Source organism: Paenibacillus sp. EKM301P (assembly GCF_011800295.1).
Taxonomy (GTDB): Bacteria; Bacillota; Bacilli; order Paenibacillales; family Paenibacillaceae; genus Paenibacillus; species Paenibacillus polymyxa.
The window spans coordinates 1-57,671 of sequence record NZ_JAALFM010000002.1 but is presented as its reverse complement, the minus strand read 5'-3'; the positions used below and the strand labels follow the sequence as shown (position 1 = coordinate 57,671).

Genomic DNA, 57,671 nt, shown 5'->3' with positions numbered 1-57,671 from the left:
TTGTGCACGCTCTTTCCAAAATGTTCAATCTGGATTCCCAACTTGTGCTGGAAGCTTATCAGGAAAAGGAAAAGGAACAAGTTAACGAGCTCGCCGATGAACAAACGCAGATGCTGACTGTGGTGTCCCGAATTGCACAAAATTTGACGGGGATGATTGCCGAACTTAGGGAAAATACCGATAATATCGCGGAGAGTGCCTGCAACACTGCTTCTTCACAGGAACATACAGAGGAACTGGTACTGCAATTAAGCGATGAGATTAAGCATATTGAACAGATGAGCAGTACCATTCGAGAATTGTCCGATCAGACTCATTTGCTGGGACTGAATGCGGCAATTGAGGCAGCCCATGCACAAGAAGCAGGGCGTGGATTTCAAGTGGTGGCGCAGGAAGTGCGAAAGCTGGCATCTAATTCAAAGCAAGCACAGGAGCAAATTCAGCGCAAGGTGCTGGATATTGCCCGTATGCTTGACAGTGTGCAATCCGAAACCGCTGCCACAACAGCCAGTGCCCGGCAACAGGCTTCCAGCTCGGAAGAATTGGCTTCATTCACAAAGCTGATTGAAAACATGGTGAAGGAATTGGAAATGTTGCAGCACTCCTCGGAATTGCTGGAGGTGTGAGATGTAGCTTGAGCAGTATATCCTGGGGAACTGGAAGTTTTCGGAGCGTTAGCTGGCTGGATACTGGCAAAGCGACGATCTTCCTGTTGGCAGTCCAGTCAACACAACAGAGGCAACAGAGGAAGTGCATATTCCTATGAAAGAATGACCGAATTTTTGAAACAAGGAATTAGAGGAAGCTTTTTTTCCATTCCATATGAGCCGCAAGTACTCTTTTCCATAACTCGTCCCGTTCCTGGTGGCTGTAGTTAACGAGCGGCTCACCAAATACATCAGCCAATACTTCCAGCCACTGCGATTTCTTATCCAGCTCTATTTTTTCCAAACCGTTTAGCCCGCGTTTTTTCCACATACATCCTCTGAGTTCATTCGCTTCTAATGCTTGCCTTTGCCGAATTAGAAACAGGTTAAACCATGGAGATTCCACGGAGCGGCTATAGAAATGATGTTTCGGCTTAAATTCTTCCAAATCCTGAACAACCGTAGGGGCAAAATCAACGCCAACAAATGAAGCGAGCGGGTCATGTTCTAAACGCCAACCTTTAGTAACAACTTCAGATTCCATAACTTTATAACGAAGAGGGGCTTGTTCATAAGTCCCCATAAGGAGTGGAAGAGGCTCATATGGCATATCGCCCAGTCCGACATCTACAATCCATACTTCATCTTCTTGCTGCTCATTTAGCAAGTTCACTGTTAGTCCAAGATGAAATGAATTAATGCGTGGCTCAGCTCCTAAAGGTTGTACCCCAGCATGATGCAAAGAAACTTTGTACCCTAGCGAATGTAGCAGCGCACTAAAGGCACCATTCAGATGAAAACAATAACCACTTCTCCCATGTAGAATGAGCTGAACGGATTCTTGAAAACCAATGGCAGCCGGCTTTCTTGCAAAAATGTCCAACGTTTGCCATGAAAGATTTTTTACATGTGCCTTATGCAACTCCACTAAATAGGATGGGGTAGGAGGCTGAACTTCGGAAATTCCAATTCTGTTCAAATAAGCCTTTATTTCTTCTTTTGTCATGGTGTACATGTGCAGTCACCTCTATTGTTAGTTTGCCAAATTCTCTTCTCGAAACAAATGAGCATTGAGTCTTAGCATCATTGTAAAAGGGGTACGTGCTGTGTACAATGCTATAAATTTATGGCTGTACCGGTACAATCAGCAAATCAATTCGTTTAGTAACATGTCGATTTCCCGTAGATGGCTGTCAGAACACAAAAAAACAGACCTGATTATCGGGTCTGTTTTTTTTCTTATTTTCAAGCTAACTAATTATAGCAGTGATCTAAGTTCACGTCGGTATTTGTTCAAATGCACGAACGATGGAATGACTCGCTTGGCAGAACGGAAGCCACCTATTCTAAGGTTGCGGACCACATGATAGGGAGAGATCAATAGCGTATGAAGCAGATGCAGATCCTGAGTACTCAACGGTCGATATCGTTGATAAAAGTCTATCGCGCGCAGCATCTTTGTCGCGTTCCAAAGACAATTCCGATGAAGAAGATGGGAGAGATCTTTCATCCTTACGTGTAGGGAACAATTTTCAAAGTCAATCAAATGGATTTTGAGCTGCCTGTCTTTGACCAGATTGGGATAGTTATAGTCACCGTGTATTAATGCAGCTGCTTTTTGCTCCTGCTGGATTGCAGCTCGAACTTTGGGCTGCTGTAGACGATATAACACTTCTTCACAAAGAGCTAGGAGATGTGCTGTGCCTTTGTAAGGACTGAGACGTTTTTTATATTCAGCTATTTCATCGCTCAAGCCTTCATAACGGATTCTGGAAGGCGGCGCTTCCGTGACAGGAAAGCCTACGGCACTGGTGTGGAATTTGGCTAAAGTAGAAATTCCCTTTTTGAAGTCTATTCTTTTTGTAAATTCCGGTCTGGGTCCATGAACCCAATTAGTTAGTGTATACGAAACACCTTCATAGGTCATGTAGGCTGTTTGCTGTACGGTTGGATAGACCTTTTGGCTACGTGCAAACCCGCGTTCATCCAGGTAGGACAAGACACGTGTAATAAAACGAATCTCTTCTTCCGGAAATTTGTAGGGTTTTAAGCAATAAGTTGTATTAGCGGTTTCAATCTTGTGAATGTCCTTCATTTGACGGCTACGCTGAATTTTGATTCCGTACATTTGCTCAACGTTCGATAAAATCGACATTTTGCTCCTCACTTTCTTTTATACACGGGCCCATTCCTGCAAAATATGGATGATTTGTAATCGAAGAGGCCACGACTGATCCCAGTTGTCTAGGATTTCGCGGTCTCTTGAACGATTCGGATGTCGAGAAGCATGCCAAGCTTCTCGTGGCAGTTTATATAAAGCTGTAACAATCTTCCGCTCAGTTCGGCTGAGTGGTTTGCGTTTTTGATATCCCCTTAACAAGGATTGCACAAATTCAGGATTGAATTGAGTTGTATTCATAAGAGCCTTTGCCAAATCAGCATAGACGGAGCCAATCTTAGCCCGATCCCAATCAATGATTTTGAGATGACCGTCGTCTGAAATAATGACATTCGGGGTGGTGATATCACTGTGTATCAAGGAGGGATGCCGGCGTTCCGTTCGAAGTAGTCTTATAATGGATGCGTCCTGCAAATCCTTCCATGCACGTCTGGATAAACGTATACAGTCCTTGCCATGAGTGTTGTACCAGTTGCGATACTCTTTATCCTTGCGGCTGATTTTTGTCATTTTTTTTTGGAAAAGACGGTCTTGCTTTTTCCATATCCGCAATTGTTGAATGGTCGAAGGGGAATTTCCTTTCTCCATCCGATGTAAGCCGGTGGATGTAGCGTGAAGTGTGGCAAGGGCTAACCCTAGTTTTTCGAAATCTTCAGCGGTTTCCAGTCCCCGTCCTTTGATCCATTGACTTACATAAAATGGCGTTCCTTGATGTAGTGTCCATAGCTTGCCGGAATGAGTAGGGAGCCATGTGGGCATGTAGTTATACTTTCTCTTTTTCAAAAGCCTTATATAGCTCGCAGCTCGTTCCATCTGTTGAATCGTATTGGAACGAGCCATCTTTGAACGACTAAAGGGCTTTAATGCATAAGTTCCCTTTTTCGTTTTTACTTGGATTACTGCATTTTTTCGGTACAGTGATGAGACTAAGCTTGATTTTAAGGGGATCAGGCCGAAACGACGGGTGATTTCGCGAATCTGTGCTTTTGTATAGGATTTCGCCATAAGAACCTCACTTGACTTTTAATTGAAGAAAAAGGTAATCCTCTGTTAGTTATCAGTCTATTCATGAGGAAATAATAGGTGCAGTTTTATGGAGCTATTCTCTTACTTTTCCTGTTCACATTCGTCAAAAAAACGGAGCAGCGAAAGTTCGCTGCTCCGTTTTAATTTGCTCTGTATTACGCAAGCCTGATTATGAATGATTGATCAGTTATCGTTGTCATCTTCTTCGTCTGTATCCACGATCGCTCCAGACGATGCATGGATTTCAAGCTCGACAGTTCCTTCGTTGGTGAGTACCTTGACCTCATAGATGAACTGTCCGTCTTCCTTATCTAATTTAGAAGACAGAAGGGTACTCCCAGGCACATGCTTAAGTGCAATTTGTCCAGCCTGCTTTTCAGTTAGAGTGACGTGGTTGGGCTTGTAAAAGGAAGACTCGTCATTCGAGTCATGATCAAGCTCAGAATGGGAACGGATAGTTTTCCCGGTATAAGCATCAACATCTATATCCCAATCTTTATCTCCTTGCTGAAGATCCACTTCATAGTATACCTTTCCGTTCTTGCGCTCCAGTTCGACATCCTCAACTTGCGCATCATTTCCCACAGCCTTCTTGGCAATATTGGCAGCAGCAGTCGCTCCAATTAATCCCGTAGGTTTAGCAGCCCATACGGCATTTGCCGAGACACCTGTAACCGTAACTCCAAGCAGAACCGTGGCTGCTATTATTCCTAATGTATAGTTTTTTTTCATTACCAATTCCTCCTTGAACTGTATGCTTGAATACAGCTTAACCCTTGAATATGAGAGGAACATAATAGAATCATGAGAAAACAATGAGAAGCTATAAGCAAGATCATCAGGGCGTCATGATTCGTCGTGATCCTGTTTTTCTTTTTCCCAAGTGATAGAGTCGATTGAGCCTGATACTGCATTGATCTGCACCACTGCCTCACGCCCATCTTGTATCTCAACCTCAACAAGATAATAGAGGCCTTTGTCATTGCGGTGCAGTTCAATATCATCGGATGTTCCATTCACTGCTTTTGCAGCAAGCTTGGCTGCTTCATTCTCTGTAATGACAAGAGAAACCGGGTCAGGTTTATGGACTGGATTTGATTTGTCACTGGGTTGTGAGGAACCGGGGGGGTGATCTTGGGGTTCCTGCTTTGCATCTGTATACATCTGTGTCCGCTTAATGGATTGAATGACACCATCATAGGCATTGACTTTTATTACATACTTCCCTTTGGTGCGTTCTAGCTTGATCACATAAAAATTATCCAAACGTTGGGATTCGAGCACCTCACCGGGATACTGATGCAATACAGATTGGACCACGGTTTTTTCTTCCAAGGGCGAAGCTGATAACGATCGTGCCCAGGGCCACTGTAAAAGGCAAATGGTGATTAATATAGCCGCTACCATACCTCCAATCATCCAGGTATAGATCGTTTTCATTGGTTTTGCCTCCTTTGGCTTATTATTCTGGAACAGTAGGGAGGATGATCGTTGCAGTTGTTCCACTTCCCTCTATGCTTTCTAGCCCAATTTGTGCTTGAATAGCTTGAGCAATTCCTGTAGCTAATGATAAGCCTAGCCCGGCCCCACCTTCCTCGCGGCTTCTGGCTTCGTCCACACGATAAAAGCGGTCGAAAACTTTAGATAATTTTTCTTCAGGGATTCCAATTCCTTGATCTGTGATTCTTATGCAAGGTTGAGCTGTACCGTCCACAATATCAATCATCAGGTGTATCGGCTCGTCACTGTATTTGCGCGCATTATCCAAAAATATAAATAAAAGTTGTTTTAATTTATTTTCGTCCGTATAGGCGATGCAGTCTGTTTGTACATCCAGTTGAATTTGTCTGGCGAAAGCATTTTCAAATGTAGCTTTCAGTTCTGTCCCTACTTTGGTCAAGCGTACAGGTTCTAACACGACATTCCATTGTTCTTCGTTTCTGGCCAATAGAAGAAGCTGCTCTGCCATATCCTTCATTCGTAGCGCCTCAGAATGGATCGCTTCAACGGATTCGGCAAAAATACTGGGATTCTGCAATCCCCGTCGTTTAAGCAGACTGGCATAACTTTCAATAATGGTTAGAGGTGTTTTCAATTCATGGGACGCATTCGAAACGAATTGTTCTTGGCGAACGAAATTCCGCTCCAGCAATTCAATCATGTCATTAAACGTTTCTCCCATTTCGACTAGCTCGTCGCGTGATGACGAATTGAGCGGAAGACGTTTGAATTTCCCGCTACGTTGAATCTCTTTCATCGTGTTAATCATGGATGTGATTGGATGTGTAATCAGTCTGCCCAGCAGTCTTCCCGATAGGACGACAGGAATAAAAGCAATTCCTGTGACTGCAATAAGTACGATCCTGAGTACCTGAAGCGTCTGCATCGTCGGTTGCAGGCTCTCGATCACCTGAAGATTGACAACCTCTCCATTCGACCAAATCATGGGGACCGATACGTAAATATAACGGTTGCTTTCATAGGTAATGATGCGAACCTGCCGTGTTTCATTAAAAACGCCCTTCACCAAGCTGAGAGACTGCTCTGATGAAGAGGTGATAGGGGCAAGAAAGTCGCCTTCCGGTCTCATTAGCCGAAGCATACCATCCAGCGGCACATAAGCTCGTAGAAGATTCTCAGTGGCTACGGATACTGGAGCGCGTTGAATGCCATGAATCATGTTTTCTGCTGCGGCTTCTACCTGGTTTTTTCGACTGTCTATCGAAAGTTGGCTGAATAGAAAATAGACTAAGAAATTAATGACTACAAGTAAAACCCCGAATAGTAACGAGGTGTACGTATGGATTTTGTTCTGCAGCTTCATAACGATTCCTTCAGAACATAGCCAATTCCGCGTACAGTATGAATCAGCTCAGGGAGTTGGCGCGAAGGGTCAATTTTATTCCGCACGTAGCGAATATACACATCGACCACATTGGTATCACCAATATAATCAATGCCCCATACATTCTCCAGTAATTGTTCACGACTAAGTACCTGCCGCTGATGTCGAAGTAAATGAACGAGCAAGTCAAACTCTCGCGGCGTAAGCTCAATGTTGTGCTCTCCACGAAGAACTTCACGAGTACCTTCATGGAGACGTAAGTCCCCGGCACTAAGCCATTGATCTGCCACTTGTGAAGCCATGTCTTTCGCTGCACCTACCCTGAGCGCGGCCCTTACACGTGCAAGCAGCTCTTCGATCACAAAAGGTTTGGTAACATAGTCATTGGCTCCCAAATCGAGTCCCTCTACCTTATCCGCAATGGAACTTTTAGCCGTTAGTAAAATGACAGGAACGTTCGCATCATGTTTACGAATCCTTCGAAGGAGTTCGATGCCATTAAGACCGGGAATCATAATATCCAGTAAAACCAGATCCCAACTACCTTTGCAATAGGTCTCCAGTCCGTCAATTCCGTTTTTTTCTTTACTTACTTGATAGCCTTCAAATTCAAGTTCGATCTCTAGAAGTCGGGCAATCTTCTCTTCGTCTTCTACGATCAAAATGGATTGGTTCATAATCATGCCCTCCTGTAGGCGAATAGCCGATACGGAAGTATTTTAGCATATACGGACAGGTAAGACACTTCAAAGCACGGGACTGGGAGAGAAAGAGCTTAGCATAATGCGTTATAATTATGGACAATCCCCTCGATCAGATGTAGCCCCTATCATAGAAAGGGCATTAGCGACCGGGGAGTCAGTGGGTCACATGGCAGTGTTTTACTCAAAACATTATTTTATTATTTGGAAAACAGGGGCAGTCTGATAGATACAGCAAATTATTTTTTTATACATCATAATTCGGTAAAATATAGACTGGAACGGATACGCGACATGACGGATTTTGATCTTAATGATTCCCGCGAGCAGTTTATATGCCATACATGTCTAATACATTATTATTTGCGGGAGTATAAGTAGTCGAACGTTTTTTGAGGCAGGGAGGGAAGGACATGGATAAAAGAATACTGATAGCGGACGATGAGGCGAGTATTCGGAATGCACTGGCCTATGCGTTAAAGCGGGAAGGTTTTTTGGTGGAAACTGCCGTGGATGGAGAGGATGCATTGGAAAAAGTGCGTTTGTTTCACCCGGATGTGCTCATACTGGATGTGATGATGCCCAAACTGGGCGGATATGAAGTGTGTCGCCGTTTGGAAAGCCGAAAGGGCATCGGTATTTTACTGCTAACCGCAAAAAACGATATCGTCGATAAGGTGCTCGGACTGGAGTTGGGGGCGGACGATTTTATGAGCAAGCCGTTTGACCTAAGAGAACTGCTCGCACGTATTAAGGCATTGGTACGGAGACTGGAACGAGAAGGAGCGCCTGCGCCGGAAGGAGCGGAAATAATACTGGACCCGTTGCGAGTGCGTCCGTCCAGTCGAACGGCTGAACTCGGAGCAAAAGCATTGGATCTGACCCCCAAGGAGTTTGATGTGCTGGCGCTACTGGTGTCCCATGCTGGAAGGGTATATACGCGGGACGAGTTGCTGGAACAAGTATGGGGCATCGATTATGCAGGGGGAACGCGGACGGTGGATATTCATATTCAGCGCTTGCGCAAGAAGCTAGAGCCGCACCAGTCGATGCTGCAAACTGTGTATGGAATCGGCTATAAGGCGGAGAAAATGACGTGAACGAACATCATTCACTCCATCCAGAAGGAAGCTTGCAGTCCACTGACCAGCCAAAGCGCAAACGTAAGCGTACAGGCTTGAGCCTGCGCTGGAAATTTCCGCTGGTCCTGGCGGCTTTACTGCTGTTTACTGTCGGTGTGCTGAGCTGGCTCGTACTTACCGGTATTCGTGCTAATCAGACAGACCAAATGGAACGCGGCTTAAAGCGTCAGGCGGAAATCGTGGAGATGCGCGTAAAACAGTCTTACCTGTTGGGAGTTCACCAATCGCCCGAAGACTTCATGAAAAAGCAAGCACCACAGCTTGCCGTGGAGCTCGGCGTATCCAGTAATATGCGCGTTATTTTATATGATGGCCGGGGAGATGAGGTCGGAAATTCTCTACCACTGGCTTATAGAACAAACGTCGGCCAGGCGCTTTCTTATGCGCTCCAAGGGAAAATTGCGTATATTACGGAAGGTAGCTCAGTTACTTATTTGGCTCCGCTGCAAGGTCCGGACGGCTTGCTGGGAGTGGTACAGCTTCATAGCTCAACAGAAGCGCAGCAGCAGTTCTACCAGGCGATTGCCCGCTTGTTTTTATGGACAGGAGGGGCGGTGCTGGTTTTAAGCTTTGTTCTGGGCTTAGGCTATGTCAGCCGCCAGACGAGGGACATCGGACGACTGACTCGCGTTTCTGAGCAGATCTCGGCAGGGCACTATCCAGAAGCTCGATTGCTGCGACGTCAGGACGAGCTAGGAAGGCTGGATGAAGGGATGCTCCAGATGAGTCATGTGATCCGGGCTAGTATTACCGCGCTCGAGAATGAAAAGCTTCGGCTGGAAGAAGCAGTTCAGCGTTTGCGAGAGCTGGAGCAGCAGCAGAAGACTTTTATTGGCAATATCAGTCATGAACTGAAGACTCCGTTGACCTCTATTCAGGCTTACGCTGATTTGCTGGATATGTATGGGGATGATCCCGAATTGGTGCGTGAAGCCAGAGAAAGTATCGGTAAGGAAACAAAACGGTTGTATGAGCTTGTCGAGGATTCACTGAGACTATCTGTGCTGGACAAATACGATTTTGAATTACATACGGAGGAAGTGGAGCTGCATTTGCTGCTCGAAGATGCAGGTAGCCGAATACGGGGGAAAGCTGCGGCGCGTGGACTAAATTTTTCGATGGATACCATTCCAGCCAAGGTGTGTGGAGATCCTAAACATCTAATGCATATTGTACTGAATTTGCTGGATAATGCAGTAAAATATAATCAGGACAAAGGCTGGATCACGTTATCCAATCGAGTGGAAAAGGACACTGTGATAGTGTATATATGCAATTCCGGTCCATGGATTCCTAGGGAAGAATGGGACATGATTTTTGAGCCGTTTGTTACCTTAAGCCGTGATCGTTCTCGCCAGGACAGTGGTACGGGACTTGGTCTGCCTCTGGCACGCAGACTGGCAGAGCGCATGGGTGGAGAGTTGCAGCTTACAGCTTCGGGCGGTACTGGGTTGGAAAATAGCAATGGTCATTCAGTTGCAAGTGGCAATGAATTTTCGCTCAGGCTCCCCCTGTTGGTTCATGATGGCTCTCAGTAGATAGCTTTAGAACTGAAAATGTTGTCTTATTTACAATTTGGAAACAATTCGATGTATTCACGAGATGTTCAGGCATTAAGCTGGGGGTAACGTTAACAAGGAGGCCGTTATACATGATGAAGAAAAACCTAGACAGCTACGGGCAAAAGAACGGCTTTCCTCGTCTCGAATATCCCTATGCACGCTTTTTCAGACACAAAGTCACAGGCTTGCTCATGACTGGCTTGATCGCTGGAGGATTGCTCAGCGGCTGCGGCATAAAAAGCGTAGGAGAGACAATTCCAACATCCGGTATGAAAACGGGGCAAAAGCTTACTGTGATTGACATGGATGCAGCTCGGCAGCAAGTATCGGACGAACTGGTGGTACAGTCCATCGACAGGCTGGGAGATGTCTACGCGAGGTCATGGCTGAGTGATGAAGAATTGATTGTGGAGCGCCAGAATCAGTTATGGATTCATAATGTAAAGACCAACAAGGAGCGAGTTTTAACACCAGGTCGTAACGCTCTACAGTTACTTGCTGTGGTATCACCGGATCAACGCCATGTGTTTTTTACGGAGGGCAGTGCCAGCAGCAAGTATGATATCCAGGGCTATATTTTAGAACTCAGCAGTGGTAAGGTTACATCGGTTGGTCAGCTGGACATGACTAACGAAGTGAGCTGGGGTGATAAGGATCATCTCATTACAGGTACACCAGACGGTAAGATACATCTGATTGGTCTGAACGGCAAAGCAGAAGAACTAAGCTTTCAAGATCCGAATCACTCAGAATTAATTGCTCATGTCGAGAAGGTGGGTAACGACATATTTTATACAGGCAATGATAAACAAGGATATCCGGTACTGAATCGGTTCTCTCTCAATCATCCTCAAGCTGTGACCATTGCAGAGGGGGCCATGTCTTTTGCTGTGTCGCTTGATGGTAAATCTATTGCCATTGAAAAGCGGAAATGGAATACATCCGAACCAGCCCGTATGATCATTTTGGATGAACAAGGCAAAGAGAAAGGGGTCGTGGGTCAAGGGACTTTAATGAGTCGTGGAAGCTGGTCCAGCGACGGGACCAAGCTTGCTTTTTCCATTTATGATGAGGATCAGCAAGGAATGAGAGGACTATATGTATTTGACCAGTCCACGGGTAAAACCACTCCCGTCACGGCTGATATTCAATCCTATGACAGTCCAACAGTGTGGAGCCCTTCCGCCCGGTTTTTATCCATGTACCAGAACATTTCGGAAGGTGGAAAACAACTGAATCAGAGCTACATCGTCGAATTTAAGAAAAAGTAGTAAAAAAAGGCGCATTTCCTTCTTCGGAATGCACCTTTTTTAAATTAGGCTGGCTATTCGATTGTGGGTCACTGCACAAACTTGCGATGATGTTTCTTCCCATCATATGAAAATAAGGCGAGCTTCCCCTCAATCATCGTTTCCAAATGAACGGTACGCCCCCACAGTTGATATACATATGGAAGCGTGCGCTCCATATATTTTAAATCCAGCTCAATGCCTTCATATTGATGCTTGAGCTTTAACTCGCCCGTATGCAGGTAGTCTCCGTCCTCAACGACGATGTAAGGGGAGCCTCCATTTACGCGTGAGAACACAAGCTGATCCCGTATGTTTTCCCAGGATTTATCGGTAATTTTCCAATCCGGTCCCCGTTTCTCAAACACGTACAAATCTAAATCCTCTGTTAGCTGCTTGGTCATGTAATTGCGTATAAAAGAGGTGTCCGAATCAAACTCTCGCACCTCGAACATTTTAGCTCGGCCCTCGCCCGGTTTGCGTCCTTGACGCTCTTGCTCCTCACGGGTCGGGTTATCCCATCGCTTTTCAATATCTTCAAATATTTTCAGTCCCAAATAATATGGATTCAAGCTTTGCTTGGAAGGCTGCACAACGGAAGCATTCAGCATGGCAAATTCAACAGTTTCATCCCCGGTCAAATCCAGTTCCCTGACAATCCGTTGATGCCAATAAGAGGCCCAGCCTTCATTCATGATTTTGGTCTCCATTTGGGGCCAGAAATACAGCATTTCATCCCGCAGCATCGTCATGATGTCCCGCTGCCAATCCTCCAGTACCTCGGAGAATTCCTGAATAAACCAGACAATATCTTTTTCAGGTTCCGGTGGGAACTGGCGTACCTTGATCCCCTCGGTCTCCGCCGAATCATGCTGCTTTACTGTGTCCAGTGACCACAGATCATCGTAAGGTCCGATGGGACGCTTGTGTTTTTTAGGTTCTTTTTGCTCCTTGATTTTGAGTTCCATGTATCGTTGTTTATCTAGATGCCTTGGTTTGATGAGCTGTGGGTCTACATGCTCTTGTATCGCCAGTACAGAGTCAATGAAGGATTCCACGGCCTTTGAGCCGTATTCCATTTCATAGCTGCTGATCCGTTCTGCGGTGGCAGACATGCTCTCGACCATATTGCGGTTGGAGGCCGAGAAGCGGGCGTTGTGTTTGAAAAAGTCGCAGTGCGCCAACACATGAGCGACAATCAGTTTATTTTGCACCAACGAATTTCCATCCAGCAGGAAAGCGTAGCAGGGATTGGAGTTAATGACCAGCTCATAGATTTTACTCAATCCAAAATCGTACTGCATTTTCATCTTGTGAAATGTTTTTCCGAAACTCCAGTGGCTGAAGCGCGTGGGCATACCATACGCACCGAATGTGTATACAATATCCGCCGGACAAATTTCATACCGCATCGGATAGTAGTCGAGACCGAATCCATTTGCAATCTCCATAATTTCTGATATCGCGTATTCCAGCTCTTTCTGGTCGGTACTCATCCCACCGTTCCCCCTTCCCGTTTGCGAAAAAAGGTGCGTAGGGCTTGGTATACCTCACCTTTTTCCTTGATGACATAGTACATAAACTGATCTGCCTTAATATTCTTGTAGGCTGACATCAGCGTACTGCTGCGATTATATTGGTTCACTTCTCCATAGCCGAACATATTGCTGCGCTTCATAAGCTCCTCGATTAGTTTCACACACCGTTCATTGTCTGAGCTTAGGTTATCGCCATCGGAGAAATGGAAGGGATAAATATTATAAGTCGAAGGAGGATAGCGTTTATCGATAATCTCCAATGCTTTCAAATAAGCAGAAGAGCAGATTGTGCCACCACTTTCACCGCGAGTAAAAAATTCTTCCTCCGTAACCTCCTTGGCTTCGGTATGATGCGCAAGAAAGACAATTTCCACCTTTTCATATTGGCGACGCAAAAAGCGAGTCATCCAGAAAAAGAAGCTGCGGGCGCAATATTTTTCAAAAGATCCCATACTGCCTGAGGTGTCCATCATAGCGATAATTACCGCATTGGATTGGGGAACGGTTTTCTCTTCCCATGTTTTGTAACGAAGATCGTCCGGACTAATATGATGGATGCCCGGATTCCCCTCACGAGCGTTGCGGCGCAGATTTTCGAGTATCGTTCGCTTCTTGTCAATGTTCGCTTGCATGCCTTTTTTACGTATATCATTGAATACGATAGATTCAACCTCAATTTGATCCTTATCTTTTTGCTGCAAATGCGGCAATTCCATTTCCTCAAACAGCATATCTTCGAGTTCTTCTATGCTGACTTCAGTTTCCATAATATCATGTCCTGGCTGGTCGCCTGCTTTCTCACCTTTACCTGGCTTCTGGGAAGCAGGATCCCGTCCGATGACATCCCCCACCTGACTGTCGCCATCCCCTTGACCTACATGCTTTTGCTTTTGGTAGTTATAAATGAAGCGATATTCATCCAGACTGCGAATGGGCACTTTGATAATCTGTTGACCGTCCGACATTATAATATTTTCTTCCGTTATCAGATCGGGTAGATTTTGCTTAATGACATCTTTGACCTTCTGCTGATGGCGTTGCTGGTCCTGGTACCCTTTGCGATGCAGCGACCAATCTTCGCGGGATACGACGAATGAATATGGCTGGCGTGGTTCCGTCATTGTTAGGCACCCCCCAAGTGGATACACGGCACAGTTTGGCCTTGTTGGTTATTAAGTATATTCACGGGGATGTACGATATGTGATGGAACTCGATTTAAATTCTGCCCGTTTGCTTTTATAATGAAAGTAAAAAATGTAAAAAAAGAATGGAGAACCTTGGTTATGGAAGAAATTGCAGTGCTTATCGTAGACGATGAACAGGGACTGCGAGATATGTTGACAACAGTTTTAAAAAAAGAAGGGTTTCTACATGTTAAGCATGCAGCCACGGGTCAAGAAGCGTTGCAAATCGTGATGGAATCTCGTATTGATGTGATTGTGCTTGATGTTATGCTTCCTGATCGTGATGGATTTGAGGTGTGTCGTCAGATGCGTCTATACACGGAAGCTCCTATTCTTTTTTTGACGGCAAGAGATACAGATTTGGACAAATTAATGGGATTTGGTATTGGTGGGGACGATTATATTACCAAACCGTTTAATCCGTTAGAAGTCGTTGCACGTATGAAAGCTCGAATGAAATATCGAAAAGTGACAACAGCGGACATGAAGCCTGCCTTACGAACCTTAGATTTTGGATATTTTTGTCTGGAATTGGAATCAGGTGTGTTGTATGTGCAAGACCAAGAGGTCGATTGTCCTGCACGTGAATGGCTGCTGCTGGTATTTTTGTGCAAGCATCCTAACCGTATATTCAGTGTGCGTCAGCTATACGAAGCAATATGGAGCGAGACCTTCCTTGGTGATGAAAAGACAGTAGTCATTCATATCTCTCGTTTGCGAAAAAAAATAGAACCTGATCCCAAGCACCCGCAATTTTTAGTTAATGTAAGAGGGCTAGGTTATAAAATGATATCAGTCAAGAGGGGGGAGCAAGAATGAACTCTCTCGTCAAGATGTCCTTTCGTTTTATAAAAGTAACATTATGTTTTGCTCTAGCCTATGTTCTTTGTTTTCTTATCTGTACTGTTATATATATTTTTATAAAAAGTACATTTGGTACATCTCATAATATGAATATTGATCTCTTCTGGATCGGACTTGGAATCGTGCAGAGCCTTGTGTTTATAGTTGTCTATGGATGGTATATCGGCAAACCCTTGGTGTATGTAATTAAATGGATTGGAAATATAGCAACAGGGGAATTCCAGGCACCGCTAAGTGAGCTAGAACTGCCAGAGCGCAAAAAAAATCAGAGAAATAATTATAAGCCTCCGTATCAATTGTATAAAGAAGTTTTTGAACAAATGAACATCTTATCTGCTCAATTGCGCAGTAATGAGGAAGAGAGAATAGAAATAGAAAAGCGAAAACAGCAGTGGGTAGCAGGCGTAAGCCATGATCTCAAAACGCCATTATCCTATATTGAAGGATATGCAGCCATGCTGACTACTCAAGAGTATGATTGGTCCGATGAAGAAAAAAGAAGCTTTAGTATGGCTATCAGTGAGAAAGTAACGGAAATGAAGCAGTTAATTCAGGATTTGAATGCTTCTATGCAGCTCAAGGAGGGTGCCTTGCCGATCCAGCTGAAGAAGGAGGACATTGTGGAGTTTCTCCGCAATACAGTCATAGATATCGCTAACCATCCTTCGGCCGAGCAGTACGAATTTTCTTTTATGTCATTGGAGGCAGTATGTACCATATCCTTCGATAGTAAATTATTAGGTAGAGCGCTGAAAAATTTTTTGATGAACGCAATCATTCATAATCCTTCAGGTACACATATTTCAATGGATGTAAATAAAGAGAGCGATAAGCTTCATATTTCGATCGAAGATGATGGAAAAGGAATGAATCCAACTGAATGTATACAGGTGTCTCATTCCAAAGAGCATGGCATATCTATTGCCAAAAGCTTTATTGAAGCTCATAACGGAACGCTTCATATTCTTCCGGGAAGTAAAAAGGGTACCAGGGTGGAAATTACTTTGCCGCTAAATATGTAACTCTTTAACATCTGTGCCTTCACATTTTGGAGTCCGCTCGTTTTTTTGCCTGTTGTTTAGGAACTGTTTACCTGATGTTAACTTTCCTTCTGTAAACTGTATGTAACTAAAACTTCAGCATTAAAAGTCGAGAGGAGATCAGGAAATGTCTGAATATGTAATACATACACAGCAGCTAACCAGGCGTTTTGGAAAACGAGAATTTGTCAAACAAATAAATCTCCAGGTACCTGAGAAGCAAATTTACGGATTTTTGGGACCAAACGGGGCGGGAAAAACGACCACGATTCGTATGCTACTCGGGCTGATTAAATCCACATCTGGGGAGATTGAGATTTTTGGGAAAAAGCTCAAGGATCATCGCATGGAAATATTAAAGGATGTAGGTTCTCTGGTTGAATCACCTGCCTATTATGCCCATTTGTCTGCATATCGAAATTTGGAAATCGTTACAACAATACGTGGGCTGCCGACCCGAAAAATTCATAAAGTGCTGGATTTGGTGAGATTAAGCAAAGATGCGTATCGACCGGTAAAAGGATACTCCTTGGGGATGAGGCAAAGGCTAGGAATTGCCATGGCGTTGATTGCTGATCCCAAATTGTTGATTCTTGATGAACCGACGAATGGTTTGGACCCGTCTGGTATCCAGGAAATTCGGGAGTTAATTATGAGCCTGCCTGATGCTTACGGAATGACGGTATTGGTTTCGAGCCATCTACTAAGTGAAATCGAACAGATCGCAACCTATGTAGGGATTATTAATCAAGGAGAAATGATTTTCCAGGGAACGATGAAAGAACTTACAGACAAAAGCAAGCCTCAATTATTCATTGAAACCCAAAATCCTGTTCAGGCTGCTGGAGCCCTGATGCAGCATGGATGGATTGCCGGAGCTGAATCCATGGAGCAAAAAGAGGTCATAACTCCTATTGTGGATCGGCAACAATCATCGGAGATGATCAAAGTGTTGGTAGAGCACAATCACCCCGTCTATCGGGTAAGGGAGAAGAAAAAAACATTGGAGGAAATATTCCTGGAGCTGACGGGTAAGGAGCGAAGTTTATGATACTCCAAGTTATCAAGGCGGAAGGATATAAGCTGAAAAAAATATGCTGGTGGCTTCCTCTAATACAGGGCTGTGTCCTTACAGGGATGACTGTCATGGAATGGTATCTCTACTTTCGTCAGGGGCCGGGAGGAGTCTATGCTGGTTTTGCGGTTATGTTTATGTTCATCTCGTTCGTGATGCTGCTTGGCGGTACACTTCTAGCAAGTATTATGGCGGGTACAGAGCATGATACCCAAACATGGAAGCAGCTTATGGCCATGCCGGTTCCCAGAAGCTACATCTACTTATCCAAAATGTTTTGGATTGTGATTCTGCAGTTTGGTACTGCCTTGATTACGATAGCAGGGATGAGTCTCATCTGGGTGCTGTATACAAACGAGCCCATTCCTTGGCGAGTTATGCTGCTGCAGCCGATTAACGCCAGCTTGGCTACTCTGCCTGTACTTGCAATTCAACTTTGGTTGTCTACGCTTTTTACTAATCAGGCATTCCCGTTAGCATTTGGCATATTTGGTTCTATTGCCAGCTTGTTTTTGGCACGAACCAGTATTCTTTGGATTAAATTATTACCTTGGTCGTATCCGGCTCTATCAAGTCCTCTAATTAAGGGATACGTAATGTGGGTGATCATTGCTTTATGTGCAGGGGTCATCTTCACAGGACTCGGTACTCTACAGTTTAGAAAGCATGAATTCAAATAGGAGGAGGAGAAGTATGGGATCCATTTTACGCGTGGAAGCGATGAAGCTTCAATGGGTCATGGTATGGATTCTCATTATATTAGATGCGGTTATCAATTCTTTAATGGGAGTCCTGGAACTGAACGATTTGAAGCAGTTTTATGAGCCTAGCTGGTTAATGCTATACACCTATGCGGCGCAATTTCACTCGATGTTTTTTTATCCGCTTTATTGTGGAATTATCGCTTCTCTTTTGTGCGCATACGAACATCGAGACGGGGGATGGAAGATTTTATTGAGCAGTCCATATCCCCGTCAGCGAATCTATTATGCAAAATATATATTGCTCATTCTCATCCTGTTTCTTGATCAGCTTACATTCATAGTAGGATATTTTGTAGGTGGGTATATAGCAGGTGCTCCAGGAAAAATCCCTTGGTTGCTCGTCCTTTCTACCGGATGGGGAGGGTGGTTCGGGATTCTACCATTGGCAGCCCTCCAGCTTATGCTCTCGGTGAAAATCCGCAATTTTGGAGCTTCACTAGGAATGGCTATTTGCTGTGTGGTGCCTAATATTGTTATGACAGGCTTTCACTCTTCCATAGGCGCATGGTTTCCCTTTACGATTCCTTATTATATCATGTTGCCGCAAACAGCGAGCTATGCTCCTAGAGTTGAGCCTTATAGTCTTGGTTTGATTGTACTTTTTACGTTTTTAGCCTATCTATTTGCTGGAAGAAAGATGTTTGTGAATAGAGATTGGCTGTAGCTAGGATAGCATGAGCATGTAATCCCAGGGCATCTCTTTGTTCTCAGAAACACTTAATAAAGCAGAAGCAATCCCGGCGACGCCTTCAAGCAGGCCTGCTTTTGTCAGCCAGGCCAAAGAGCTGTCTGCCCTTGGCTCGGGGTCCAGATATCCAAGTGGGCTATCGGCTTGAAAGCGATCTATCAGCTGACTGGTTAAGTGTTGAATAAGCGGGATAAACGCTGGTTCCTTACTGTGACACCACATTCGCCAGGAGATCGTAAGTAACCCGGCAAGACCATGACACAATGCAGAGGAGTCCATTTCCTGCTTATTAACCTCATAGGTAATGGCACCAATACAGGCCTTCACAGCCATTTTTTGCAGTTCTTCATTATGAAGAGCCTTCCCGGCAAGATATAAGGAACAGGCAACGCCGGGAGTACCGTAACACCAGGCTTCTCTTGCTCGTTTTAAATCTAACTGTAAAGAGCCTGTTTCAGCTTCAAAAGGAACAATATGAGGCCAGTAGTAGCCGTATGTATCCTCATTTTTATACTTAAGCAGCCATTCCGTAATCGTTTCAATCGCTTGATATTGGCCTTTTACTTCAATTCCAGAACTGTAAGCTACAGATAGTAAGGCCAATGGTCCGGGAATGCCATGTGCCATTCCGCAATTGAAATTACCCATAGCATAATTGCTTTTATCACGATCCAAAAACTGGAACTTTTGCGGAGAGTACCAGCCTGGAACATAGCGGTTGTGAATTTTTATAGGATATGTGAGATCGGTTAAAAATTGAAGAATAGGCTCGACAAGAGGAGTACAACTAGGATCGATTGAGTTCATCACAATATATCTCCCAATCCCGGAGGCTCCTGAAATCGTATCAAAGGATTGCATGGGCATCCCTTCGTGCAGAGCTAATTGTGCTGTATTCAATTGCAGCCATTGTTCTGTCAGAGGAATCATCCATTCATGTATTTGCTGTAAAAAATGGCTGTAGTATTCGCCATGATTGGAGGCTTCTCTCACAGAAGAAGCGATGCCGGTCCAGCCGCTGTAAAGTGAGACATCATTCAGACCTTTTTTAGCAAGTGAAGCTTGAATGTGCTTCATATTCAAGTAGATTGCCTGATTCCAATCATACGTGGAGTCTGAAGCACGACATTGAGATAGTAAAAAAATATTACCCGGATAACCGTGTGAAAGCGAAGTATCTCCCCATGGGTGATATTTTGTTTCGGGTGAAATATTTTGCTCTGCGTGGACTGCTTTGTAGACCGATTCAGGGTTACTCAGGCGCAAGGCGATTGTTGTACTGAAGTCTTTTGCCTGTAATTGCTCGCATGCTTCCATAACAAAATGGTCCGTTTTCATACGAATGCCCCTTTCATTTTTTCCTTCATTATATTGTTGCTCAAAGCTGGCGAGTTGTCCTTAAAAATTCTAAAAAGTAACGAGGGATTATCTTAATTGCATTCACTAAATTTAAGATGGATGTAAGAGTTTTATAAAGTCTAGTTAAGATTATATAAATTATAATAAAATTGTAAAAAATAAAAGGAGGTAGCAAAATGAAAAATCAATTTGATCTGGACTTGCAAGTTGCCAAAAATGAGGTTGCTCCTAAAGAGGTTCAACCAGCTAGCGGTCTTATCTGTACTCCTTCATGTGCAACAGGTACTTTGAATTGCCAAGTTAGTCTTTCTTTCTGCAAAACGTGTTAATAACGAGAAACAAGGTACAAAAGGCACGGTTTTATAACCGTGTCTTTTCCCGGTTATAAAATAGGGGGAGGAATTATGGTTGGAGATTTGCAGGAAAGGTCAGTTGAGATCAGCAAAAATATTACACAAAAACTGATAGACCTATCATATACAGAAAAAATAGTTCATCATAGAAACAACCTTTCACCTTCGCGTGGGACGGCCCCTTGGAATCCCGGCTGGCTTGCTGATGGAGTTCCAGGTGTATTCGTGTTGTTGGCCGAGTGGGGTTATCTGAAACCTGATCAGAATTGGGCAGAACATGTGCATACACAGTTGTTGTATTTACATCGCAATTCTTTAATATTACTACCCGATATATCTCTGTACTATGGTTCTACAGGTGTAGCATATGGAATATTGCTTGCCTCAAATAACAGAGCTAATTATCAGCAACTGTTAAATCAAATAAATGATTATATTCGTACTCAATGGGTAAAGTCACCCGTTATAAATACAATTACAGAGTTCAGCAAGCAGATGGACGTTATCCACGGCCTGCTCGGAGTGGGCAGATACACATTAGAGATTCCTGAAGACGACGAGAAGATGTGCAATCTGACCCATCAACTATTAGATACTATAACGCACTTTATACCTGAATATATACATTCGGTATCAAGGGGAAGTTCGACTTCGATTCATCTAGGAATGGCGCATGGCATCACCGGAATCCTTGCACTACTTGTCACTGCCCTACAAAAAAAGATTAGAGTTAAAGGATTACATGAGGCTATAGAATATATAGCCGATTTTTTGCTTATTCAAATTCAGGAGGATCAATATGGTTTGTATTGGCCTGTAAGCTCTCAAGCGACTTCAATGAACAAGACAGATAACAAAGAAGGAATGAGAGAAATTGAAGGCTGGTGCCATGGAACCTGTGGGATAGCATGGACTTTATTCAGAGCAGGAATGGAGTGTAGCAATGAAGAATGGACAAAGATAGCTGAACAAGCTATGAAATCCGTATTTTGCTTGGATGATGAGCTTTTAAACGCGCTATCCCCCACTTTCTGTCATGGATTGGCGGGTTTGCTTCATATGGCTCATAGATTCTATTACTTCACTGGTAATCAAGCTGCATTAGGCTTTGCCGACCAAATAGCATTAAAGTTGATGAATCTATACGATGAAGAGCTCCCATTTGGTTATCAGGACTTGGAGGGGACAACTCATGTTCATAATATAGGAATACTGCAAGGGGCAACAGGAATTGCATTAAGCTTGTTGGACTATGGAGTAGGGAAGGAACAACCTAAATATTCAGGGAGATGGAGTGAATTGTTTCTAATTTCGTAAAAGCTCTGTCTTAACTGCTTATCTGAAGCCGTGTTTTTGGGGAGGATTAGATGAAACAAAAATTTATGGTTATATCATCCTTTAAGAAGATTAAGCATTTTTTTGAGACTTTAAGCACTCCAGAAAACATTCAAATTATGTTTTATGATTCGCTTTACCAGGCTCTACCGGATATTGATGAGCAGTGCATCGGTGTAGCTTTGAATCAGGATCACGTAACGCTAGAGGATTTATCTCACTGGCACACCATTAAAGAAAAATTTACAGTCCCATTTATCTTCCTATCCTATCATTGTGATGACAAACGGCAATTGGATCTCCTCAAACAACTGCTTTCCATGGCTTCATCTGAATATGGGCTGGAAAGAGATCAGGAGGCAATTAGTTTATCACCCAATGTCATTTTTGATCCTGCTGGTAAGGTTATTTGGAAGCAAGGACATGAGCATATGCTGACGATGATGGAATTTCGATTATTGATGTATCTCCTTACAGCGAAAGAGTGTGCATCCACGATTGATCACATTATAGACAGAGTATGGGGAGTTGATGCTTTTACTACATCTAATACGGTGTATGTGCATATCCGAAAATTGAGAGAGAAAATAGAAGATGATCCAAGTCATCCGAAAATACTGGTAACATGCCATGGAATCGGTTACAGGTTGAATATATTTCCTAAAAACTTGGAGGTGGCCAGTTGTGAAGAGACAACTGCATTACACTGATGCTCATAACCTACATAGAGAACCGAGAGATAAGAATGAACGATGGTTCAGCGCATGTGATTATTTTCTAATCAGAGCCCCATTACTACCGTTAGAGCAATATTTTGAGGTGTTTTCGGATCAAGATGTAGATAGCCATCTTTCTTTGGAGAAAATCACTCGTCGACTAAAGCTTGTGTCCCGTGAAGCTGTTATTCGAGAAGCTATTTCATTGGCCTCTCCGTCCCTTATGCAGTTTCTACACTACTTGAACGATGACGATGCTTTGGAAGATAAAGGAGAGTTACAAAAGTATGAGAAGACGCTGAATAGTTTTTATCGTTATTTTATTCGGATGACTACCCGAACGACTCCATTTGGATTATTTTCAGGGGTGGGGCAAGGGATTTGTAAGGATACTACCCATTTGGACATAGGTACCTATCATCAACATCTGAAGAGAGCTAGACCTGACATGGAATGGATATATAAGATTATCCGAAAAATGGAGTCTGACCCAGTCATATTTGATCAATTAAAGGTTTTCTTAAACCGAACGGTTATGATCAAGGGCGATCGCGCCAAATTACCATTTCGGCCTAAGCATGGAGCGGCAGAAACCGATGATTCGGCCGAAATGTTTAGTTCCATTCGGCTTACGGACGTCGTTCGCCTGACGTTTGAAGCTGCTGAGCATCCGATTCAGGTGATGGAGCTTAAAGAATTACTATTGAAGGCATTTCCTGACGCTACTACGGAAATCATCGCTCATTTTTTGCAGCAGCTTGTAGAGCAAGAGTTTATTTTGAGCGAGCTTAGACCTCCACTGATGGATCACTCACCTTTTCATTACATATTTGAAAAAATTAAAAAAATGGACATGTCTGATCATTGGACTGACATTTTACACGAAATTGATATTTTATTACGACAATACAATCAGTGCATGATTGGAGAAGGAGAGAAGGCCTACCGAGAACTATGTGGAAAAATGCTAGATATCATTGCTGTAAAAACGCCTGTACAGGTCGATGTCAAATTAGCTCAAGAAGTAACGCTGCCGAGACATGTGCTCGATGATGTTGCATTAGGAGCTGAAGTCATGTGCAGGTTGTTTTCATCCCCAAAAACGGATGAACTGGACGAATATTTAAATCGTTTTTTGGAAAAGTACGGAGTGTACCAGGAGGTCCCTATCAATGAACTGTTTGATGAGGATTGGGGACTTGGTATACCAAAGACGTATCGTACCAATGAGAAAAAATCAATGGGCATGGAAGCATTTAAACGCAACGCAGTTCTCTTTCAATGGCTTTCGAATGCCATTGCCAACCATGACATAGAAATCGTTCTTTCAGATGAGCAGTTGGAGCAGCTGACGATATCCGATAATGATGACACTTCCCCGGAATCTTTGGAGGTATACTACAGTATATTTGCCGAATCACCTGAAAAAGTTGATTTAGGAGACTATAAGCTTTTACTTGGGCCCAGCGCCGGTTCTAATCGGGCAGGTAAAACTTTTGGACGTTTTCTGGATATGTTTAGTGAAGAGTATGTTCAGAAATTCTCTGATATTTATGATCATCACCGATGCTTTCATCCCGACGCCTTGTTGGCAGAGATGGTTTTTATGCCTGACCAGGGAAAAATATCGAATATATCACTGAGCAAAAATTTTATGGAATATGAAATCGTGTCCGGAACGACCTCTTCTAAAGATGAGGAGCAGACACTACACATGGATGATTTATTGATAGGTGCAACTCACGACCGTTTCTATGTCAAGTCCAGGCGTTTGGGTAAAGAAATCATCCCCCTGCAAACCCATATGCTTAATTACAAGCTTTCACCGCATGTATTCAGATTCTTGACCGATATCACCAACAAAGAGCTTGGCACATGGTCATACTTTGACTGGGGGCCACTAGAGCAGTCTCCTTTTTTGCCAAGACTTGTATATGGAAAAATTGTTATTAGTGCTGCGCAGTGGAGGCTTGGCAAGGCTGCATTGAATATTTCAGATTTAACTGAGCCTCAAGCAAGGGAGGAGCTTTTTCATACTTGGAGAGAACAGTGGAATGTGCCACGCTATGTTTATTTAACGATGGGAGATAACCGACTGTTATTGGACCTGTGCAATCTCTTCCATATCAAAGAATTGCTTCGTGAGATGAGCAAGATGAGGGAAGGACAGGAACTGCTTCTTACCGAGTGTTTGGGCGATCCATTCCATACCCCGCTACATGGGACCGCTGGAAGATATATGGGGGAATTTGTGTTTCCGCTCAAGAAGAAAAAAATAAAGGGGAAGCCGAGTATTCCAAGTTTACCCCACAAGATGGATTCTCAAAAATTCATGGCTTATACCCCTTCGGGCATTCATAGAGGGTTCCTTCCAGGAGGTGAATGGCTGTACCTTAAATTGTATGGAGTCAAGGAAAGGGAAACGGATCTTATTTCCTTAAGCTTGGATCAACTCCGAAATAACCCGGAATTTGAGGATTGGAGTAAAAAATCTTATTTTTTGCGGTACGTTGATCCTGAGCATCATATTCGTCTGCGGTTTCAAGGAGAGCCAGGTCAACTATGGAGTGCTGGCTTGGCGCAATTAAATCAGTGGGCAGGTGAGCTGCGTGAAGAGGGACTTATCACCCATATGGTACTGGATACATACCTTCCTGAGTTGGAGAGGTATGGAGGGCAGACACTTATGGACCTGGCAGAACAGGTTTTTGACGTGGATAGCCGATGGGTTATCGCCTATATGGCAGGAATTCGTTCCAAAGCTTTCAATCTGGACATAGAGATTGCAGCTGTGATTAACATTATTCACTATTTAAGCAGCTTTGGTTTAACGATTCAGGAGCAAGCGGACTGGCTAGAAGGTAGAATTGACAGCAAGCCTTATATGAAGGCGTTCAGGGATGTTAAAAAAGCATTGATTACCGCTGTAGAATCGGAATATGAATGGATTAGACAAGCGGATACGGCTACACAGGTCGCTTTGTTGGCACTTGTAGAAAAAAGACAGGCCATGATTCAACAGTATGCTCAAGCGATAACCCTGGCTGAAAACAATCATGAGCTTACGAATCATGCTAATGATATTTTAGGCAGTATCATTCATATGCACCTGAATCGTCTGCTGGGTGTAAATCGGGAACGGGAAATGAAATGTATGGCTTTGGCAAAGCATACAGCGGCCAACCTGTTGCATCGGAAAGGAGTGCGCCATGTCACAGTCTAAAGGACAAACCAATGACCTGGTTTCCTTGTCCTACCAAAATATATTTCGTACCTTTTTATTTTGGCCTCGTATATTCAGGCTGCTTTGGGACACACACCCTACTTTTTTGATCGCTATACTTATTACAAATTTGTTGAAGGGTGCCGTTCCTGCTGTGATCCTTTTAGCAACGAGGGAATTAATTAATAGTGTTGTGGCAGGAGCGTCAGGAGGAAGCTTTCAGCCTGTTTTTATAGCTTTTGGTGTTCTAATAGGTGTCAATTTGCTGTACGATCTGATCAATATTGGGGAAAGCTTTTTTCGTAAAATGTTTCAAAGCCGGCTATCAAACCAGGTAAATATCAGAATTATTGAAAAAGCACAAAAGATGTCTTTGCAGTCGTTTGAGGATGCAGATGTGCAAAATATGCTTCAACGTGCTCAGGGAGAAGCAGATTACAGACCATTTGAAATATTTACTCAGATCCTCGCCATTATGAGCAGTGTGGTAACCTTATTTTCGACGGGTGCTATTCTTATTGCGTGGAGATGGTGGGCATTTTTATTCATTTTTCTCATTCCATGTTTGTCATTCTATTCCTTTTTACGCATTGGGCAAAGAGAATTTAATGTTCACTTTCAAAGAGCAGGAAGACAACGCGAATCCTGGTACTTGTCTTTTTTGGTGACGAGAGATAATAGTTTTAAAGAAGTGAAAATATTTCAACTAGGAGATTACCTGCGAAAAAGATATAAAATGATACTCGAAGGGTTTTATCGTGAGGATAAAGTGCTAGCGGTTCGTAGATCCTATACTTCTCTTGCATTTCAGATTGTGAATCAGGGTGCATGCGCATTTATTATTTTCATGGCCATACAAGCCACTTATGTTGGTCAAATTTTAGTGGGGAACCTGGTGAGCTTAATTCAAGGTATCACGTTAACCCAGTCAACGTCGCAGAGTATTGTACAAGGTATTTTAAGTCTGTGTCAAAATAATTTGTATATTAAGCAGCTTTTTGACTTTCTGGATATGCCGGAGGAAACGAAAATGCAAAAGTCAGTTCAACACTTTCCTTTGTCTGCTATACACAGTATTGAATTTCGAAATGTATCGTTTAGATATCCTAACACGGAGGAGAATGCCATTTCTAATGTTAGCTTTACTCTTCATCAAGGAGAGAAGCTAGCCATTGTAGGGAGAAATGGATCGGGTAAATCAACAATTGTAAAGTTACTCACTCATCTGTATTCTGATTTTGAAGGAGAAATCTTAATTAATGGACACTCAATACACGAATTGGATAAAGACAGCTTTAGGGGAAAGATAGGCGTCGTTTTTCAGGACTTTGTACATTATGAGATGTCTGTTAGGGATAATATAGGCTTTGGTCATGTGGCTTCCAGAGAAAATGATGAGGCCATTTGGGCAGCTGTTGATAAGGCAGGCATTGTAGATTTGATAGCTGGTCTGCCAGAAAAACTGAACACTCTGCTTGGAAAATGGTTTGAAGATGGACAACAGCTATCTGGAGGGCAGTGGCAGCGCATAGCAATAGCTAGGGCTTTTATGAGAAATGCCGATATCTATGTGTTGGATGAGCCGAGTTCTTTTTTAGACCCACACGCAGAGAAGGAAGTTTTTCAAAAATTTGATCAGCTTGTTCACGAGAGAATAGGAGTATTTATTTCACACAGATTGTCCTCCGCACGTATGGCGGATACCATTATTTTAATGAAGGAGGGCAGAATTGTGGAAGCGGGCAGTCATAAACACTTAATGGATATGGACGGAGTATACGCTGAAATGTTCAGGCTACAAGCATCTTCGTATCTTTCACAAGGAGAAAGTGAACTTGAGCAAGAGATGCTGTCACCTCCGTTGGTAAAGGCGACAGGCGGATCGTAAGAAAGGACAAATCCCCTCCTATTTTAGGAGGGGATTTTCTATCCCAACCACAAAACTCGAACTACAGCCATACTCACAATACCCACAACCACAGTAGCCAGCAAATTTTTGCTCCACAAAGCGGTCACCAGCGTAGGAAGGACCGCTATAAGCACTTGCCCATTAAGAGTGACCGAGGTTTCAGTTCGTACGAGCAGATTTTCCATGACCAGTGCCGTGAAGATGCAAATGGGGATGTAGGACAGCCACTGTAACACAGGTTTGGGCAACGTCAGTTTTTGCAGCACGACGAAGGGGATGATTCTCGGAATTGCCGTGACAATCATACCGCCGATAATGATATACAGGACATTGGGACTAATATTCATTTGTCAGTTAACACTCCAATCGTTGCGGTGATCATGGTCGCTACAATGACTGCGATATGTGATGGCACCCACCAGGACAAAAGGTACATTAGAACGGCCATACATAGCACAAGCAGCAGGCGATGCTTGAGTTTGGAGGTCTGGACACTTTGGAGTTGGGAAATGAGTAGGGCCAGAAACATTGCAGGTAAGGCAAAGTCTAGACCAAAAGCTTCCGGCTGGGAAATCCAATTCCCTAGCACTCCACCAGCCACACAGGAAGCAATCCAAGCGAGATAAGCTGTAATATTAAGTCCGTTCATCCAGCGGTCACTGACCTGCCCGCCTTTAGCCAATTTATCCGACGCTACCCCAAAGGATTCATCCGTCAAAAGGATACCGATGCCTATGTTTTTCCACAGTGAGTATTTAGAAAAGTAAGGAGCCAATGACGCACTTAAAAGCAGATGGCGAGCATTCACAATAAATGTTGTTAAAATAATGACAGACGGAGGACTGGCTGCCGCCAGCATCGAGCACATAATAAACTGGGAGGCGCCTGCGTATACAAGCGCTGACATCAGACCAATTTCCATGGTGCTAACCCCTGATGAAGCGCCCACAATGCCAGCTGCGAATCCAATACATACATAACCAAGTAGTGTAGGAATACAATCTTTAACCCCTTGTAAAACGCTCAGTGAATCGGGCTTCGTTCCGCTCAATTCCGAAGCTATGGACATGTTAACCTTACCCCCAGTGTATAAATTTTATAATAGTATATAACGGAAATTGCGAAGTATCAATATATTATACAATTGTATGTTATATTGAATAATCCCTATAGCGAACAAGTAGTTCGTAAAAAAAGGGCGCCCCAGTCAGTTCATGACTTACGGGACAACCCTAAGGTGGTGGCTTATATAAGCTCTTGCCGTTTTTTCAGATATCCGTAGAGAATCATTCCCGAGACCGCGCAGATGGCTGCACATAGACCAATAACTCCATATCCCGCCTGAAGCCCGCGCAGTATGCCAAGCTCAGTGGTTGCTCCGTAGACTATCTTGACCCCTTCGATTACCCAGCCGATCACATAGTTGCCAATGACACTACCTATGCCCATCAGTGTGACGACGAACGTAATAGCTGTATCACTGTCTTTCGGATATCTCCGTGCTATGAACGCCATCACGGTCGGATAGATCATTGCAATGCCGGCACCCGATGCGGCAAAGAGAAACGCCAGTCTCTCCCCACCCGCGATTGCTGCAAACGTACATATCGCTGAGAAGGCGGAGAATAGAATCGTCGAAAGTACAAACCCCATCCGGTCTGTGAGCGGACCAAGCAACAGGCGCCCCAACGAGAAGGTAAGAAAAAACGCTGAGAGCATGCTGGACGCCTTCACCGTGCTCCATGAATACGCTTTCTCTAAAAAGTTGACTAGCCAGCCCCCAACTGCGAGCTCAGAGACTACCCCAAACGACAGGATCATTACCATCATCCAGAGTGCCGGATCGCGGGTTAGGGTCTTGAGTGAGGTCCGTTCCTCATGCTGCAGATCGTCTCCCGGGAAGGTGCTGAGCAGCGCGGCCACAATCGGCAGCAGGCAGAGCGACAGCATAGCCAGATACATTCCCCGCCAGTCTAGCGTATGTCCAAATACCGTCAGTGACATGACTCCCGTCGCCAGCAAAGGGGCGACTGTTGAGCTAAGCCCATAGAAAAAGTGAGACAAATTCATCATCGTGCCGGTATTTTTCACAAAAATCCTCGCCCCCAAAATTGCGAGTGCAATCTCCAGCATGCCGTTCCCGATATACATCAAGAAGTAGGACGAAGCGAAGAACGGATACGTGTGCGACAGGTAGATGAACACTCCCGAGATGATCATGGAAGCAAAAGAAATGATGCTGACCGCCTTGATTCCCCACTTACGGACAAGGACAGCGGTGAACGAGCAGGCAATCAAATAACCAAGTGCGTTTAGAGACAACAATGTTCCGAGCTGCTGTTCATCCAGATTGAAGTCGAATTGAATGCGTGGAATGGCAGGACCTTTTATATTTTCCGAGATACCAAATACAATAAAGCCAATAAAAATTGTCGCCAGCTGCATCATGTACATGTGGCGGGACTTGCGGGTTTGCGGATTCAAATTTAGTCCCTCCTAGATAGTCAACGTTGATTTTCTCGCCTGTTGGGTGTTCAGGGATGAAAAAGTCACAGGATAGCGGCCCCCTTCAGGATATTACAATAGTTTTGAAAAACGTTTTAGTAAGTGAAGTTTAAGGACATTTATAGTTAATGTCAACAGTAAATTATAGCTACAGCGGACACTTTTGTGTATTCTTCATATATAGACTTTGGGATACGAGGAGGTATAATTCGGTGGATTCAATGCAATATATTATTGGTTCTAATTTGGCTCAAATTAGGAAAACTAGAGGACTTAGTTTGGATAAGGTGGCTGAACTGACAGGGGTTAGCAAAGGGATGCTGGCTCAAATTGAGAAGGGGAAATCTAATCCTACGGTAACCACACTTTGGAAGATTGCGAACGGCTTGCACGTATCCTTCTCCACTTTTCTTAAGGAAGACCCGCCGCAAATCACCAAAATTCGTAGAGCAGATCTGCATCCAGTTATTGATGAGGACGGTAACTATTTTGTTTACCCTGTCTTCCCGTATCACTCGGAAAAGAAGTTCGAGGTATTCACGGTAAGTCTGAAGCCAGGCTTTACACACAAGGCAGAAGAGCATCTGGGAGAGGAAACGATTCTCATGATCCGTGGGGAAATGTACTTTGAAATGCAGGGGCAACAGCTCCAATTGAGTGCAGGGGACGCCGTACAATTTCAAGGATCTGATATCCATACCTATCGTAATAATTCGGATGAGGATGCCGATTTTTATGTATTGATTTATTATGCGGATTAGTGGGATGATTAACATAGTCTACAACAGACTTCCACACAGGATTCTGCAAAATCCTGAGATATAAAAAGAGAGCAACGAGGAAAAGAGAGGAAAGAACCCATGGAAAGCAAGTACATCCGAGAAACCTACTGCTTTAAGACGTCCCGAGTATTTCCCAACGATATCAACAATCATAACACGCTCTTTGGAGGCCGATTGATGTCGTATATCGACGATATCGCATCTATTGCTGCCGCCAAGCTGTGCCGTACGAACACAGTTACAGCCTCGACGGATTCGGTAGATTTTTTGCTGCCTATCCACCCGAGCGATTCTGTCACGCTGGAAGCGTTCGTAACTTGGACAGGCCGCAGCTCGATGGAGGTGTTCGTAAAAGTGATTCGCGAGGGATTGATGACTGGCGATCGCAAAATTGCAGCTACCGCCTTCCTGACCTTTGTGGCATTGGACGAGAACAATCGTAAAGTGACCGTCCCACAGGTGATTCCGGAAACAGAGGAGCAAATACAATTACACCAGACGGCTCCATCGCGCGCAGCCATACGGCGTCAGCGGAGGGAAGAAAGCAAGCAGCTGGCTAGTTTTCTGACGACAGATTTTCCGTGGGAAGTGTAGTGTACTAGACATCCCCATTTTACCGTTTTAGCATAAAAAGGAGCCGTTTTCCGTTAGAGATCACTACGATCTGTTCGGATGACGGCTCCTTTTGATAAGGATCTGAGCTATTCCACTTTGACTACACGGAAATGCTGGTTCGTCCCGCCATTATCGCCCCATTGAATGGCTTTGGCTCCATCGGCAGTGGCACCTTCGGAAATGTCGATTAGCTTGCCCGTTGCCCGATTTTTCAGCTTATAATAGCCTCCGGTTACGGATACGAGCTGCCAATGCTGGCTGGACCAGCCTCCATCATTCCACTGTTCAATAACTGCGCCGTCTGCTGTAGCACCGCTTTCAACACCAATCAGCTTCCCGCTGTTCCGATTCACAATTTTATAATATCCGCCGCCTGCATCCTTAAGCTGCCATTGCTGGCTTGGCGCTCCGGAATTCGCACGCTGCTCTAAATCTGCTCCGTCTGTCGTCGCATTGCCAATGATGCCTAGCGGCTTGTTGCTCTTGCGGCTTACCAGCTGATAATAACTATCCGGGTCGATGACCATCGGCGTAGTTACGCCCTCAACTACACCACTGGCGGTATCAATGCTGATGCTGTCGAACCAATCCATAGCTAATGAGGTCGCGGTTGGAAAACGCAGCGGCAGCCATACATATTGAGAATCCTGCACAGGACCGCTCCACGCCCCAGCCCAACGGTCGCCCAAATACAGATACGAGGTCGTCTGCGTACCTTCAACAGGAATGACGTAAGCCGACTGTGAACCATAGGTTGTACTATCCCCGAAGTTCATCGTATTGCTCCAGGTTCCTTCAATGCTCGATGCGGTAGCATACTTGGCCTGATTGGGATTCCAGCCGGTTGCCCCGGATGTAATCAGGAAGTAGACGTCTCCTTTTTTGAACATCGCTGGAGCTTCACGATATTGTCCTGGCCAAAGTGTAGTCACCAGCGATTCAACTTGAAGGAAATCCGGTGTCAGACGATAAATGTTCAGATCCGCGTTTACACGGGTAGCCGAAATCAGGTATGCAGTACCGTTATCGTTGTATACGGTCATATCGCGCGAATCATAATCTAGCGGACGGAAGCTGCCCTGATACGTATAATCTCCGTCTACAGTATCGGATGAGGCAACTGCCACTCGGGCTTCGTTGTAATTAATCCCGTTTTCCTTGTGCATCCATAATACGTATTTGCGTGTTTTTTCGTTATAAATCACTTTCGGACGTTCAATATTCGATACATTCAGCTCTGCGGCCGAACTGCTGGTCAGCACGTTTTTACGAAACTCCCAATTTTTTAAATCAGAGGAACGATAGGCGGAGACCGCCTTGAATGTTCCATTCGGATTACGATTTTCACCAAACCAATAATAATAACCGTCCACTTTAATCATCCCGCCCCCATGGGCATGGACCACGTTTCCATCTGTATCTTTAAACTGAATGCCATTTACTACATTCGCTGAAGCAGCTGAGGCGATCTTAGGTGAAAACATCTGAAAAATGCTTAACGAAAGCAAAATAGTGAGCATAATACACAGCAAGCGGGCAAAATCATATTTCATTGTTTCGTCCTCCTCTGTATGGTTATTTTAAAGCGCTTTCATTAATAGGGTCTATGAAGTAGTTTTGATAGAGCTGCTTATCCCAATTGTATCCATATTGAATTGAAAGTGCTAGAGTAGTATATTGACCATGTATATGGCAAGTGTCATCCTAGTTTAACAGACTTCAATCGACTGGTGAGTGTTACAAACTGGCTAATATCCATTAGGTATACAGGAGGCGACCATGGAAATATACGCGATTGATACAAGCAAGCCGGAGGCTGAGGAACATTATGAATTACTGGTAAATCAGGTTTCACTGGAAAAACAGCACAAGTTGGATCGTTTTTTACATCGAGAAGACGCTTTGAGGGGGTTATACGCCGATGTGCTGTTAAGGTGGTTGGTTTGTCGGCAATTAAAAATACCAAATGCCAGCCTTCAGTTTACATACAATGCTTTTGGCAAGCCCTCCTTGTTGAATGCGCCGGCATTCCATTTTAATGTTTCCCATTCGGGAAAATGGGTAGTATGCGCCATTGATGATCACCCGCTTGGTATTGATATTGAACAGCTCCGTCCTATTGATTTTGAGGTAGGCAGGGTATGCTTTTCAGACGCAGAGTACGATGCATTAATGCAGGAGGATGCAGAGAGTCGTTTAGACTATTTTTACGATCTTTGGACGCTCAAGGAAAGTTTTGTGAAGGCCGAAGGGCAGGGGCTGACGTTGCCGTTAAAGTCTTTTTCATTCGAGTTGGAAGCACGACCGTCTATAGGTTTCACGACAGAGGGTTTTACTACAGAGTATTGTCACTTTAAGCAATATAATGAGCTAGACCCAGATTATAAAATGGCTGTCTGTGCAGCTCATGATCACTTTGCGCAGGAGGTACAGCAGGTAGATATAAATACACTACGTTTGGAAGTGGCAACCTTGGCGTAATATGCAGCAGATCAAGCATATAGTTGGAGAAAAGGAGATGAGTGGCGTTGACATTCGTTTTGTTCAAGCACGGCAGGTTATATGGGGACTGGGCTTCCAAAGGAGACTCCATCGTTGTACAGCATGGCCGCATACAGGCCATTGGATATGCCCGGGAGCTTGAATTGCAGTTGTCCGGTAAGGAGTACGAGACGGTGGATTGGGAGGGTGCCAATGTACTGCCGGGCTTAACTGATGCCCATATGCATTTGTCTATGCATGGTATGAAGCTGGCTATGCTGGATTTCACATCAGCTACTTCCAAGGACGAGATGCTGGCTATGCTGCGCAAGCGGGTCGCTGTAACACCGCCGGGAGAGTGGATTTTAGGACTTAATTGGAACGAAAACGCGTTTATTCCTGTTGAAATTCCAAATATAGCTGAGCTGGATGCCATTACAGATCAGCACCCGGTATATCTGACTCGTACGTGCTTTCATACGTTTTTGGCCAATTCAGAGGCATTTCGGCGTGCAGGTATTCACGAGAACACCCCTGATCCGGCTTCAGGAGCCTATGGACGAGACGCAGAGGGACGGTTAAATGGATTGATTTATGAGGAAGCATCCTTTGCCTTTACAAGCGTGCAGCCAGAGCCGGATTATTCGGCGAAGAAGGATACGATCCGGCGAGCTTGTCTGGATGCGCTACGGCTGGGTCTGACTGCTGCGCACACGGAGGATTTACGTTTTTTGGGCAGCATAGAGACGATGCAGCGAATTTACAAGGAGCTGCGAGAAGAAGGTCTTGCTTTTCGCACACACCAGCTCATCTATCATCCATTTATGGAAGAAGTGAAAGCACAAGAGCTGCGTGCAGGTACTGGAAATGAGTGGTTCAAAATCGGTGCGATTAAAATATTTGCTGACGGCGCTATTGGTGGAAGAACGGCTTTATTATCCGAACCTTATAGTGATGCTCCACATACGTGTGGAATGGCCATCCAACCACAGCCAGAGCTGAATCAGATGGTGGCAGCAGCCAGAGCCGCAGGCTTTCCAGTGGCTGTACATGCCATCGGAGATGGGGCGGCGCACATGATTTTGACAGCGATGGAGGCCCATGGACTAACGGAGGAAAGCGGGTTGCCGGATCGTCTGATTCATGGGCAGGTGCTACGGGCTGATTTGGTTAAAAGAATGGCGAAGCTGCCGCTGATTGCAGACATCCAGCCTCGTTTTGTCGCAAGTGATTTTCCCTGGGTGCTGGATCGGGTTGGGAAAGAACGGACCGAGTATTTATATGCCTGGAAAAAGCTGCTGCAAGCAGGCATTCCGTGTGCTGGAGGCAGTGATGCGCCGATCGAGCCCCTAAACCCATTTCTGGGTATACATGCGGCAGTGACTCGCGCCAAGCCGGAAGAAATGCATGAGGGCTATCTTCCCGCTGAGAAGCTGGATGTTCACGAAGCCATTCATCTGTTTACTATGGGAAGCGCAGTAGCGGCTGGGGAAGCTGATGAAAGAGGGACAATCGCTGAAGGCAAAGCCGCTGACTTTACCGTTATTGACCGCGATGTATCGGAAAGTCACCAAGCTTTGCTTGATGTTAAGGTACGAATGACCGTTGTGAACGGGCAAGTTGCATACCGGTCGTAGGCTGGTAATACGTATGTATGGCAAAAGCCTTCACCTTCACTTTTTACGTGAGGTTGAAGGCTTTTGACTTTTACAAGCCACGCTGTATGAAGCGGTCCGCATTTTTCACACTGACCCACAGATCAGAGCTTGCGCCGCCTGGATACCAGTAGGCGAAGCCAGCAAATCCTTGATCCTGACCCAAGCGGTACTTACGAGTGATGGATCGCCCTTCTTCCAGCCATAGCTTATGAAGCTGAGTATCTTTGTAAGACACGGTATACTGCTGAATATCCTCGTCCCAGATCGGTTTGGAGGAGATACGGGACACCAGCAGATTTTGCAGATCTAGTGAAATATCAGAGGAAGCGATGGATTGCCCGTTAGCGTTAAGTGTCCAATTCCGTGTAAATAACGGCAGCGCCAAAATTGCTTTTTCCGGATCGGTGGTTTGTACAAAGCGCCGCACGCTTTCACGCAGCCATGGCAGGGAGGACACGGAGCCAGGGATCGAGCTCCCCCCCCAATGCTCGTCATATCCCATCAGGATTAGATAGTCTGCCGCAGCGCCAAGCCTTTGATAATCAAAAGCGGCAGTCCAGTCCGTTCCGTAATCAGGAGATACACAGAGCGCCAGTACCGCATTTTGACTTTTCAACTTCGCTTTTAATTGTTGGACGAACAATGTAAGATAGGCACGATCCTGACCATCTACATTTTCAAAATCAATGACAAGCCCATCCAAATCATGTACAGATACAGCATTGGCAAGTTGAGTTATGGTTTTAGCCCGTAGAACCTCACTGGACAGAATTTGGTGCGTCAGCGCCAGATTGGAACGGTTGCCCACCATAGCCCAGATTTTTTTTTGATGCTGTTTGGACCAGGAAAGCAGCGAAGAGTTAGTGTAATCGCTGATACTGCCCGTTTCGTTCAGAAAAAACCAGCGTGGTGACAGGGTGTTGATGTTGGATTGAAGCACCGTATTTTCAAATTGCTGAACGGTTTGGTCATATTGCCAGCCTAATCGAATGGAAGAAGCGGTGGAAGCAGCTTGGTGAGCATGCTGTGTTGAATACGTCAGCAGACGCTCCAATAATGCCGCTGTTTCTTCACGAGTGAGAGAAGATGCCGGGTGGAAATAGTTGTTCTCACCTTTCATAAAGCCGTAACGATTCACGGTGGTTACCCCTTCAAGAGCCCAATCTGCAATTTCGTCACGATCGGTGAAAGAGGATGTGATGCTACCTGATCCGCCCGAAGAGCGGATGAGACGTGCAATCATTAAGGCTGCTTCTTGCCGGGTTATAGGACTGTTGGGTTGGAATGTGCCGGACGTTCCTCCCTGTACGATATCGAGCTGCGAAGCCGCTTCGATCCAACCGTAGTACCACGCTTGCTTGGGAACATCCCTATAGGAGGAGACAGCTGCTTGTACAGGCTCCAGAGCGAGGACACGATCCAATGCGGTAACCCATTCAGCTCTGGTAACGGCCTTTTTAGGTGAGAAGTAACCAGGTTGTGTACCGTTCAAAATTCCTTTAGCGTGCAGGGAAATAATAGACTGATAGGCGTAGCTGTGTGAAATATCTCGAAAAGCTACGCCGGATGCTGCTGCCGGGGCAGCTAAGTATGAAGTGAATGCTGTGAATATTGTAATGGCTGTAGTTGCCGATAGAGTAAACCTGGTTAGCCAACGCGATCGTTTGGAACTCATCCCAATAACCTTCTTTTTTATGATAGATTGTAAGTGTATATATTGTTACTCGACGAATAATACTATCAAAAAGAGGAAAGTTATTCATTGCTAAATTGCTGGAAAAATACCAAAAAACCTGCTACCGATGGGTAACAGGTTTGATATTGGATAAACTATGCTTTTTTGGCATACATAATACCGATCGTTTGTGGACCACAATGACTAGATATAACACAGCCTGCTGTTGTTAACAGTACCTCTTGTGCGTTCGTTTCCTCTTGTAGGCGTGCTTGCAGCATCAGCGCATCTTCCTCAGCCAGAGCGTGCACGACAATGATCATATCGTTATCCATCAAATCCCGCTGGTTCAGGGCATTTTGCAGCATTTGTTCCAGTGCTTTTTCACGTTTGCCGCGGACCTTATAGGCAGGCGTCATTTTTCCATCAATCACTTTGATTACTGGACGAATTTTGAGCAGACTGCCGATCAGGTTTTGCATGCCTGAGCATCTTCCGCCTTTATATAGATATTCGAGTGTATCAATCACAAATTCCGTGTCGATTAGCGGTCTGGTTGCCGTCAACATATCTACAATCTGCTCTATTGTACTACCGTTTGCTGCCGCGCGAGCAGCTTTCATCACAAGCAGGCCAAAGCCGCATGAGAGATTTAGGGAATCAAAAACCGTAATGCGACCTTCTGGAAATTCGGAGGCAGCGAGCAGCGCATTCTGGTACGTCGATGATAGCTCGGAGGACAGACTGATATATAAAATGTCCTCTCCTTGTTCTATGTAGGGCGTAAAGGCTTGAATAAAATCTGCCGGAGAAGGTGCGGCGGTACGAGGTAAGCGTCCCTCGCGGCTGACACGCTGAAATAATTGTTCCGGGTGAATGTTCACCCCATCTTGCAATGCTTCATCACCAAATACGGTATACAATGGTACAATGCTAATCTCGTACTGTTGACGCCAGTGAGCAGGAACATCACTGGTACTGTCTGCAAAAATTTTAATTTTGTTCATACATTAAATCCTCTCTGTGAGATGCAGAAAAATCATAAAGATTGCACAGACGAAGGATAAATATCCGCCGTGCTATTCGGAATGGCGAGACCGATGGCAAGTAGTGCAATAAAGCCTACAATAATGAGTGCATTAATGATTAATCCAATAATAGCAAAGGTTTTCTTACGGTTTTTTAACGCAATGCCGATGATTCCGACCACAAGTCCGCTACAATTGAGCAGTAGGCTGGCTAAAAAAATAAAGGGAATCAGCATGGTTCCGGTTTGCTGCAAGGCGACTTCCGGGTTCATAGTTTGGTATTGGCTGAAATGAGCCATCAGATTAATGACCATAATAGCTAGAATAATATATCCGATCAGACTGACGAGCGACATAATAAAAGAAGCAATTCCGGGACCGGAATGCTTGAGCTTGACCGGAGGCTGGAACACAGGAGCTTCTGAAAAAACAGGATGCTCCTCAGACGCAGCAGGCTTTTGCAAATTAGGATCTTGGTTACTCATTTTTTCAACTCCTTGAACATAGTCCGAACAGGTACTAATTTTCCACAAAATAAACAAAAAAGCAAGCCACTTTACACATTACCCTCCAATAGACAGGGCTTAATCATCAAATTTTGTATGCGGTTTGTTTACACACACTGGCTGGTAAACTTCATGCTGTTCCGATAAAATAAGAAGAACATTCGGGTAAAAGGATCAGTGAAAAGGAGTATAAAAAAACATGCAACGAAGATGGATTATGGTAGGATCTATAATGATGATGTTGGCGGTAGCCATTGGAGCGTTTGGGGCGCATATTGTAAAAGCACGGATTGACGCGGATGCATTGGCCGTATATGAAACCGCTGTGAAATATCATATGATTCACGCTGTCGGATTGCTGATCATTGCGTTGGCTGCCGGACAGTGGGGCCCTTCGACCCGCTTAAGATGGGCTGCGCGGCTGTTGTTCACGGGTATCATTTTATTTTCCGGCAGCCTGTATGTGCTAAGTTTAACCGGAATCCGTGTGCTGGGTGCGATCACCCCATTAGGAGGCGTGTGTTTTATTGCAGGATGGATATTGTTGGCATGGGCTGCTGCCGGTCTAAAGAAAGAGAATTAGAAAGCTCATTGCCCCAATTTAAAAAAAGAGAATCGATAGGAAAGACGCCATGTTTTTCCTATCGATTCTCTTTTTTCATGCTTACTTGTTCTAGTGAGATATTACATTTACGATGTGATCTCATCAATCTCATTCATTTTAAAGGAGTACACTTGCTTCTCATCAACATGATACACACTCAGCAGGTTATTATCATGATCCAGGTTGAGTATGCGGCATGGAATGCTACGCTGTCCGCCGTAGCGGTTCACGATTAACCGTACAAGCGTATTATCATGTATATAGCGTTTGATCCATTCGTACGTACTAAGGTCTTGTTGTATTGCAGGCTTTGGCTGTACGTGGGATTGTTTGATCTCTTGAATAACGGGTGTCTTGTTCGTAATTGCGGCTGATTTCTTTTTGGAGAATTTTTCCGCAAGCGTAGCGGCTGCATCAGACGGGCTATTAACGGCCGACTGTTTTTTTAGATACAATGCAGCTTCAATTAAATTACCAAGTTCGATACCGGATTGAATCCGACTATCCGCAATTTGTTCGTTTTGGCTCAAGAGATGAAGCAGGAACTGAAGGGCCTCTACGTTCGAACGACCTTTAACTAATACATCAACATTAAATAAATAACTGGTTTCGTCTTGATTTGATTCCTTTTTCATACATCCTCCAGCCCAAGCCCTGGGTAATTAGTCTTTTGTAGTACCTATCAATATATCATTAAAATGTAATCTGTCATAGGGCCTAGGGCCCTGTTGTTGGACATTAGCAAAAATAAATTCTATATAAAGCCCTATGAGCTAAATTTTTTCTGAATCCACAGGAAATGTACATTTTAGCATATGTGTACATGAATGAGGACTGTGTATGAGAAGAATTAATAGAGCTAAAGTATGCATATACCGAGAATAAGTGAGGTGGGGAATGAAATCAAGTAATTTAAATTTTAAATATTTTACAAAAAAGTATAGCGTGGCATATCTTCATTACGGATCTTTTTCCGCCGAGAAAAAAATTAAAATCCCCCTTAACGAAAGAGGGATTTGGCATATCGAAAACATGGTATACTATAGTAAGCAAAAAATAAAGTGGATGTTATATTCAATCAAAATGGGATTCGTTGTGATTGAATATGATAGTCATGTTCGACTGCCCAACTCACAAGGCTACTCCAGAAATTTTCACAGACTGAAATGATCTTTGTTGGTTCCGCTAAATCTCCGGACATAACCAACTTAACTAGATGATCAAATCCCTCTGGACGACCCGGCAGTTCCAGTGCTTCTGGTAGAACCATTGAGCCCGTTGAGAAAAGCTTCTGATTGTGTAACCCAACTAACATAGCTCCATATTGGGCAAACTGCATGATCAAGTACGGCAAGTAGGTACGAGGGCCATTTATACTGACATTTCTAAGCTTTCCAATAAACTCATACATTTCACCTACAAGCACTTCGTTGATTGCATGCCTGAAATCTTCCTTTGTTGGGGATTCGGCAGCTTCCTTTAATATGGAAAAAAAGTCTTTAGGATCATACAGACGAAGTGGGGAAAAGAAGGGTCCATGTGTCAACGGCCACGTACCCTCAACAGTAGAGGCGGTTTTCAGAAGAATGTCTGAACTACAGACGTTCACCTCGGCTTTCCAAGGACCCGCCGACCATTCATGGCTAAAATCTACGGGAGCGTTGGATTCACTTAGTACACAAAACATTTCAATATCTGAGAAAGGGCCGTCCGTACCTTTGGCAACAGATCCATAGACCCCTATAGCTAGAATTTTGTCTTTGTATACTTCATGCAACCTAGCAGCTATTTCATGGCACGTCTGAAGCCTCTCATTTCGGGAAATGTGGACAGGTCCATTCATGTTCATTTGTGATTCTCCCTCCGTTTTTAGCAAGCATGGTATGGAGTGCTGTGGGGAAATAGCGACAAGTGAAAACATCTATTTTATCAGTAGTGTGGTGACTTATGAAGCCCTTTGTTAAGAGAACTAAAAACATTACGGTCAATAATTTTATTTTTCATTGTGTGATTAATGAAATGCCTAGCAGAGATTTTGTCAGTCTTAGAATATACTCTTCCAAAACTTCATTTTTTGAAGTGAGCTTTGCATGGAAGGGGAACTGGTCCATCAACCTTCATAAACCCAATACTTGTGCCCGTATCATTAAATATGCTATAGCACTCGGATGGGATTACAGCCAAGAAAAGAAACAGATGAAAATGGATCAGGCTGATTTTCTTATAGCCGAACTAGGTTTAGAGGACTAAGGTGAAGTGTTTGATCGTACGAACTAAGAGACTTGTCCAATCTACTGATTCGCCATTTGGTTCGCCATTCAGCGAGGGTTTAATTTCACCTGTGAGCCCTTGCCGCCCGTCTGGATTCCAGTTTCCTTTACACCGACTTCCTTCAGATCGCCCAGTAGACGCTCCAGTACCGCTTTGGCGACAGGTGCTTCTTTTGCGCCTGAGGCCTTAACGACCAATTGTACCGGTTTACCAGAACGCAGTTGTTTGTCCGCCTGACGCAGCTTCGTGTCGTAATCATGCTCCTCAATGTGAGCGGTGAAGCGAAGCTCCTTGACCTTTTCTTTACCATGGTTTCCTGCGGCTTGGCCGTTATTTGTTTTGCTTGCTGCGGCTTTTTTTTGCACAAGCGCTTTTCCTTTGCCCTTTGCAACCAAGCTGCACGGTGGCGGACTACTCATCAGTGAGGTGCAGACCAGGTCCACTCCCTTGGATCGGGCCATAGCCAAGGCTTCTGACTTGGAAACAACGCCGAGCTTCTCCCCTGAGAGTCCGGTGAGCACTACCTCGTCAGCTTTAATTTGCTCGTTAATTAATACTGCCACTTCAATGTAGCCTCCCTTAAACAATGATAAAACTATCATATACGGAACCTATGTGCGATTCAATTGAACTTCGATATATCCTTATTGACAAAAATCACTAACCCCTATACTCTTTTACTGATAATGATTATCATTTTCCGATGCATATACATACAGGGGTGATTGAGAGAAATGAAAAAGATGTGGAATGGCCTATTGTTATTTGTAGTTTTAGCGATTGTATTGGCAGGCTGCGGTTCGGCTGCGAATAGCTCGAAGACGGAAGGGGCTACAGGGTCTGAGCAGACATCTACAGCGGCTGGTCCGGTTACGGTTAAGGACGACCATGGGGAAGTCAAGCTGGACAAGCCAGCGGAACGTGTCGTTGTACTCGAATGGACGTTTACCGAGGATCTGATAGCACTTGGCGTACAGCCGGTCGGGAATGCGGACAATGCCAATTACAAGCTGTGGGTGACACCAGAGGCGAAGCTGGCTGATACCGTAACGGATATCGGTACACGGGGCGAACCCAATCTCGAAGCGATTGCGGCGCTCAAGCCGGATCTTATTATCTCTAACGCCGATAACAATGCAGCGATCTATGCGCAGCTTAAGGGAATTGCACCAACGATAGAATACGATCCTTACAAGGGGAACGGCTATGATTACGACCGTATGGTCGAGATTTTCAAGCAAATCGCGGTGGCTACCGGTAAAACGGAACAGGCTGATAAAGTATTAAGCGAGCTTGACCAGCACTACGTAGAGGCAAAGGCAACATTGGAGAAAGCGGGCAAAGTAGACTTTCACTATGCGCTGACACAGGCCTTTACAGCTCAAAATGCTGCCAGTCTGCGAATGTTCAAGGATAATTCAGTTGTAGCGGGTACGCTTGCGAGAATCGGCATGGTGAACGACTGGAAGTCGGACCAGACTGAGAAGTACGGATTTAGTACCGTAGGCATCGAAGCTCTTCCAGCTGTACAGGACAGTAATTTTATCTACATTACGCAGAAGACGGACGATATATTTGGCGCTGCGATGAAGAACAACACGGTATGGAACGGACTGAACTTTGTTAAAGAAAAACGCACCTACCCGCTAGACGGTACAACATGGACTTTCGGCGGCCCAATTTCGTCCAAAGTACTGGTTGATCAAGTAGTCGGAGCTCTAACGAAATGACCCGAACGGACACAACGGGGTTATCGAAGACTTGGCGTATAGGAAGCATCTTTGGGGGCGGCTTGATCGTCCTCATCGTGCTTTTTTTTGTAAGCTTGTGTTATGGGGAGGCTTCGATCCCGCTCCATACAGTCATCGAGGCGTTGACCCAGCGTCAGAATACGCTTGAGCATAACATGGTTTGGGATCTTCGGATGCCGCGTACGGTCATTGGAATTCTGGCTGGCGGTGCGCTGGCCATCGCGGGTGCTTTGCTTCAGGCCATCACCAAAAATCCACTGGCAGCTTCTGATACCCTAGGGATAAACGCGGGTGCCTACTTTGTGGTCGTACTGGGTGCGGTGATGTTTCCCGGATTGCTGCACCAGGCGCCATTTCTATTTGCCGCCGCTGGCGGTCTGCTGGCAGCGGTGCTGGCTTACTTTATGGGCGGGGGAAGAGCGGGAACTCCGATTCGGTTGGCGCTTGCCGGCTTGATCGTATCCATGGTTCTTGGTTCGTTCACCGGAGCGCTACATATCTTTTATTCATTTGAAACACAGGGACTGTTTCTCTGGGGTTCGGGCTCACTGGTGCAAAATGATTGGAGTGGGACGACTTACGCTTGGCCTTGGGTCGTAGGACTCTCGGTAATTGCTGTCTTGCTGTCAAGGCAGTTTGATGTGCTGGATCTGGATGAGTCCACATCCACGTCCCTTGGACAAAAGGTTAGCTTAACCCGGGCGGTGGGTATTGTATTGGCGGTTCTGCTGTCGACCATTACAGTCAGCGTCATTGGTCCCATCGGGTTTGTAGGTTTGGTGGCTCCGCATTTGGTGCGCCTAAGCGGGTTGAAAATGCATCGTTGGGTGCTGCCCGGTTCCTTCCTCTGGGGGGCACTGCTGTTGATCGGCGCAGACGTGCTGGCGAAAATGATTCACAAATCAAGCATGGATCTGCCAACCGGAGCGGTCATGGCCTTGATTGGGGCACCTTGGTTGATTTGGCTGATTTTGCGGAAAATGAAGCTGCCATCCGGTATCGGCGGACAGTCTTCCATGAACATAGGTGTGCGCTCTCGGAAATTACCTTTTGGCAGACTGGCTACAATATTTGCGTGCTGTGCCGTGCTGCTAACGGTATTCAGCCTGATGTTTGGAGGAATGCGCATTCCAGTGGGGGATCTGCTATCCGGCCTGTTTGGCGGGGAGAGTGCGAATTCGGCTTTGCTTCAATTTAGAATACCACGTACGCTGGTGGCGGCCGGGGCTGGTATCGCGCTTGCGGTCAGCGGCGTCTTGATCCAACTAGCGGTTCGTAATCCTTTGGCGGATGCCTCGATCATTGGAGTTTCGTCAGGGGCTGGTTTCGGTGCGCTTGCAGTGATTATCGTGTGGCCTGGGCTGCCTATTTATATGCTGCCCATCGCGGCGATTGCTGGAGCGGCAGTGTCGGCAGCGGTGATCTTCTTTTTATCGTGGAACAAGCACCTAAATCCGTCAGTGGTCATCCTGCTTGGGGTTGCCGTATCTGCCATCGGATCAGCCGGTATTCAGGTGTTGATCATCCAAGGTTCGCTCTGGGGTAGCACAGGCTATATCTGGCTGACTGGTAGCACCTACGCTCGAAACTGGGGGCAGGTGGCAACCATTCTGGCCTTTCTACTCGTGTTGTTGCCAGTAGCATGGTGGCTGGCTCGCCGTTTCGATCTTTTGGTATTTGACGATAGCAGCGCTATGGGACTGGGGCTTCCGGTGCGCCGCACCCGGCTATGGGCGATGGTAGTAGGTGTGCTGCTGGCGGGTGGAGCAGTAGCCTGTGTGGGTACAATCGGCTTCATTGGGCTGATTGCTCCGCATATCGTGCGTACGTTGATCGGGCACCATGTACGCCGTTCCATTGTTCTGTCTAGCATCTTGGGAGCGGTCATGCTGGTGCTGGCGGATACGATTGGACGGACCGTGCTTGCGCCGACCGAAATTCCTTCTGGATTGCTGATTGCACTAATCGGTGCACCGTATTTTCTGTACTTGATGTACCGCTCGAATAAGAGTAAATCTGTGTAGTTGAGATGACACGAACAGGCTGTTTCCAAGCGGATTCTCCGTGAGGAAGCAGCCTTTATTATTTTTTTCTATGTAATCATCTGAGGAATCATCTGAATTAAATATTTACAAATCTAATAAAGTAGATATAATGTGAAGTATGGAACCGTCATTGATTTATAAAGCTTTGTCGAACGAGACTCGTCGTCTGATTATGCAGTGGTTAAAAAAACCAGAAGATTATTTTGATGAGCAGGCTTATTTAAAGCAAGGGCTCAATTTTCAAATTGGTGTATGTGTGGGAGATATTCAGGCCAAATCGGGGCTTGCACAGTCTGTAATCTCAAGTTATTTATTAACGATGCAAAAATCCGGTTTGTTAGAGTCTGAGCGAGTAGGAAAGTGGACGTACTACCGTCGGAATGAAAAAACAATACAGGAATTTGCCGAGTACATCCAAAAAGAACTATAAACAGAAAGGAGTTTTTTTTCACATAACATATCTACAAATCTATATATATAATTAATTGGAGGCTTATACTTACTATGAAAAAGGTTAACCCGATACTTATTATCATTCTAGCTTTGGGCGTGTTCGGCATTATTACAACGGAAATGGGTATTATAGGTGTTCTTCCCCAAGTCACTCAAAAATTCAATATATCAGCTTCCCAGGCTGGTTGGCTCGTCAGTATATTTTCTTTCGTTGTTGCGATCTCAGGGCCGTTTTTGACCTTACTCGTTTCTGGCATGAATCGTAAAGTTATTCTATTAATAGCAGTATTCAGTTTTGTTATTTCAAATCTTGTCTATGCCTATACTACTCATTTTGAGGTCATGCTCATTTTTCGTGTTCTTCCTGCAATATTTCATCCTGTCTTTTTTTCAGTTGCCCTCGTGACCGCATCTAATCTTGTTCCCCCTGAAAAGAGCAGTAAAGCCGTCACCAAGGTTTTCGCCGGAATCACGGTAGGATTTGCTTTTGGCGTACCCTTGACTTCTTATCTTGCTGAGAAAATAGCGTTAGAAGCTGCTTTCTGGTTTGGAGCTGTCGTAAGCATGATTGCATTTGTAGGAATCCTCATATGGCTTCCTTCTCTACCTGTTCAGGAAAAAATGTCTTATGGCAAACAGCTAAGTGTATTACGCAAGCCTCAATTATGGTTCAATATTATGTCAGTTATTTTTATCTTTGCAGCTATGTTTTCAGTGTATAGCTATTTTGCTGAATATCTTGGAGAAATAACCCGTATGAACGGGTCATGGATCAGTATGATGCTGATGGTCTTTGGAATCGTTATGATTTTTGGGAACTTTTTATTTGGGGGATTACTACATAAAAATCTGACAAAGACTGTCATCACGTTCCCGTTGCTATATATGGTCATTTACGTACTCACTTATGCTCTGGGTACTTCTTTCCTACCGATGATTGTGGTTGTGCTCATTTGGGGAGCTGTACATTCCGGAGGGCTAATTATTAGCCAAGCATGGTTAACCACTGAAGCGAAAGAAGCTCCAGAGTTCGGTAATAGCCTATTTGTCTCATTTTCTAATCTCGGTATTACGATAGGGGCTGCTATGGGTGGGTGGTTTATCTCTCACTTGGGAATACACCAGCTCATCTGGAGTGGAATGATGTTTGCACTGCTAGCATTTTTATCGATTATCACAAAAATAAAAATGTTCAAATCAAATGCAACGGAAGTCAACGTGCGTTAAAATATGGAGAGGCAAACGGGATCTTGGCGTTGCTTATCTGGGGAGTGGTATCCTTAATTAAGCGCTTTCGTTAATCGTAATGAAGGAGTAGACATCTCTATGTGTTGAAATTACATTATTTATGGGGAGGAATCTGATGGATATTCGAATGTATCACGATCTGGAGGCTCAATTGGAAGAAGCGATTTGGGCTCTTGGAGAGGAAGCAGCTCTTACACTTCCCATAGATAGCGGTATGGCCGAGGAAAAGGCACAGAAGGCTTGGGATCTAATCCCTGAGCCAAAGCATACATGGGGCATTACAGGTGTAACCTTACATCAGTATGTTCAAATACTCAACTATAACAGTCATATGGAGCGATCAGTAGAGCTTTTAAATGACGAAATTTTAGATTTGGAAGGTTCAGGGCACCGAATTATACATGCAGAGCCTTACATTCAAATGGCGGAAACGCATCTTCTTCAGAGCAAGCCTGGATTAGCTTATAAATATCTCAAGAAGGCATACTCGATTGGGGGCGCACGGGCATTTCGGGATCAGCCCAAGCTTTATCTCGAAATGGCGAAAAGTAAAGCTCTGGATGAACAGGATATATTACTTCGATTTAAGGCGTTGGATGTGAATTCCAAACTTTTGAGCGAATTAAAAGATAGCCAATAATCAATGTAATGGTCTTATTTTTTATTTATGAGGAGGACGACTGCTTTGAAATTAAAAGAAGTGCTCTTAGGTACACACAGCTTCGAAGCGATGAAGATTTTTTACGGTTCTCTCCTGGATTTGCAGGTTGTAGAGGAGGGTCCATCGCGGTTATCGTTTCAAGTAGGTGAATCGGTGCTTGCTTTTCAGGAATCCTCCCATATGGAAAATGAGTTTTACCATATTGCCTTTACGATTCCAACCAATAAATTTATAGAAGCCAAACAGTGGGCTATCAACCGAGGAATTTCGTTGATTTCAAGGCACCAAGAAGATGAGTTTTTTTTCGAAAACTGGAATGCAACCGCGTTTTACTTCTATGATCCGGATCAAAACCTCGTTGAATTCATTGCCCACCATACACTCGATAATGCAGTCGCTGAAGCTTTCGGATCTCCCTCGATACTTCGTATAAGCGAGATTGGTCTTCCGGTCGATGATGTCCCAGAGGGTTCTAGAATAATTACCGAAACGTTCCAACTTAATTCATGGGGAGGGGCTGGACAGAAATTTGTACCGCTAGGGGATGTGGAAGGTTCCTTTATTGTTACAGACAAGCAACGTCCCTGGTTTCCTGATGATAGGCTTCCGACCGTGTTCAGCATCCGTGTCTTGTTTGAAGGTATATGCTCTGCCCGTCTTTCGCTTCATAATGGGTCGTATGAATTGAGATCAACCTGAGTTAAGGCTTCATCTCATCGCCACCACCCTGGATTTCTAGAATAGATCAATAAGAGGAAAATCCGGGGATTACCATACATATAGGAGAGAATAGATGAATATTAGATTGCTAAATTCAAATGAAAATTATCCGTTAGAGCTCTTGTTACTAGCTGATCCTTCGCGCCAACTTGTTGAGGAATATTTGAAAAGAGGGCAGTGTTATGTAGCAGAAATTGACCATCAAATTGTGGGAGTCTATGTTCTTTTACCTACAAGACCTGAAACAATTGAGGTGGTGAATATTGCAGTATCGGAAGTCATGCAGGGTAAGGGGATTGGCAGACAATTAGTGACACATGCGATTGAAACAGCCCGGATACAAGGCTATAAAACATTAGAAATTGGTACAGGAAACTCTAGCATTGGACAGTTAGCTCTCTACCAAAAATGTGGTTTCAGAATTGTAGGTGTAGATCTAGATTTCTTTGTCAGACATAACTATGTAGAAGAAATTTATGAGAATGGCATACAGTGTAGAGATATGATTCGTATGTCTCAGGATTTGTAGAGCTTAATTTTCTTTGCAAACCCTTCAAAGGTATCTTAAGTAAGGTTCTGAAAGGTATATGATATTGTGCCAAAAGATGGTACAATGAATTGCGGAAAGGCTATACAATCATTGGATTGCAATAGTCCTTTTTTAATGAGCTGATATCCTACTAAGTTCCTGACAAGGGGTGGTTACTTTGTACAACACAACAACCACGATACTCACAGAGATAGCAAAACATATGAGAGATCATGATTTAATCCTAAGTGATTTAGCTAGAGCAGCCGAAATGAATCCGGGCACCATGAGCAGTATTATTAATGGGAACCGCACACTTTCAGTCGATCAGTTAGACCGAATTACACAAGCGATGGGCTATCCCGTTGGTTATTACTATGAACGCTACGTGTCTGAGTATTTAGCAGAGGCTAATCCGAATTGGCGTCGAATGAGTCCTTTTATACATAATTGTGCGAGACTCAATAAATTGGACTGCATTCATGATGTGGTTAATTTATTGATGGATAAACTAGGCTATTCAGAATCTTTATTTGAGCTTGCCGAAGAATTATTTCATGAAAAAATGTATCAAGCGGCAACCATACTTTATGAAAATGTGGCTATAAGTGAGAAAAAGCAATATTCAGAACGTCTGGCTATGTGTCAGTATCGCTTGTTCCATACAAGGCAAGGAGATAATCAGGAGAAAAACTATGAAGCAGCCGTTCAATTTGAAATATACGTTGATCGACTAGATGAGATAGAACAGTTAGATGCATTAAAAGATCTGGCGAATACATACCGTTCGTTACGAAAATGGGACAAAGTAGAATTATTCGCTAAAGCTCTGGGAGACAAGGCAAAAATTCAATATAAACTGGAGCAAGAACGCCATCCATCCAAAAAAGAAAATGCAAAGAAACCAAGCTTTCCTCTGTTTGCTTATTGGGCTTTTTCTCATTTACTTCGTGCACAAGCATATGACGAGAGGAAAGACTATGAAAAGGGACTTCATCATATCAAAAAATATGCAGATTTAAGCTGGGTTTTGGATACAGATGAAGAAACATTGAAATGGAAAAATAAATATGAGGATTGGGCGGTAGTAAATACTTATGTAAATAAGCTTCTTTCAGGCGAAGAGAGCGTACTTCCCGAGTATGTAGCTTATATTTCTTCAAGGAAAGATGAGGTTCTTCCCGCACTTGATAATATCCTGGAGGCGGCTAATCGATACCAATTTGATGTAGATGATATTTTAGAGCAATTCAAGGAGGACATTTCATCTTATTTAGAACAACAAAAAATCGAAGGCTTTTATACTCAAAGATTCATAACAGAACGTTTTATACATTTTTCTAAGGAATTATCAGTCTACTTTTTGACTAAAGGAAGATTCTCTGATGGTTTTAAATTTTTATTAAGTTGTTTGGAAAAATCTACATTAATCAATAATAAATCATATATAATTAAATGTATGAGGCTTTTTGAGTCTTATCAAGAGCATTCATCATTTGAGACGAAGACAGCTTACAGAAATTTGATTAATGAGGTGGATCAAGATGAAGCGTAAAATAATTCTGACCTTTTTAGCAACCAGCTTTATGTTAGTAGCGATAGTTACTGCCCCTTTACTTTTTCATGATCAAGAACATGGCTATCAACCGAGTCACCATGGCGAAATGTAATTATTCTTAACAGAAAAAAGATGCATGATATTTAAAGCACTTAAAAGGTACAGAGTATAAACCAAATGGATAAGGGAACAGGTTAGATGGAGTTATCCGTCTAGCCTTTTTATTGCGTGTTTTGCGGTATATAAGCAATATGAGAAAATCTTCTTTTGAGAAATATATGTAAAAAGTGCAAAAATGTATTATGTATTGTATGCCGAGTTTACGTTGAAAGGGTGGTTTATCTATGGAGATCATACCTACGATTAGAGCAGAAGTTCAAACCTATCTGATACGGAAAAGTTTAACCATGACCGAGTTTGGTCACATGATTGATTTGAATGTAGGTACAGTTAGTGGCATTGTGACGGGCAACCGATCTATTTCTGTTCACCAGCTAGATCGCATCACTATGGGAATGAATTTACCACCGGATTATTTTTATGAACGTTATATTGATGAATGTATTGAAGAAGAACCGCTCAACTGGCGAAGAATTAGTCCTTTTTTGTACCGTTGTGTGGAGTTAGGGCGACTTGATTGCTTGCGAAGAGTTGTAGGTATGTTGCTAGATAATCCTATTTATCTTCCTTCACTTTTTGAAGTAGCCGAGGACTCTTATAAAAAAGGTTTTACTGAAGCAGCGGCATTCCTTTATGAAAATGTGGCAGAAGGGGAAAAGTATCAGTATTCAGAACGATTGGCCGTTTGCCAATATCGATTGTTTACAATTCGTATTGGAGACGATCAAGAGAAAAACTATGATGCAGCAATTCAATTTGAACCTTACGTTGAACGGTTAGATGAGATAGATCAGCTTGATGCGCTAAGAGCGTTAGTAAATACATATCGTTCTCTACGAAAGTGGGATAAATTGGATGTGTTTGCAAAAGCATTAGGAAATAAAGCTACAATACAATACAAAATTGACCAACAGCATCATGAAAATAATGAACACACAAAGAAGCCGCTATACCCTCCATTTGTCTACTGGGCATTTTCGCATTTAATACGTGCTGAAGTTTGTGATGCTAATAAAGATTATGAGACAGCGCTCCAACATATCCAGAGATATGCCGATTTAAGCTGGGTAGAAGAGAAAGATAAAACGACTCTAGAATGGAAAAATCAATTTAAAGAATGGGCAACCGCTAATATTTATGTGAATAGGCTTATGTCAGGCGACTTAGGTGTAATCCCTGATTATGTTGCTTATTTCTCTTCAAAGAAAGGTGAAATACTCCCTGCAATAGATAATATAATTGAGGCGGCTAATCGATATAATATTAATGTAGATCACATCCTTGAAATGTTTAAAACAGAAATTCAATCTTTTTTGAATGAACAGAATCAGGCAGGCGTGTATACTCAACAAATTAGTTCAGAACGTTTTACTCATTTATCAAGGGGATTAGCAATCTACCATTTGCGTGAAGGGAAGTTTTCAGATGGGTTCACATTTTTGTTCAGCTGTTTGGAAAAGTCTGCTGAAGCTAATAATAGAATACAAGCAATCAGATGTATGAGGTTGTTTACACATTTTAAAGAACATGCATCTGCTCAGACGAAGGCAGTCTATGGAGAACTGATTAAAGCGGTTAACGAAGAGGAAGAGTAAGCTGATCCCACCATTCCAATTGCAAATAAAATGCTTTTAAGTTCAAAACTACGCCTGACACTGATTCCTGAGTTGCAGGATATGGTTGAGGGGCGAAGTTTAGGGCTAATAGTGCCACGTTAATAAATGTATCTTATAACAAGGGAGTATGATACTTAAGACATAATAAATCTGTTTATTTCAGTTCAAATGTCACAAGGATTAAAAGGAAATAACAGGATAGTAGATGGATTTTCCTAAATCACCCCTTTTGATAAGATTATTTCCATCAAAATTAAAGTGGGCGTGGTAGAATGGGGAGAATTTTAGTTCCACCTGACAAATTGATGGAAGTGGCTGATCAGTTCTTACACGGAAAGCATGAAATGGAACGTATGCTGAATTCTTTGAGCGGACAAATTGATTTTGTGCAACAAGGCTGGTCAGGGGCTACCCGAGAAAGATTTTTTCAGGAATTCCAGGTTTCTCGACAATCCATGAGTGTAACGCTTGAACGACTTTCTACGGTTGCACAAGAACTCATTTTTATTTCAAATAACTTCACACAAGTAGATGGGGAAAAAGTCGTATTAGATGTGCCAGGGAATGGTGTACCTATCAAAACAGCATCCAGCGGTGAAGGTTGGTTACATAAAATTTTTGAACAGATTGGAAAAGCGGAGATCACCAAGGCCGAAGCCCAACTGGAAGCTAGCAAGCTACAAGGAGAAATTTTCTGGGATACTGCACAGGGAGCAAAAGGTGCTATTCAAGAAGATTTAACCTTAGGGATACTGCCTGATAAAGAACGGGATTATGATCATCCTATGGCAGCTAAAGTAGGCGAAATTCTCGGTCACGTAGCTACGACATTGCAGGGCGCCGGTGAGGTAGTAGCTGGATTAGGTGGAGAAGGATTATCAGTTGCTGTTTCATCTACAGGAGTTGGAAGTATCGTTGGAGTACCAGGATTAATTGGATCTGCAGCTTTGGCAGCGCATGGAAGTACCACCGCATTTAAAGGTGCAAGTGGAATAGGAGAAAAAACAGCCGAATTGTGGCAGATGGTGAAAGGAGAAGGCGGAGGCTCATCAAAATCTACCCCTTCTTCGGGAGCTAAGGCAGAAAAGGCTCCACATGTGATCGAGGGAACCCACAATAATAATATGGGTAGCATAATTAAGGAAGGAAATAAGACAAAATATACAAACCCTGCTGGCAATGAATTGACATGGGTTGATCAACATCCCAAAAATATTAACCGGGATATTGAGAACTTTATGAATAGCTCAGATGTAGGAAAGGCAACTGAAGCAAAAGTAGCTGGCTTTTTAAAAGAAGAACGGGAAGTCACAGGTTTTGGACAAAAAATATTAAAGAAAGATGGTCAACTTGCAGGTGATTTAGATGTAGTTACAAAAAATGAATTAATTGAGGTTAAGGCTTCAATTAAAGCAGTTAAAGAAGGACAACTTGAGAAAATGACAATTACAACTGATAAGCTTTATTTTAATCCAGAACAGAAGAAAGTTATACTTTATATTGATAAGCCTTTGGGCAATCTATCTCAAAGCAATATAGAAAAATTAGATAATATCAAGAAACTAGGAGTAACTGTTGTAAATTCCTTGGAGGAATTAAGAAAGGTGGTTAAGTGATGGGGAGTTCGGCTTTTATTTTAATAGAACGAGAAAAATATACACCTGAGAAATTACTAGGAGATGCAATCGTAGCTGCCTTTCATGCAGATGCTGGATTATATTTTGACAATGATAAAAAATATAAGAACGAGCAGTTTTTTTCAACAACTCTAAATATTTCTTATAACCCACTAGGTACTGAAAATAACCAGCAGTTTATATTCTATATTGACGGAATTGAAAATCACGAAATTAATTATGAGCATGATGAGGATGTTAGTGGATTAGATTCAAGCTTGTCCTTGTACCAAGTAGGATATATTGAAGATGTTTATGGTGTTGAAGAGCTTATTTTTCGATTTATATATGAATATCTCAAACTTAATCCTACTGACTATTTTTGGATTCCTGATTATGATTGGGTTTACAGTTGGGAGGATATGCAGAAGTTTAGATCTCTGCCTTATGATCCAAACTGGTGCTATAAAAATCCTAAATCAATATAATTTACAACGATTAATGAATATCTATAAGCTTGCTCCTTTAACAATAAAATGGGAGCAAGCTTTTTTCATAGTAATTTATCTGATAAAGAAGATAATTTGCATGCACCTAAGAATTAAGAGGCGGGTTTAAACAGGAGAGTCTTCAGTCAGGCTACTAACTTAGCGATATGGGTAAAGTATACAGAAGGTGCGTGAATGTTATGAAGTATGATACATTCTTAAAATTATGGGAAGAACAAAATAGTCTAATGAGACTATTGTTCTGTGAAAATAAAGTGTTAGACTGAAAAACAAAGCATTAGACCGTGAAAAATAAAGTTGTAGACTGGCAGCCGGCGTTAGCCGACGGGCAGGATAACGCAACCATTAGATGGACTTATGGTTCTCATATGATACAATTTATCCCAGAAGTATCTTCGCGGGTTAATGAAAAGCAGCGGTGACGAACTAATAGGAGACCAACACAAAAAAGTGGTGGTTTTATGGATATGCAATAATAGTTTACTATAGGATCTTATTCCTCGGTTCGTCTGAACCGATTGTAACGGAGATTCATGAAGTACCTGGAGAGATGGAAATAAAAGTGTTACCTGACAATGGACAGAGCGGGATTGGAAGAGCGGAAGTGAAGTGGCAAAGCCCGTAAGCGTAGGTCACAGCTCATAATACGAACGGAGAACTATAGCTTAACCAAGAAATTACTGGAAAATGCGGAGGGTAATTTGGATCGCAATTCGCTGGAATCGAGCGAAGATTCACTTCGCAGACAACTGGTGGCACTACGCGCCGAATGGAACTTGGTACTAAAAGGAGGGGGAGGACACATGCGAGAAGAACAGGAAATATTCGTGGGCAAAGGATATAATAGGTCGTACGCAATTGCTACGGGTCTACCGATTTTAAATATTAGGGGTAGCTTATCGCGTGAAAGTAACGGCCAACTACCGTTTCCGTGGGTGACAACAGGCATCAAGATTGATAAAGAACAGATGTTGGAAACCGTTATGAAGCAGAAGACACTCGAGTATTTGTTCAAGATGCAATTCAGTAAGGAGGAAATGACCGACCGCAATTTGGTTGTAGGCTGTTATGAATATAAGAATCCGAATGACAAGGAACAAATAACGCTATATGCGCTGGTTTCGTTGAAGGAATTTCTCGCGAGATACGGCGATGAACGGGCATCAGAGATTCTGATGCGAGTTGGCTGCGCATACGAGAAGATTATGGAAGAATGCGATGAAGCCATTGAAGAACACTATGCAGTGTTGCGCCGGGCACTTCATTTGAAGAATCTGAGGGACAAATATGACGTCGTTTACGAGTGGGTTGAAGAGGAAGGGCAAAAGACGTACATAAACAGATACACCAAATCGAGTTATACGAAGATTAAAGCTGAATCATTCGTAGAGTTGACCAAACTCTATGATGAACAACGGAAGAAGGATGCAAAGAAGACGTTCTCGACTCTGGAGCCGTTAGAAGCATTCATGCAAGCATAAGAAAACCGCCCCTTTACGGGGCGGTTATTCAACGTTTCATCGAACGAAGATTCGAGGAATATCCAGCGATAGAGAGGATTCTCGACAGTCGCATCGGAAAGTGCTGACCCGTACGCCAGATATGGTCGAATGGAACTGATGGAAGACGTTGATCCAGCCAATTATTTCGGCAAAACCATAGAGGTGGAACGATTTAAGGCGATTGGAAGCCTAGCGATTCAGGGAGAATTTATCGACCTCGGTGTTTCTTACTGACGGCAAGCCGATCGGTAGCACCGAAACGGTTGTAGATATCAACGGGGGTGACATGTTCTCGCTCCCTAGTGGCAAGCCGCTGCAGAGTATAAGTGGCAAGTCCTTCGAGGCGTGGCAGCGCGACTAGCTGGATCGGTACGGCGGATGACAAGAACCTCATCTTGTATCAAATAAAATTTATCAAAACAGCCAGTCTTATCGCATGAAATAATTTTACACCACTTGTTACGCTAACAGAGAACGTTAGTTCAATAAACCAGCGGCAGTCTAGGACTTTATTTTCAGGTCCTTGACTGCCGCTGGTTTTATATTTGGGTCAGTCTAAAACTTATTATTCCAAGTCTGACGATTTAGCAATTCAGAATCAGCTTAGGAGCAACAAATCCAGTCTAAATCTTTATTTTCATCGGACAACTATTAGAGAGAGGAGGGATTTAAGAATCGGAAATTTTTATCATGGATTTGATAAGAGGTATTTTCAGTTATTTTCATTGTGGGCTGGGACTTGCAAAAATATTGGAGGCTTATAACAGATACAGTCTAAGAGGTTTTTTAATTGGAGCTACATCTTTCCTTATCGGAGGTTTGGGGCTTTACTTCACAAGGCGCTATGTATCATTGGATAAGTTATTATAGGTAGACAAATATTTTATTAAAGGAGTATACAATGCTAACATCAAAACAAGAAGAGAGCCTTAGTAAATTTATAAGTAAGATTCTGAGGCATACACCAGAACAGTTTGGTCTTGAGCTAGACCATGAGGGTTATTGTGACATTCAAGACCTGATGCAAGGAATAAGATCAGAGAACAGATGGTCTGATGTCAGTGAGTCGGATATCGAGCAAGTAGTAAGCCATTGTCCAAAGCAGAGATATGAGATGGTTAATGGGTACATAAGAGCTAATTACGGGCACAGTGCAGGCAGATTGAATTATAAGGAAGCTACTCCACCAACGATTCTCTATCACGGTACAAACACAAAGGTAATCCATAACATTTTCACCGAAGGAATTAAGCCAATGGGGAGAAAGTATGTACATCTGTCTGAATCCCTTGAGTTTGCAATTTTAGCAGGCAAAAGACGTGGGGAACTGGTGATTCTCGAAGTAGACACAGCAAAGGCATTGGCTAATCAAGTGAAGTTTTATAAAGCCAACCATGGTGTTTGGCTTGCTGACCTTGTACCCCCACAGTATTTAAAGAAGCTTGAATAAAACGTAAACCCAAAACATTAACGATGATCACAAAGACTAGACAAAATCATTCCATATAGTCTCTGTGATATCGCCTATTTTGCTGTACATACATAATCCTCCTAAAATTTTGAATGTATCCACGGGTGTCCACACTTACCCGCAAATGTCGCATAAAATATCCCGGATGAACAAAGAGGAGGTGCATGTAACCATGATACACATGGAACTCATTCAAGTGGGTGAGCATACATTTATCGGAGTCGAGGTCTAACTGCCTAAAACAACCCTGTTGACGATCTCCAACTCCCGTGGTTACATCATGTGTGGTGCGTCTAAGATGTACCGA

General features: G+C 43.7%; 55 protein-coding genes and 1 pseudogene (1 of these 56 running past the window's edge). 36 read left to right on the top strand and 20 right to left on the bottom strand.

What is annotated here, in order from left to right:
• Positions 1-626, top strand: partial view of a globin-coupled sensor protein gene (locus tag HFD99_RS05675; RefSeq protein WP_025364462.1) — the 3' portion only. It extends 397 nt beyond the left edge of the window; 626 of the gene's 1,023 nt are visible here — the last part of the coding sequence; its start codon lies beyond the left edge, outside the window; its stop codon occupies positions 624-626.
• A 169-nt stretch (positions 627-795) separates the two neighbouring features.
• On the opposite strand, the gene HFD99_RS05670 is transcribed toward HFD99_RS05675, so the two are convergent.
• The 7 genes from HFD99_RS05670 to HFD99_RS05640 all read right to left on the bottom strand — a co-directional run bounded on the left by HFD99_RS05670 (position 796) and on the right by HFD99_RS05640 (position 7,374).
• Positions 796-1,662, bottom strand: coding sequence for an arylamine N-acetyltransferase family protein (locus tag HFD99_RS05670; protein WP_019686776.1), 867 nt, complete (start codon positions 1,660-1,662; stop codon positions 796-798).
• A 243-nt stretch (positions 1,663-1,905) separates the two neighbouring features.
• The gene (locus HFD99_RS05665) at positions 1,906-2,802 is read right to left on the bottom strand and encodes a phosphotransferase (RefSeq protein WP_019686777.1); all 897 of its coding nucleotides are present in this window, start codon (positions 2,800-2,802) and stop codon (positions 1,906-1,908) included.
• A gap of 18 nt (positions 2,803-2,820) precedes the next feature.
• Positions 2,821-3,831: an aminoglycoside phosphotransferase family protein gene (locus tag HFD99_RS05660; RefSeq protein WP_019686778.1), complete on the bottom strand. Its 1,011-nt coding sequence runs from the start codon at positions 3,829-3,831 to the stop codon at positions 2,821-2,823.
• A gap of 204 nt (positions 3,832-4,035) precedes the next feature.
• Positions 4,036-4,584, bottom strand: coding sequence for a PepSY domain-containing protein (locus tag HFD99_RS05655; protein WP_016820491.1), 549 nt, complete (start codon positions 4,582-4,584; stop codon positions 4,036-4,038).
• Positions 4,585-4,698: 114 nt separating this feature from the next.
• Positions 4,699-5,292, bottom strand: coding sequence for a PepSY domain-containing protein (locus HFD99_RS05650; RefSeq protein ID WP_016820490.1), 594 nt, complete (start codon positions 5,290-5,292; stop codon positions 4,699-4,701).
• A 22-nt stretch (positions 5,293-5,314) separates the two neighbouring features.
• Positions 5,315-6,676, bottom strand: a complete 1,362-nt coding sequence (locus HFD99_RS05645) for a sensor histidine kinase (RefSeq protein ID WP_045243969.1) — start codon at positions 6,674-6,676, stop codon at positions 5,315-5,317.
• Complete coding sequence (locus tag HFD99_RS05640; protein WP_016820488.1) at positions 6,673-7,374, bottom strand: response regulator transcription factor; 702 nt, start codon at positions 7,372-7,374, stop codon at positions 6,673-6,675. The genes HFD99_RS05645 and HFD99_RS05640 overlap by 4 nt, the downstream gene beginning before the upstream one ends.
• A 189-nt stretch (positions 7,375-7,563) precedes the next feature.
• Here HFD99_RS05640 and HFD99_RS05635 point away from each other — a divergent pair.
• The 4 genes and pseudogenes from HFD99_RS05635 to HFD99_RS05620 form a co-directional block, all read left to right on the top strand.
• A pseudogene (locus HFD99_RS05635) lies at positions 7,564-7,779 on the top strand (PucR family transcriptional regulator); the annotation flags it as partial.
• 32 nt (positions 7,780-7,811) lie between these two features.
• On the top strand, positions 7,812-8,498 hold the full coding sequence (locus tag HFD99_RS05630; RefSeq protein ID WP_017426670.1) for a response regulator transcription factor: 687 nt from the start codon (positions 7,812-7,814) through the stop codon (positions 8,496-8,498).
• Entirely contained in the window at positions 8,495-10,078 is a 1,584-nt protein-coding gene (locus HFD99_RS05625) for a sensor histidine kinase (protein WP_017426671.1), read from the top strand. Before HFD99_RS05630 ends, HFD99_RS05625 begins: the two co-directional genes overlap by 4 nt.
• A 113-nt stretch (positions 10,079-10,191) precedes the next feature.
• Positions 10,192-11,373, top strand: a complete 1,182-nt coding sequence (locus HFD99_RS05620; protein WP_045243968.1) for a hypothetical protein — start codon at positions 10,192-10,194, stop codon at positions 11,371-11,373.
• 68 nt (positions 11,374-11,441) lie between these two features.
• Here HFD99_RS05620 and HFD99_RS05615 read toward each other — a convergent pair whose 3' ends face one another.
• Entirely contained in the window at positions 11,442-12,887 is a 1,446-nt protein-coding gene (locus HFD99_RS05615) for a SpoVR family protein (protein ID WP_045243967.1), read from the bottom strand.
• Positions 12,884-14,050: a sporulation protein YhbH gene (gene yhbH / locus HFD99_RS05610; RefSeq protein WP_031463169.1), complete on the bottom strand. Its 1,167-nt coding sequence runs from the start codon at positions 14,048-14,050 to the stop codon at positions 12,884-12,886. The genes HFD99_RS05615 and yhbH overlap by 4 nt, the downstream gene beginning before the upstream one ends.
• Before the next feature lie 163 nt (positions 14,051-14,213).
• Here yhbH and HFD99_RS05605 point away from each other — a divergent pair, with 163 nt between their 5' ends.
• The 5 genes from HFD99_RS05605 to HFD99_RS05585 all read left to right on the top strand — a co-directional run bounded on the left by HFD99_RS05605 (position 14,214) and on the right by HFD99_RS05585 (position 18,521).
• Positions 14,214-14,933 (top strand): response regulator transcription factor, encoded by a 720-nt coding sequence (locus HFD99_RS05605; RefSeq protein ID WP_016820482.1) that lies wholly within the window; start codon positions 14,214-14,216, stop codon positions 14,931-14,933.
• A 131-nt stretch (positions 14,934-15,064) separates the two neighbouring features.
• Positions 15,065-16,000 (top strand): sensor histidine kinase, encoded by a 936-nt coding sequence (locus tag HFD99_RS05600; RefSeq protein WP_225164861.1) that lies wholly within the window; start codon positions 15,065-15,067, stop codon positions 15,998-16,000.
• Between the two features lie 145 nt (positions 16,001-16,145).
• Positions 16,146-17,069 (top strand): ABC transporter ATP-binding protein, encoded by a 924-nt coding sequence (locus HFD99_RS05595; RefSeq protein WP_016820480.1) that lies wholly within the window; start codon positions 16,146-16,148, stop codon positions 17,067-17,069.
• Positions 17,066-17,773, top strand: a complete 708-nt coding sequence (locus HFD99_RS05590) for an ABC transporter permease (RefSeq protein ID WP_016820479.1) — start codon at positions 17,066-17,068, stop codon at positions 17,771-17,773. Before HFD99_RS05595 ends, HFD99_RS05590 begins: the two co-directional genes overlap by 4 nt.
• A 13-nt stretch (positions 17,774-17,786) precedes the next feature.
• On the top strand, positions 17,787-18,521 hold the full coding sequence (locus HFD99_RS05585; protein ID WP_016820478.1) for an ABC transporter permease: 735 nt from the start codon (positions 17,787-17,789) through the stop codon (positions 18,519-18,521).
• Here HFD99_RS05585 and HFD99_RS05580 read toward each other — a convergent pair whose 3' ends face one another.
• Positions 18,522-19,883, bottom strand: a complete 1,362-nt coding sequence (locus HFD99_RS05580) for a lanthionine synthetase C family protein (protein WP_123796955.1) — start codon at positions 19,881-19,883, stop codon at positions 18,522-18,524.
• 197 nt (positions 19,884-20,080) lie between these two features.
• On the opposite strand from HFD99_RS05580, the gene HFD99_RS05575 reads away from it, so the two are divergent.
• The 5 genes from HFD99_RS05575 to HFD99_RS05555 all read left to right on the top strand — a co-directional run bounded on the left by HFD99_RS05575 (position 20,081) and on the right by HFD99_RS05555 (position 27,419).
• Positions 20,081-20,233 carry an FDLD family class I lanthipeptide gene (locus tag HFD99_RS05575; protein ID WP_016820476.1) on the top strand — a complete coding sequence of 51 codons (153 nt, stop codon included), beginning with the start codon at positions 20,081-20,083 and terminating at the stop codon, positions 20,231-20,233.
• Between the two features lie 75 nt (positions 20,234-20,308).
• On the top strand, positions 20,309-21,574 hold the full coding sequence (locus HFD99_RS05570; RefSeq protein WP_016820475.1) for a lanthionine synthetase C family protein: 1,266 nt from the start codon (positions 20,309-20,311) through the stop codon (positions 21,572-21,574).
• A gap of 50 nt (positions 21,575-21,624) precedes the next feature.
• Positions 21,625-22,302: a winged helix-turn-helix domain-containing protein gene (locus tag HFD99_RS05565; protein WP_016820474.1), complete on the top strand. Its 678-nt coding sequence runs from the start codon at positions 21,625-21,627 to the stop codon at positions 22,300-22,302.
• On the top strand, positions 22,277-25,531 hold the full coding sequence (locus HFD99_RS05560) for a lantibiotic dehydratase (protein ID WP_123796956.1): 3,255 nt from the start codon (positions 22,277-22,279) through the stop codon (positions 25,529-25,531). The genes HFD99_RS05565 and HFD99_RS05560 overlap by 26 nt, the downstream gene beginning before the upstream one ends.
• Positions 25,518-27,419: an ABC transporter ATP-binding protein gene (locus HFD99_RS05555; RefSeq protein WP_039276935.1), complete on the top strand. Its 1,902-nt coding sequence runs from the start codon at positions 25,518-25,520 to the stop codon at positions 27,417-27,419. The genes HFD99_RS05560 and HFD99_RS05555 overlap by 14 nt, the downstream gene beginning before the upstream one ends.
• Before the next feature lie 38 nt (positions 27,420-27,457).
• Here HFD99_RS05555 and HFD99_RS05550 read toward each other — a convergent pair whose 3' ends face one another.
• From HFD99_RS05550 to HFD99_RS05540, 3 genes are all read right to left on the bottom strand, one after another.
• Positions 27,458-27,787 carry an AzlD domain-containing protein gene (locus tag HFD99_RS05550; protein WP_016820471.1) on the bottom strand — a complete coding sequence of 110 codons (330 nt, stop codon included), beginning with the start codon at positions 27,785-27,787 and terminating at the stop codon, positions 27,458-27,460.
• Positions 27,784-28,509: an AzlC family ABC transporter permease gene (locus tag HFD99_RS05545; RefSeq protein WP_016820470.1), complete on the bottom strand. Its 726-nt coding sequence runs from the start codon at positions 28,507-28,509 to the stop codon at positions 27,784-27,786. The genes HFD99_RS05550 and HFD99_RS05545 overlap by 4 nt, the downstream gene beginning before the upstream one ends.
• Positions 28,510-28,685: 176 nt before the next feature.
• Entirely contained in the window at positions 28,686-29,924 is a 1,239-nt protein-coding gene (locus HFD99_RS05540) for an MFS transporter (RefSeq protein WP_017426681.1), read from the bottom strand.
• 233 nt (positions 29,925-30,157) lie between these two features.
• On the opposite strand from HFD99_RS05540, the gene HFD99_RS05535 reads away from it, so the two are divergent.
• Both HFD99_RS05535 and HFD99_RS05530 read left to right on the top strand, forming a co-directional pair.
• On the top strand, positions 30,158-30,706 hold the full coding sequence (locus HFD99_RS05535) for a helix-turn-helix domain-containing protein (RefSeq protein ID WP_039276938.1): 549 nt from the start codon (positions 30,158-30,160) through the stop codon (positions 30,704-30,706).
• 99 nt (positions 30,707-30,805) lie between these two features.
• Entirely contained in the window at positions 30,806-31,321 is a 516-nt protein-coding gene (locus HFD99_RS05530) for an acyl-CoA thioesterase (protein WP_014599583.1), read from the top strand.
• Between the two features lie 107 nt (positions 31,322-31,428).
• Here the strand turns inward: HFD99_RS05530 and HFD99_RS05525 are convergent, their stop codons facing one another.
• Entirely contained in the window at positions 31,429-32,895 is a 1,467-nt protein-coding gene (locus HFD99_RS05525) for an RICIN domain-containing protein (protein WP_039276941.1), read from the bottom strand.
• Between the two features lie 226 nt (positions 32,896-33,121).
• On the opposite strand from HFD99_RS05525, the gene HFD99_RS05520 reads away from it, so the two are divergent.
• A complete protein-coding gene (locus tag HFD99_RS05520; RefSeq protein ID WP_039276944.1) occupies positions 33,122-33,823 on the top strand; it encodes a 4'-phosphopantetheinyl transferase family protein in 702 nt (233 codons plus the stop codon).
• 47 nt (positions 33,824-33,870) lie between these two features.
• Complete coding sequence (locus HFD99_RS05515; RefSeq protein ID WP_039276946.1) at positions 33,871-35,460, top strand: amidohydrolase; 1,590 nt, start codon at positions 33,871-33,873, stop codon at positions 35,458-35,460.
• A gap of 70 nt (positions 35,461-35,530) precedes the next feature.
• On the opposite strand, the gene HFD99_RS05510 is transcribed toward HFD99_RS05515, so the two are convergent.
• The 3 genes from HFD99_RS05510 to HFD99_RS05500 form a co-directional block, all read right to left on the bottom strand.
• Entirely contained in the window at positions 35,531-37,156 is a 1,626-nt protein-coding gene (locus tag HFD99_RS05510; protein ID WP_016820464.1) for an S-layer homology domain-containing protein, read from the bottom strand.
• Between the two features lie 155 nt (positions 37,157-37,311).
• Positions 37,312-38,163, bottom strand: a complete 852-nt coding sequence (locus HFD99_RS05505; RefSeq protein WP_016820463.1) for a DegV family protein — start codon at positions 38,161-38,163, stop codon at positions 37,312-37,314.
• 32 nt (positions 38,164-38,195) lie between these two features.
• A complete protein-coding gene (locus tag HFD99_RS05500) occupies positions 38,196-38,669 on the bottom strand; it encodes a hypothetical protein (protein ID WP_016820462.1) in 474 nt (157 codons plus the stop codon).
• Between the two features lie 220 nt (positions 38,670-38,889).
• Between HFD99_RS05500 and HFD99_RS05495 the strand changes: the two genes are divergently transcribed.
• A complete protein-coding gene (locus tag HFD99_RS05495) occupies positions 38,890-39,273 on the top strand; it encodes a DUF423 domain-containing protein (RefSeq protein ID WP_031463175.1) in 384 nt (127 codons plus the stop codon).
• Between the two features lie 107 nt (positions 39,274-39,380).
• Here the strand turns inward: HFD99_RS05495 and HFD99_RS05490 are convergent, their stop codons facing one another.
• On the bottom strand, positions 39,381-39,929 hold the full coding sequence (locus HFD99_RS05490) for a hypothetical protein (protein ID WP_016820460.1): 549 nt from the start codon (positions 39,927-39,929) through the stop codon (positions 39,381-39,383).
• A gap of 443 nt (positions 39,930-40,372) precedes the next feature.
• Positions 40,373-41,143 carry an ANT(4')-I family aminoglycoside nucleotidyltransferase gene (locus tag HFD99_RS05485; protein WP_031463176.1) on the bottom strand — a complete coding sequence of 257 codons (771 nt, stop codon included), beginning with the start codon at positions 41,141-41,143 and terminating at the stop codon, positions 40,373-40,375.
• Between the two features lie 98 nt (positions 41,144-41,241).
• Between HFD99_RS05485 and HFD99_RS05480 the strand changes: the two genes are divergently transcribed.
• Entirely contained in the window at positions 41,242-41,544 is a 303-nt protein-coding gene (locus tag HFD99_RS05480; protein WP_123796957.1) for a hypothetical protein, read from the top strand.
• A 68-nt stretch (positions 41,545-41,612) separates the two neighbouring features.
• Here the strand turns inward: HFD99_RS05480 and infC are convergent, their stop codons facing one another.
• Positions 41,613-42,128 (bottom strand): translation initiation factor IF-3, encoded by a 516-nt coding sequence (gene infC / locus HFD99_RS05475; protein WP_019686800.1) that lies wholly within the window; start codon positions 42,126-42,128, stop codon positions 41,613-41,615.
• Positions 42,129-42,299: 171 nt separating this feature from the next.
• Here infC and HFD99_RS05470 point away from each other — a divergent pair, with 171 nt between their 5' ends.
• The 15 genes from HFD99_RS05470 (at position 42,300) to HFD99_RS05410 (ending at position 57,343) form a co-directional block, all read left to right on the top strand.
• On the top strand, positions 42,300-43,295 hold the full coding sequence (locus tag HFD99_RS05470; RefSeq protein WP_123796958.1) for an ABC transporter substrate-binding protein: 996 nt from the start codon (positions 42,300-42,302) through the stop codon (positions 43,293-43,295).
• Positions 43,292-45,340: an iron ABC transporter permease gene (locus HFD99_RS05465; protein ID WP_123796959.1), complete on the top strand. Its 2,049-nt coding sequence runs from the start codon at positions 43,292-43,294 to the stop codon at positions 45,338-45,340. Before HFD99_RS05470 ends, HFD99_RS05465 begins: the two co-directional genes overlap by 4 nt.
• Positions 45,341-45,479: 139 nt before the next feature.
• A complete protein-coding gene (locus HFD99_RS05460) occupies positions 45,480-45,791 on the top strand; it encodes an ArsR/SmtB family transcription factor (protein ID WP_014599587.1) in 312 nt (103 codons plus the stop codon).
• 74 nt (positions 45,792-45,865) lie between these two features.
• A complete protein-coding gene (locus HFD99_RS05455; protein ID WP_123796960.1) occupies positions 45,866-47,041 on the top strand; it encodes an MFS transporter in 1,176 nt (391 codons plus the stop codon).
• Between the two features lie 136 nt (positions 47,042-47,177).
• Positions 47,178-47,702: a hypothetical protein gene (locus HFD99_RS05450; protein WP_016820453.1), complete on the top strand. Its 525-nt coding sequence runs from the start codon at positions 47,178-47,180 to the stop codon at positions 47,700-47,702.
• A gap of 45 nt (positions 47,703-47,747) precedes the next feature.
• The gene (locus HFD99_RS05445) at positions 47,748-48,422 is read left to right on the top strand and encodes a VOC family protein (RefSeq protein WP_016820452.1); all 675 of its coding nucleotides are present in this window, start codon (positions 47,748-47,750) and stop codon (positions 48,420-48,422) included.
• Positions 48,423-48,516: 94 nt separating this feature from the next.
• Positions 48,517-48,972, top strand: coding sequence for a GNAT family N-acetyltransferase (locus tag HFD99_RS05440; protein WP_016820451.1), 456 nt, complete (start codon positions 48,517-48,519; stop codon positions 48,970-48,972).
• Positions 48,973-49,195: 223 nt separating this feature from the next.
• A complete protein-coding gene (locus HFD99_RS05435; protein ID WP_016820450.1) occupies positions 49,196-50,527 on the top strand; it encodes a helix-turn-helix domain-containing protein in 1,332 nt (443 codons plus the stop codon).
• On the top strand, positions 50,517-50,642 hold the full coding sequence (locus HFD99_RS25910; RefSeq protein ID WP_016820449.1) for a hypothetical protein: 126 nt from the start codon (positions 50,517-50,519) through the stop codon (positions 50,640-50,642). Before HFD99_RS05435 ends, HFD99_RS25910 begins: the two co-directional genes overlap by 11 nt.
• Positions 50,643-50,874: 232 nt before the next feature.
• A complete protein-coding gene (locus HFD99_RS05430; RefSeq protein ID WP_016820448.1) occupies positions 50,875-52,245 on the top strand; it encodes a helix-turn-helix domain-containing protein in 1,371 nt (456 codons plus the stop codon).
• Positions 52,246-52,538: 293 nt separating this feature from the next.
• Positions 52,539-53,882 carry a WXG100 family type VII secretion target gene (locus tag HFD99_RS25630; protein WP_016820447.1) on the top strand — a complete coding sequence of 448 codons (1,344 nt, stop codon included), beginning with the start codon at positions 52,539-52,541 and terminating at the stop codon, positions 53,880-53,882.
• The gene (locus HFD99_RS05420) at positions 53,882-54,370 is read left to right on the top strand and encodes a hypothetical protein (RefSeq protein WP_016820446.1); all 489 of its coding nucleotides are present in this window, start codon (positions 53,882-53,884) and stop codon (positions 54,368-54,370) included. Before HFD99_RS25630 ends, HFD99_RS05420 begins: the two co-directional genes overlap by 1 nt.
• A gap of 722 nt (positions 54,371-55,092) precedes the next feature.
• Entirely contained in the window at positions 55,093-55,872 is a 780-nt protein-coding gene (locus HFD99_RS05415; protein ID WP_225164862.1) for a hypothetical protein, read from the top strand.
• A gap of 129 nt (positions 55,873-56,001) precedes the next feature.
• Positions 56,002-56,127 (top strand): hypothetical protein, encoded by a 126-nt coding sequence (locus HFD99_RS25905; RefSeq protein WP_016820444.1) that lies wholly within the window; start codon positions 56,002-56,004, stop codon positions 56,125-56,127.
• 667 nt (positions 56,128-56,794) lie between these two features.
• Positions 56,795-57,343, top strand: coding sequence for an RNA 2'-phosphotransferase (locus tag HFD99_RS05410; protein WP_123796962.1), 549 nt, complete (start codon positions 56,795-56,797; stop codon positions 57,341-57,343).
• The last annotated feature ends 328 nt before the right edge of the window (positions 57,344-57,671 follow it).

Excerpts from the sequence above, each read along its gene's own strand:
- HFD99_RS05670 (WP_019686776.1), bottom strand. The coding sequence starts at position 1,662 with ATGTACACCATGACAAAAGAAGAAATAAAGGCTTATTTGAACAGAATT.
- HFD99_RS05665 (WP_019686777.1), bottom strand. The coding sequence starts at position 2,802 with ATGTCGATTTTATCGAACGTTGAGCAAATGTACGGAATCAAAATTCAG.
- HFD99_RS05660 (WP_019686778.1), bottom strand. The coding sequence starts at position 3,831 with ATGGCGAAATCCTATACAAAAGCACAGATTCGCGAAATCACCCGTCGT.
- HFD99_RS05655 (WP_016820491.1), bottom strand. The coding sequence starts at position 4,584 with ATGAAAAAAAACTATACATTAGGAATAATAGCAGCCACGGTTCTGCTT.
- HFD99_RS05650 (WP_016820490.1), bottom strand. The coding sequence starts at position 5,292 with ATGAAAACGATCTATACCTGGATGATTGGAGGTATGGTAGCGGCTATA.
- HFD99_RS05645 (WP_045243969.1), bottom strand. The coding sequence starts at position 6,676 with ATGAAGCTGCAGAACAAAATCCATACGTACACCTCGTTACTATTCGGG.
- HFD99_RS05640 (WP_016820488.1), bottom strand. The coding sequence starts at position 7,374 with ATGAACCAATCCATTTTGATCGTAGAAGACGAAGAGAAGATTGCCCGA.
- HFD99_RS05630 (WP_017426670.1), top strand. The coding sequence starts at position 7,812 with ATGGATAAAAGAATACTGATAGCGGACGATGAGGCGAGTATTCGGAAT.
- HFD99_RS05620 (WP_045243968.1), top strand. The coding sequence starts at position 10,192 with ATGATGAAGAAAAACCTAGACAGCTACGGGCAAAAGAACGGCTTTCCT.
- HFD99_RS05615 (WP_045243967.1), bottom strand. The coding sequence starts at position 12,887 with ATGAGTACCGACCAGAAAGAGCTGGAATACGCGATATCAGAAATTATG.
- yhbH (WP_031463169.1), bottom strand. The coding sequence starts at position 14,050 with ATGACGGAACCACGCCAGCCATATTCATTCGTCGTATCCCGCGAAGAT.
- HFD99_RS05605 (WP_016820482.1), top strand. The coding sequence starts at position 14,214 with ATGGAAGAAATTGCAGTGCTTATCGTAGACGATGAACAGGGACTGCGA.
- HFD99_RS05600 (WP_225164861.1), top strand. The coding sequence starts at position 15,065 with ATGAATATTGATCTCTTCTGGATCGGACTTGGAATCGTGCAGAGCCTT.
- HFD99_RS05595 (WP_016820480.1), top strand. The coding sequence starts at position 16,146 with ATGTCTGAATATGTAATACATACACAGCAGCTAACCAGGCGTTTTGGA.
- HFD99_RS05590 (WP_016820479.1), top strand. The coding sequence starts at position 17,066 with ATGATACTCCAAGTTATCAAGGCGGAAGGATATAAGCTGAAAAAAATA.
- HFD99_RS05585 (WP_016820478.1), top strand. The coding sequence starts at position 17,787 with ATGGGATCCATTTTACGCGTGGAAGCGATGAAGCTTCAATGGGTCATG.
- HFD99_RS05580 (WP_123796955.1), bottom strand. The coding sequence starts at position 19,883 with ATGAAAACGGACCATTTTGTTATGGAAGCATGCGAGCAATTACAGGCA.
- HFD99_RS05575 (WP_016820476.1), top strand. The coding sequence starts at position 20,081 with ATGAAAAATCAATTTGATCTGGACTTGCAAGTTGCCAAAAATGAGGTT.
- HFD99_RS05570 (WP_016820475.1), top strand. The coding sequence starts at position 20,309 with ATGGTTGGAGATTTGCAGGAAAGGTCAGTTGAGATCAGCAAAAATATT.
- HFD99_RS05565 (WP_016820474.1), top strand. The coding sequence starts at position 21,625 with ATGAAACAAAAATTTATGGTTATATCATCCTTTAAGAAGATTAAGCAT.
- HFD99_RS05555 (WP_039276935.1), top strand. The coding sequence starts at position 25,518 with ATGTCACAGTCTAAAGGACAAACCAATGACCTGGTTTCCTTGTCCTAC.
- HFD99_RS05550 (WP_016820471.1), bottom strand. The coding sequence starts at position 27,787 with ATGAATATTAGTCCCAATGTCCTGTATATCATTATCGGCGGTATGATT.
- HFD99_RS05545 (WP_016820470.1), bottom strand. The coding sequence starts at position 28,509 with ATGTCCATAGCTTCGGAATTGAGCGGAACGAAGCCCGATTCACTGAGC.
- HFD99_RS05530 (WP_014599583.1), top strand. The coding sequence starts at position 30,806 with ATGGAAAGCAAGTACATCCGAGAAACCTACTGCTTTAAGACGTCCCGA.
- HFD99_RS05525 (WP_039276941.1), bottom strand. The coding sequence starts at position 32,895 with ATGAAATATGATTTTGCCCGCTTGCTGTGTATTATGCTCACTATTTTG.
- HFD99_RS05520 (WP_039276944.1), top strand. The coding sequence starts at position 33,122 with ATGGAAATATACGCGATTGATACAAGCAAGCCGGAGGCTGAGGAACAT.
- HFD99_RS05510 (WP_016820464.1), bottom strand. The coding sequence starts at position 37,156 with ATGAGTTCCAAACGATCGCGTTGGCTAACCAGGTTTACTCTATCGGCA.
- HFD99_RS05505 (WP_016820463.1), bottom strand. The coding sequence starts at position 38,163 with ATGAACAAAATTAAAATTTTTGCAGACAGTACCAGTGATGTTCCTGCT.
- HFD99_RS05500 (WP_016820462.1), bottom strand. The coding sequence starts at position 38,669 with ATGAGTAACCAAGATCCTAATTTGCAAAAGCCTGCTGCGTCTGAGGAG.
- HFD99_RS05495 (WP_031463175.1), top strand. The coding sequence starts at position 38,890 with ATGCAACGAAGATGGATTATGGTAGGATCTATAATGATGATGTTGGCG.
- HFD99_RS05490 (WP_016820460.1), bottom strand. The coding sequence starts at position 39,929 with ATGAAAAAGGAATCAAATCAAGACGAAACCAGTTATTTATTTAATGTT.
- HFD99_RS05485 (WP_031463176.1), bottom strand. The coding sequence starts at position 41,143 with ATGAACATGAATGGACCTGTCCACATTTCCCGAAATGAGAGGCTTCAG.
- HFD99_RS05480 (WP_123796957.1), top strand. The coding sequence starts at position 41,242 with ATGAAGCCCTTTGTTAAGAGAACTAAAAACATTACGGTCAATAATTTT.
- HFD99_RS05470 (WP_123796958.1), top strand. The coding sequence starts at position 42,300 with ATGAAAAAGATGTGGAATGGCCTATTGTTATTTGTAGTTTTAGCGATT.
- HFD99_RS05465 (WP_123796959.1), top strand. The coding sequence starts at position 43,292 with ATGACCCGAACGGACACAACGGGGTTATCGAAGACTTGGCGTATAGGA.
- HFD99_RS05460 (WP_014599587.1), top strand. The coding sequence starts at position 45,480 with ATGGAACCGTCATTGATTTATAAAGCTTTGTCGAACGAGACTCGTCGT.
- HFD99_RS05455 (WP_123796960.1), top strand. The coding sequence starts at position 45,866 with ATGAAAAAGGTTAACCCGATACTTATTATCATTCTAGCTTTGGGCGTG.
- HFD99_RS05450 (WP_016820453.1), top strand. The coding sequence starts at position 47,178 with ATGGATATTCGAATGTATCACGATCTGGAGGCTCAATTGGAAGAAGCG.
- HFD99_RS05440 (WP_016820451.1), top strand. The coding sequence starts at position 48,517 with ATGAATATTAGATTGCTAAATTCAAATGAAAATTATCCGTTAGAGCTC.
- HFD99_RS05435 (WP_016820450.1), top strand. The coding sequence starts at position 49,196 with ATGAGAGATCATGATTTAATCCTAAGTGATTTAGCTAGAGCAGCCGAA.
- HFD99_RS25910 (WP_016820449.1), top strand. The coding sequence starts at position 50,517 with ATGAAGCGTAAAATAATTCTGACCTTTTTAGCAACCAGCTTTATGTTA.
- HFD99_RS05430 (WP_016820448.1), top strand. The coding sequence starts at position 50,875 with ATGGAGATCATACCTACGATTAGAGCAGAAGTTCAAACCTATCTGATA.
- HFD99_RS25630 (WP_016820447.1), top strand. The coding sequence starts at position 52,539 with ATGGGGAGAATTTTAGTTCCACCTGACAAATTGATGGAAGTGGCTGAT.
- HFD99_RS05420 (WP_016820446.1), top strand. The coding sequence starts at position 53,882 with ATGGGGAGTTCGGCTTTTATTTTAATAGAACGAGAAAAATATACACCT.
- HFD99_RS25905 (WP_016820444.1), top strand. The coding sequence starts at position 56,002 with ATGGAACTGATGGAAGACGTTGATCCAGCCAATTATTTCGGCAAAACC.
- HFD99_RS05410 (WP_123796962.1), top strand. The coding sequence starts at position 56,795 with ATGCTAACATCAAAACAAGAAGAGAGCCTTAGTAAATTTATAAGTAAG.